Source organism: Kitasatospora sp. NPDC057223, from assembly GCF_042669755.1.
GTDB lineage: Bacteria > Actinomycetota > Actinomycetes > Streptomycetales > Streptomycetaceae > Kitasatospora.
The window spans coordinates 1-55973 of record NZ_JBHUWW010000008.1 but is presented as its reverse complement, the minus strand read 5'-3'; the positions used below and the strand labels follow the sequence as shown (position 1 = coordinate 55973).

The 55973-nt window shown below is 72.9% G+C and carries 52 protein-coding genes and 4 tRNA genes (1 of these 56 running past the window's edge); 26 read left to right on the top strand and 30 right to left on the bottom strand.

Features of this window, described 5'->3' with window-relative positions:
• From ACFUK0_RS05490 to ACFUK0_RS05480, 3 genes are all read right to left on the bottom strand, one after another.
• Positions 1-1013, bottom strand: the 5' portion of a protein-coding gene (locus ACFUK0_RS05490; RefSeq protein WP_380246733.1) for a helix-turn-helix domain-containing protein. 1066 nt of this gene lie to the left of the window's left edge; the window shows 1013 of its 2079 coding nt (coding positions 1-1013); it begins with the start codon at positions 1011-1013; its stop codon lies beyond the left edge, outside the window.
• A 231-nt stretch (positions 1014-1244) separates the two neighbouring features.
• Positions 1245-1691 carry an RICIN domain-containing protein gene (locus ACFUK0_RS05485; protein ID WP_380246732.1) on the bottom strand — a complete coding sequence of 149 codons (447 nt, stop codon included), beginning with the start codon at positions 1689-1691 and terminating at the stop codon, positions 1245-1247.
• A 49-nt stretch (positions 1692-1740) separates the two neighbouring features.
• Positions 1741-2919 carry a low temperature requirement protein A gene (locus ACFUK0_RS05480; RefSeq protein WP_380246731.1) on the bottom strand — a complete coding sequence of 393 codons (1179 nt, stop codon included), beginning with the start codon at positions 2917-2919 and terminating at the stop codon, positions 1741-1743.
• Between the two features lie 212 nt (positions 2920-3131).
• On the opposite strand from ACFUK0_RS05480, the gene ACFUK0_RS05475 reads away from it, so the two are divergent.
• Together ACFUK0_RS05475 and ACFUK0_RS05470 are read left to right on the top strand one after the other, a co-directional pair.
• A complete protein-coding gene (locus tag ACFUK0_RS05475) occupies positions 3132-4058 on the top strand; it encodes a hypothetical protein (RefSeq protein ID WP_380246730.1) in 927 nt (308 codons plus the stop codon).
• 33 nt (positions 4059-4091) lie between these two features.
• Positions 4092-5207 carry a hypothetical protein gene (locus tag ACFUK0_RS05470; protein WP_380246729.1) on the top strand — a complete coding sequence of 372 codons (1116 nt, stop codon included), beginning with the start codon at positions 4092-4094 and terminating at the stop codon, positions 5205-5207.
• Positions 5208-5243: 36 nt separating this feature from the next.
• Here the strand turns inward: ACFUK0_RS05470 and ACFUK0_RS05465 are convergent, their stop codons facing one another.
• Positions 5244-6491, bottom strand: coding sequence for an SLC13 family permease (locus ACFUK0_RS05465; RefSeq protein ID WP_380246728.1), 1248 nt, complete (start codon positions 6489-6491; stop codon positions 5244-5246).
• A gap of 123 nt (positions 6492-6614) precedes the next feature.
• Here ACFUK0_RS05465 and ACFUK0_RS05460 point away from each other — a divergent pair, with 123 nt between their 5' ends.
• Complete coding sequence (locus ACFUK0_RS05460; RefSeq protein ID WP_380246727.1) at positions 6615-6926, top strand: hypothetical protein; 312 nt, start codon at positions 6615-6617, stop codon at positions 6924-6926.
• 23 nt (positions 6927-6949) lie between these two features.
• On the opposite strand, the gene ACFUK0_RS05455 is transcribed toward ACFUK0_RS05460, so the two are convergent.
• The 6 genes from ACFUK0_RS05455 to crcB (ACFUK0_RS05430) form a co-directional block, all read right to left on the bottom strand.
• Entirely contained in the window at positions 6950-7768 is an 819-nt protein-coding gene (locus ACFUK0_RS05455) for a TIGR02452 family protein (RefSeq protein ID WP_380246726.1), read from the bottom strand.
• 168 nt (positions 7769-7936) lie between these two features.
• Entirely contained in the window at positions 7937-10360 is a 2424-nt protein-coding gene (locus ACFUK0_RS05450) for a DEAD/DEAH box helicase (RefSeq protein WP_380246725.1), read from the bottom strand.
• A 194-nt stretch (positions 10361-10554) separates the two neighbouring features.
• Positions 10555-11352 (bottom strand): hypothetical protein, encoded by a 798-nt coding sequence (locus tag ACFUK0_RS05445; protein ID WP_380246724.1) that lies wholly within the window; start codon positions 11350-11352, stop codon positions 10555-10557.
• Positions 11353-11539: 187 nt separating this feature from the next.
• Entirely contained in the window at positions 11540-11914 is a 375-nt protein-coding gene (gene crcB, locus ACFUK0_RS05440; RefSeq protein WP_380246723.1) for a fluoride efflux transporter CrcB, read from the bottom strand.
• Positions 11911-12294, bottom strand: coding sequence for a DUF190 domain-containing protein (locus ACFUK0_RS05435; protein WP_380246722.1), 384 nt, complete (start codon positions 12292-12294; stop codon positions 11911-11913). The genes crcB (ACFUK0_RS05440) and ACFUK0_RS05435 overlap by 4 nt, the downstream gene beginning before the upstream one ends.
• Positions 12291-12770 carry a fluoride efflux transporter CrcB gene (gene crcB / locus ACFUK0_RS05430; protein WP_380246721.1) on the bottom strand — a complete coding sequence of 160 codons (480 nt, stop codon included), beginning with the start codon at positions 12768-12770 and terminating at the stop codon, positions 12291-12293. Before crcB (ACFUK0_RS05430) ends, ACFUK0_RS05435 begins: the two co-directional genes overlap by 4 nt.
• Before the next feature lie 91 nt (positions 12771-12861).
• On the opposite strand from crcB (ACFUK0_RS05430), the gene ACFUK0_RS05425 reads away from it, so the two are divergent.
• The 4 genes from ACFUK0_RS05425 to ACFUK0_RS05410 all read left to right on the top strand — a co-directional run bounded on the left by ACFUK0_RS05425 (position 12862) and on the right by ACFUK0_RS05410 (position 13648).
• A complete protein-coding gene (locus ACFUK0_RS05425; protein ID WP_380246720.1) occupies positions 12862-13203 on the top strand; it encodes a metallopeptidase family protein in 342 nt (113 codons plus the stop codon).
• A 140-nt stretch (positions 13204-13343) separates the two neighbouring features.
• Positions 13344-13416: transfer RNA gene (locus ACFUK0_RS05420), tRNA-Glu, on the top strand.
• Positions 13417-13473: 57 nt separating this feature from the next.
• Positions 13474-13547: transfer RNA gene (locus ACFUK0_RS05415), tRNA-Asp, on the top strand.
• Between the two features lie 27 nt (positions 13548-13574).
• Positions 13575-13648, top strand: a tRNA-Phe gene (locus tag ACFUK0_RS05410).
• A gap of 182 nt (positions 13649-13830) precedes the next feature.
• Here the strand turns inward: ACFUK0_RS05410 and ACFUK0_RS05405 are convergent.
• Together ACFUK0_RS05405 and ACFUK0_RS05400 are read right to left on the bottom strand one after the other, a co-directional pair.
• A complete protein-coding gene (locus ACFUK0_RS05405; RefSeq protein WP_380246719.1) occupies positions 13831-15138 on the bottom strand; it encodes an ALF repeat-containing protein in 1308 nt (435 codons plus the stop codon).
• A 192-nt stretch (positions 15139-15330) separates the two neighbouring features.
• Complete coding sequence (locus ACFUK0_RS05400) at positions 15331-15924, bottom strand: TetR family transcriptional regulator (protein ID WP_380246718.1); 594 nt, start codon at positions 15922-15924, stop codon at positions 15331-15333.
• A gap of 87 nt (positions 15925-16011) precedes the next feature.
• Between ACFUK0_RS05400 and ACFUK0_RS05395 the strand changes: the two genes are divergently transcribed.
• A complete protein-coding gene (locus ACFUK0_RS05395; protein WP_380246717.1) occupies positions 16012-16704 on the top strand; it encodes an NAD(P)-dependent oxidoreductase in 693 nt (230 codons plus the stop codon).
• 62 nt (positions 16705-16766) lie between these two features.
• Here ACFUK0_RS05395 and ACFUK0_RS05390 read toward each other — a convergent pair whose 3' ends face one another.
• Positions 16767-17678 carry a hypothetical protein gene (locus ACFUK0_RS05390; RefSeq protein WP_380246716.1) on the bottom strand — a complete coding sequence of 304 codons (912 nt, stop codon included), beginning with the start codon at positions 17676-17678 and terminating at the stop codon, positions 16767-16769.
• The gene (locus ACFUK0_RS05385; RefSeq protein WP_380246715.1) at positions 17675-18196 is read right to left on the bottom strand and encodes a SigE family RNA polymerase sigma factor; all 522 of its coding nucleotides are present in this window, start codon (positions 18194-18196) and stop codon (positions 17675-17677) included. The genes ACFUK0_RS05390 and ACFUK0_RS05385 overlap by 4 nt, the downstream gene beginning before the upstream one ends.
• Positions 18197-18382: 186 nt before the next feature.
• On the opposite strand from ACFUK0_RS05385, the gene hrpA reads away from it, so the two are divergent.
• Both hrpA and ACFUK0_RS05375 read left to right on the top strand, forming a co-directional pair.
• Positions 18383-22420 carry an ATP-dependent RNA helicase HrpA gene (gene hrpA / locus ACFUK0_RS05380; protein WP_380246714.1) on the top strand — a complete coding sequence of 1346 codons (4038 nt, stop codon included), beginning with the start codon at positions 18383-18385 and terminating at the stop codon, positions 22418-22420.
• Between the two features lie 102 nt (positions 22421-22522).
• Positions 22523-22596: transfer RNA gene (locus tag ACFUK0_RS05375), tRNA-Asp, on the top strand.
• Positions 22597-22985: 389 nt separating this feature from the next.
• On the opposite strand, the gene bldC is transcribed toward ACFUK0_RS05375, so the two are convergent.
• Together bldC and ACFUK0_RS05365 are read right to left on the bottom strand one after the other, a co-directional pair.
• Positions 22986-23192 carry a developmental transcriptional regulator BldC gene (bldC, locus tag ACFUK0_RS05370; RefSeq protein ID WP_014137253.1) on the bottom strand — a complete coding sequence of 69 codons (207 nt, stop codon included), beginning with the start codon at positions 23190-23192 and terminating at the stop codon, positions 22986-22988.
• A gap of 555 nt (positions 23193-23747) precedes the next feature.
• Positions 23748-24650, bottom strand: a complete 903-nt coding sequence (locus tag ACFUK0_RS05365; RefSeq protein ID WP_380246713.1) for a hypothetical protein — start codon at positions 24648-24650, stop codon at positions 23748-23750.
• Between the two features lie 187 nt (positions 24651-24837).
• Between ACFUK0_RS05365 and ACFUK0_RS05360 the strand changes: the two genes are divergently transcribed.
• Entirely contained in the window at positions 24838-25998 is a 1161-nt protein-coding gene (locus ACFUK0_RS05360) for a Glu/Leu/Phe/Val dehydrogenase dimerization domain-containing protein (protein ID WP_380246712.1), read from the top strand.
• 392 nt (positions 25999-26390) lie between these two features.
• Positions 26391-26645 (top strand): DUF3073 domain-containing protein, encoded by a 255-nt coding sequence (locus ACFUK0_RS05355; protein ID WP_380246711.1) that lies wholly within the window; start codon positions 26391-26393, stop codon positions 26643-26645.
• 154 nt (positions 26646-26799) lie between these two features.
• Here the strand turns inward: ACFUK0_RS05355 and purM are convergent, their stop codons facing one another.
• The 3 genes from purM to ACFUK0_RS05340 all read right to left on the bottom strand — a co-directional run bounded on the left by purM (position 26800) and on the right by ACFUK0_RS05340 (position 30651).
• Positions 26800-27885 carry a phosphoribosylformylglycinamidine cyclo-ligase gene (gene purM, locus ACFUK0_RS05350; RefSeq protein WP_380246710.1) on the bottom strand — a complete coding sequence of 362 codons (1086 nt, stop codon included), beginning with the start codon at positions 27883-27885 and terminating at the stop codon, positions 26800-26802.
• Positions 27886-27956: 71 nt separating this feature from the next.
• Positions 27957-29540 (bottom strand): amidophosphoribosyltransferase, encoded by a 1584-nt coding sequence (purF, locus tag ACFUK0_RS05345; protein WP_380246709.1) that lies wholly within the window; start codon positions 29538-29540, stop codon positions 27957-27959.
• 259 nt (positions 29541-29799) lie between these two features.
• A complete protein-coding gene (locus tag ACFUK0_RS05340; protein WP_380246708.1) occupies positions 29800-30651 on the bottom strand; it encodes a diacylglycerol kinase in 852 nt (283 codons plus the stop codon).
• Between the two features lie 126 nt (positions 30652-30777).
• Here ACFUK0_RS05340 and ACFUK0_RS05335 point away from each other — a divergent pair, with 126 nt between their 5' ends.
• Both ACFUK0_RS05335 and ACFUK0_RS05330 read left to right on the top strand, forming a co-directional pair.
• Positions 30778-32061: an adenylosuccinate synthase gene (locus ACFUK0_RS05335; protein WP_380246707.1), complete on the top strand. Its 1284-nt coding sequence runs from the start codon at positions 30778-30780 to the stop codon at positions 32059-32061.
• Between the two features lie 144 nt (positions 32062-32205).
• Complete coding sequence (locus ACFUK0_RS05330) at positions 32206-32808, top strand: GNAT family N-acetyltransferase (protein WP_380246706.1); 603 nt, start codon at positions 32206-32208, stop codon at positions 32806-32808.
• A 56-nt stretch (positions 32809-32864) separates the two neighbouring features.
• On the opposite strand, the gene ACFUK0_RS05325 is transcribed toward ACFUK0_RS05330, so the two are convergent.
• Positions 32865-33287, bottom strand: coding sequence for a DUF350 domain-containing protein (locus ACFUK0_RS05325; protein ID WP_380246705.1), 423 nt, complete (start codon positions 33285-33287; stop codon positions 32865-32867).
• Positions 33288-33435: 148 nt separating this feature from the next.
• On the opposite strand from ACFUK0_RS05325, the gene ACFUK0_RS05320 reads away from it, so the two are divergent.
• Positions 33436-33804 (top strand): hypothetical protein, encoded by a 369-nt coding sequence (locus tag ACFUK0_RS05320; protein WP_380246704.1) that lies wholly within the window; start codon positions 33436-33438, stop codon positions 33802-33804.
• 6 nt (positions 33805-33810) lie between these two features.
• Positions 33811-35040, top strand: a complete 1230-nt coding sequence (locus tag ACFUK0_RS05315) for a glutathionylspermidine synthase family protein (RefSeq protein WP_380246703.1) — start codon at positions 33811-33813, stop codon at positions 35038-35040.
• A gap of 43 nt (positions 35041-35083) precedes the next feature.
• On the opposite strand, the gene ACFUK0_RS05310 is transcribed toward ACFUK0_RS05315, so the two are convergent.
• Complete coding sequence (locus ACFUK0_RS05310; RefSeq protein ID WP_380246791.1) at positions 35084-35572, bottom strand: LURP-one-related/scramblase family protein; 489 nt, start codon at positions 35570-35572, stop codon at positions 35084-35086.
• A gap of 102 nt (positions 35573-35674) precedes the next feature.
• Here ACFUK0_RS05310 and ACFUK0_RS05305 point away from each other — a divergent pair, with 102 nt between their 5' ends.
• Both ACFUK0_RS05305 and ACFUK0_RS05300 read left to right on the top strand, forming a co-directional pair.
• Complete coding sequence (locus tag ACFUK0_RS05305; protein ID WP_380246702.1) at positions 35675-36223, top strand: GNAT family N-acetyltransferase; 549 nt, start codon at positions 35675-35677, stop codon at positions 36221-36223.
• A 7-nt stretch (positions 36224-36230) separates the two neighbouring features.
• Complete coding sequence (locus ACFUK0_RS05300; protein WP_380246701.1) at positions 36231-38069, top strand: NHL domain-containing thioredoxin family protein; 1839 nt, start codon at positions 36231-36233, stop codon at positions 38067-38069.
• A gap of 96 nt (positions 38070-38165) precedes the next feature.
• On the opposite strand, the gene ACFUK0_RS05295 is transcribed toward ACFUK0_RS05300, so the two are convergent.
• A complete protein-coding gene (locus ACFUK0_RS05295; RefSeq protein WP_380246700.1) occupies positions 38166-39461 on the bottom strand; it encodes a M18 family aminopeptidase in 1296 nt (431 codons plus the stop codon).
• Between the two features lie 661 nt (positions 39462-40122).
• Here ACFUK0_RS05295 and ACFUK0_RS05290 point away from each other — a divergent pair.
• From ACFUK0_RS05290 to ACFUK0_RS05280, 3 genes are read left to right on the top strand one after another with little or no spacing between them, the layout of a single operon-like run.
• Positions 40123-41661, top strand: coding sequence for a peptidoglycan-binding protein (locus tag ACFUK0_RS05290; protein ID WP_380246699.1), 1539 nt, complete (start codon positions 40123-40125; stop codon positions 41659-41661).
• An 11-nt stretch (positions 41662-41672) separates the two neighbouring features.
• A complete protein-coding gene (locus ACFUK0_RS05285) occupies positions 41673-42413 on the top strand; it encodes an ABC transporter ATP-binding protein (RefSeq protein WP_380246790.1) in 741 nt (246 codons plus the stop codon).
• Positions 42413-43660: an ABC transporter permease gene (locus tag ACFUK0_RS05280; protein ID WP_380246698.1), complete on the top strand. Its 1248-nt coding sequence runs from the start codon at positions 42413-42415 to the stop codon at positions 43658-43660. Before ACFUK0_RS05285 ends, ACFUK0_RS05280 begins: the two co-directional genes overlap by 1 nt.
• 103 nt (positions 43661-43763) lie before the next feature.
• Here the strand turns inward: ACFUK0_RS05280 and ACFUK0_RS05275 are convergent, their stop codons facing one another.
• Positions 43764-45593 (bottom strand): acyl-CoA dehydrogenase, encoded by a 1830-nt coding sequence (locus ACFUK0_RS05275; protein ID WP_380246697.1) that lies wholly within the window; start codon positions 45591-45593, stop codon positions 43764-43766.
• Positions 45594-45857: 264 nt separating this feature from the next.
• On the opposite strand from ACFUK0_RS05275, the gene ACFUK0_RS05270 reads away from it, so the two are divergent.
• Together ACFUK0_RS05270 and ACFUK0_RS05265 are read left to right on the top strand one after the other, a co-directional pair.
• On the top strand, positions 45858-46364 hold the full coding sequence (locus ACFUK0_RS05270) for an SseB family protein (RefSeq protein WP_380246696.1): 507 nt from the start codon (positions 45858-45860) through the stop codon (positions 46362-46364).
• Between the two features lie 120 nt (positions 46365-46484).
• A complete protein-coding gene (locus ACFUK0_RS05265) occupies positions 46485-47435 on the top strand; it encodes a pirin family protein (protein ID WP_380246695.1) in 951 nt (316 codons plus the stop codon).
• A 49-nt stretch (positions 47436-47484) separates the two neighbouring features.
• Here ACFUK0_RS05265 and ACFUK0_RS05260 read toward each other — a convergent pair whose 3' ends face one another.
• Positions 47485-48306 carry an integrase gene (locus tag ACFUK0_RS05260; RefSeq protein ID WP_380246694.1) on the bottom strand — a complete coding sequence of 274 codons (822 nt, stop codon included), beginning with the start codon at positions 48304-48306 and terminating at the stop codon, positions 47485-47487.
• Positions 48307-48698: 392 nt separating this feature from the next.
• Here ACFUK0_RS05260 and ACFUK0_RS05255 point away from each other — a divergent pair, with 392 nt between their 5' ends.
• Positions 48699-48944: a DUF5302 domain-containing protein gene (locus ACFUK0_RS05255; protein ID WP_380246693.1), complete on the top strand. Its 246-nt coding sequence runs from the start codon at positions 48699-48701 to the stop codon at positions 48942-48944.
• 122 nt (positions 48945-49066) lie between these two features.
• Here the strand turns inward: ACFUK0_RS05255 and ACFUK0_RS05250 are convergent, their stop codons facing one another.
• The 6 genes from ACFUK0_RS05250 to ACFUK0_RS05225 all read right to left on the bottom strand — a co-directional run bounded on the left by ACFUK0_RS05250 (position 49067) and on the right by ACFUK0_RS05225 (position 53948).
• Positions 49067-49696, bottom strand: a complete 630-nt coding sequence (locus ACFUK0_RS05250) for a TIGR03086 family metal-binding protein (RefSeq protein ID WP_380246692.1) — start codon at positions 49694-49696, stop codon at positions 49067-49069.
• Positions 49693-50652 carry an alpha/beta fold hydrolase gene (locus ACFUK0_RS05245; RefSeq protein WP_380246691.1) on the bottom strand — a complete coding sequence of 320 codons (960 nt, stop codon included), beginning with the start codon at positions 50650-50652 and terminating at the stop codon, positions 49693-49695. Before ACFUK0_RS05245 ends, ACFUK0_RS05250 begins: the two co-directional genes overlap by 4 nt.
• A 144-nt stretch (positions 50653-50796) precedes the next feature.
• Positions 50797-51408 (bottom strand): TetR/AcrR family transcriptional regulator, encoded by a 612-nt coding sequence (locus ACFUK0_RS05240; protein ID WP_380246789.1) that lies wholly within the window; start codon positions 51406-51408, stop codon positions 50797-50799.
• A gap of 142 nt (positions 51409-51550) precedes the next feature.
• Positions 51551-52882: an amidase gene (locus ACFUK0_RS05235; protein WP_380246690.1), complete on the bottom strand. Its 1332-nt coding sequence runs from the start codon at positions 52880-52882 to the stop codon at positions 51551-51553.
• Between the two features lie 21 nt (positions 52883-52903).
• Positions 52904-53134, bottom strand: coding sequence for a hypothetical protein (locus tag ACFUK0_RS05230; RefSeq protein ID WP_380246689.1), 231 nt, complete (start codon positions 53132-53134; stop codon positions 52904-52906).
• Positions 53135-53291: 157 nt separating this feature from the next.
• Positions 53292-53948 carry an ATP-binding protein gene (locus ACFUK0_RS05225; protein ID WP_380246688.1) on the bottom strand — a complete coding sequence of 219 codons (657 nt, stop codon included), beginning with the start codon at positions 53946-53948 and terminating at the stop codon, positions 53292-53294.
• Between the two features lie 228 nt (positions 53949-54176).
• Here ACFUK0_RS05225 and ACFUK0_RS05220 point away from each other — a divergent pair, with 228 nt between their 5' ends.
• On the top strand, positions 54177-55001 hold the full coding sequence (locus ACFUK0_RS05220) for a hypothetical protein (RefSeq protein WP_380246687.1): 825 nt from the start codon (positions 54177-54179) through the stop codon (positions 54999-55001).
• A gap of 160 nt (positions 55002-55161) precedes the next feature.
• Positions 55162-55917: a YcnI family protein gene (locus tag ACFUK0_RS05215; protein WP_380246686.1), complete on the top strand. Its 756-nt coding sequence runs from the start codon at positions 55162-55164 to the stop codon at positions 55915-55917.
• Positions 55918-55973 lie beyond the last annotated feature (56 nt).

Here is a 55973-nt window from a genome sequence, read left to right as displayed (position 1 = left end):
TCATCCAATGATTCGGCGTCCCCGGAGGCATCATGAGCGCCGACAATGAGAAATGAAGTTCCCGGCTCGGTCCCATCGCGGTCCAGGTGCAGTTCTCGGGCTGTCTCACGGTCACCCCACCAGGATCGCGACACACCGTGATAGTCAGGATCGTTGTCAGGCTCACCCAACCACGCGGGACCTGCGAAGGACTCGCCGTCGACCTCCCTCCAGGGAAGGTCGAGCCGGCCCACAAGTCGTCGTTCGGTTCTGCCGCCGTGTGGCTGTGAGAGAGAACTGTTGATGAGCACAAGCCCCAATCGGCTCGTTGCCCACAGGGTGGCCTTCCCCAGGCCGTAGGACCCGGCCGCCCGATCGGTTGCCTTGTGACTGTCCAGCTGGCGCCGTACCACTGCCGCGTACCGGCCGTCGCCGTACTCAGGGCCCGTGAGACCGGCCGCGTTGTAGTCGTCGACCCGGAGGAGCACGAGACTCCTCTTGTCCTCCAGGTCGCGCAGAGCCTCGGCCAGGACGCGGCCGACCTTCTGGCGCGAAGTGGCCGAAGCGACGTAGTGGGGCTCCAGCTCGCTCCATCGGAGAGCAGACAGAAATCGCTCCAGGTGCTCACCTTCGAGTTCGTGCAAGGTGTACCGGAGACGGACCGGGCGGGAGTCGTCGAGCCGTTCGTCGAGGCTGTTCTGAGTCGCCTCCCGCGCAAGAACCGCCAGATCCGCGTCAAACGCGAAAGCCGCTGCGTTTCCGAATTCGCGCCCACCGTCGACGTGTGCCCGCCGGTGATACCAGCGGATCTGCGGATCCGGACCGCTGCTCCGATCAGGTGCACTCGGGCTGCTCACTCCGAAGAGGACCTCCATCGCCCTTCTCGCATCCGCCGGCGCCTCAACCTTTCCCACGATCCACGACAGCACGGCCGTCCTGGAGACACCCAGCCGTGCTGACAGGTCCGCTTGGGTCATGTTGGTGCGCTCCAGCTGCCCCTCGATCCAGAGCCGAACAGCCTCGCGTTGCTCCACGCTTCCCCCACACTCCCGCGACCAGGCGACACATCTGACCGGAACCTAGCAGCTACGCTCGCCATTGCCGCCGGCATCACTCTGCCGCCTGGCTACACCCCCGGACGAGGATGTGTTCCGGACCGGCATCGACTCCGACGTTCGCACCCCCCGCTTGACCACTCAAGGGTTGTCTGCACGAAAACCTTGTCGCCGGCGATGCCCGCGTGTGCCGAAGGGGTCGAGGTGCCCCTACGCCGGCTCCAGCCGCCACCACTGCGCCGCCGTGTCGTTGTCCTCCCATTGGCGGACGGGGGCGCCCGGGGTGGTGGCGGCGTCGGTGACTTCGAGGGCCTTGCCGCTGATGAAGCTGGTGAGGGTGAAGGTGCCGGGGGTGTCGACGTGTTGTTCGAGGAGCCACTCCTGGGCGCCGAAGGCGTTGGCGGACCACTGCTGGACGGGGACTCCGTTGTCGGTGGAGGCGCCGGTGACGTCGAGGCGTTTGCCGCTGGCGGCGTTCTCGAAGTGGTAGAGGGCGCCGCCGGGGTGGACGGCGGTGAGGCGCCAGAGCTGGGCGGGGGTGCCGTCGTCCCGGCCCTGTTGGACTCTGGCTCCGCTGCGGCGGCTGCCCTCGGCGACCTCCAGCAGGAGGCCGCTGCCGACGTTGCGGACCAGGTACAGGCCGTCCTTGATGATCACGCCGGGACCACTCCCCACCCTGTTTGCGCCGATCTGTGACGACCGGTTCCTACGGCAGTGTTTCACCGGGGACTGACAGGTGGACGGACGGACGGGCCCGCCGCTCCTCGTGGCCGAAGGCCGCGGCGAGGACGACGGCGATGCCGGCGACCTGGGCGAGGGCCGAGACCACGGTGCCGAGCGGCACGGTGGCCGCCAGCAGGGCGGCCGCGGTGAGGCGGGGTGCGATCGGGCTCAGGGCGAAGGTGCGGCGGATCGCGGCGTTGGCGGCGAGGAAGACGGCGACGCCGCCGCCGAGGGCGGCGGCCTGCGGGAGGGAGATCGGGGCGCCCGGGTGGGCGACCGCCGACTTGACCCCGGCGGCGAAGAGGAGGACGCCGAGCAGCAGCGCGTAGTGGCCCAGGTTGTAGACGCTGACGGCGAGTTGGTTGCGGCGGGCGTCGGACTGGGCGGCCATGTGGTGTTCGGCGCGGGCGTCGTCGTCGTGGCCGAAGTAGGCCCACCAGAGGCCGACGCAGACGGTGAGGCTGAGCAGAGCGGTGGTGATGAGCGCGACGGTGAGGTCGGACTCCGCCGCTCCGACGCCGATGGCGATCACGGACTCGCCGAACGCGATGATGACGATCAGGCCGTGGCGTTCGACGAAGTGGTCCGCGCGGAGCTGGAACTGGGGCAGGTCGACGAGCCTGGGTATCGCGAACTGGAGTGCGAAGGCCGCCGCCCAAACGGCGAGTTGGGCGTTGCCCGCGAGGTAGCCGCCGGTGACGACGAGAGCGGTGTTGAGGAGGTTGAGTCCGCCCATCCGCAGGACGGAGACGATCGCCACCCCGGAGGCCGCGAACATGCCGGTGTGCACGGCGACGACCACCAGGTAGGCCCAGCCGAAGGCGACGCCGCTGCCCTGGAAGGCGTGCGGGACGGCCAGCGCGATCACCAGGAAGGCGGCCATGCCGAGCAGCAGCATGCCCCGGCGTCCGTGGGTGGAGGGGGGCATCGCGTTCGTCAGCCAGATGAACGCGTCGTACATCCACCAGATCACCGCGAGCATCACCAGTACCTGCAACAGGCCGCCTGCGGTGAGGTGGTGGGCGAGGCTGTCGGTGAGCTGGGTGATGGTGAAGACGAAGACGAGGTCGAAGAAGAGCTCCAGCGGGCTGACCCGGAGGGCGAACTCCGGTGCCGCAGCGCCGGCAGGGGTGGTCGTCGTGTCGGTTGTGGTTGCAGTCACGGCGTGAGTATGGATCGTGAAACGCAGCGGAGTTGGCGTTTTTCGACACGCTCCGCCAAAGGCGAAACGGGGCCGTCACTCGTGCGTGTGAAGCCGATTCCGGGCACTGGAATTGTGCGCTACGGTCCGTTGCAGAGGCATCACAGACGGTTTGGCCCCGGCGGTGCTTGCGACACCCCGGGGCCTGACATTCAGGAGACAAGGACCTCCCAATGCGGATTCATCGTATCGCGCACAAGCGTGACTACACGGTGCTGTCGAACAAGACGCTGCAGGACCCGACGCTGAGTTTCAACGCGTTGGGCATTCTGGTGCGCATGCTGTCGCGCCGGGACGGACGGGTCGTCAACGTCCGGACGCTGGCCGCCGAGGGCCCCACCGGGCGGGACGCCGTCGCGTCCGGGCTGCGTGAGCTGAAGGCCCGTGGCTACTACTTCGTGGAGACCGCGCCGGACCCCGACACCGGCCGGGTCCTGTCCACCACGGACCTCTACGAGCGCCCCCGCGCCGACATGCCCGCTCCCGACACCATCCTCGCTCCCGCCCCCGTCCGGGAGGCCGTCCTCCCAGCCCAGCGGCGTTCTCCGGCGGCCGGGAATCCGGAACCCGGGAAGACGGGAACCACCCCTACGGGGGCTATTACTACGGGAGCAGTACCCAACCCCCCGGAGGCCGCGCCCACAGCCGCCGTGCGCACGAAGCGGACCCCGGCCGCTCCGCCACCCCCGCCCGGCCCGGCCGCCGCCGCCGTCCTGCACCACCTCGCCGCCACCGACCACCGCCTCATCCTCGGCGCCAGGGACCGCGCCACCATCGCCCCCCTCATCGACCGGTGGCTCGCCAACGGCGCCACCCAGGGCCAGATCATCAGCGCCGCCACCCTCGGCCTGCCCGCCGACCTCCGCTGCCCCGCAGGCCTGCTCACCCACCGCCTCCAGACCAAACTCCCACCCCCGCCCCACACCCTCCCCGCACCGCCCCGACCCCTCGCCGACCACCCCGAATGCCACACCTGCGACCGACCCCTCACCACCCCCGAACCCGCCCCCGACGGCCTCTGCGGCGACTGCCGCCACATCCGCGACAACCCCCTCCTCCCACCCGACCACTGGATCTTCACCGAACCACTCCCCGCCTGACGCCATGTCGGCCCGGAGCCCTAGGCTGCGCGGATGATGTTCGATCGACTCCGCTCCCGCCGCAAGGGCCTGGCGCCGGAACAGACCACCCTCATCCCCCTGCTCGACCGCCTGGAGGCGGCCGTCGCGGGCCAGGACGCCGCAGACTTCGAGACCGCCTGCCAGAACCTCCAACGCGCACTCGGGAACGGCCACCCCGGCGAACTCGCGGACATGGGGGCCCGGCTGACCGCGCTGCTGCCCGCCGTCCCGCCGTGGCCGCGTGCGTACGTGGCCGTCATGGTGGGCGCCTGTGTGGAGGGCGGGGCCGATCCCGTCGCCTGCTCGGAGCCGATCCTGAACGGCGTCCGGGAGGCCCTGACCGGCGCACTGCTGTTCGCCGAGCGCTGGGAACAGGTGGGCGGCGGCAAGGAGTTGCCCCAGCCCGGGAGTGACGACGCTCCGGACGACCCCGACCGCGACGATCCCGACCGCGCCATCGAGCTGCTGGGCGGTCAGCAGGCGCCGGACGCGCTCCGCGCCGTCACCGGCTGGTGGACACTCCACCTGTGGGAGCTGGCCGCGGTGTCCGTGCTGTCCGACACTGCGGTACGGACGGCTGCGGCGGCGTCCGGCGTGCTCGCCGAGCTGCTCCGGCTCGCCGACGACTACGCCGGGGTGAACCACGAGCTCAAGTGCCTGACGTACGCGGCGAAGACGCTTCACGAGGAGGAACTGCTCGTCCTCGACCGGCCCACCGGGACGGGCTACCTGCTGCGGATGAGCGGGCTGACCGACAACTTCCAGCTGCACACCCTGCTGGCGCACGTGCTGGTCGGCGGCGGGCACCTCAAGGGCGACGCGCCGAGCGCGGCAGCCGTCGCGGCCTGCCGTGACGCGGACATCGCACCGGAGCAACGGCCGCACACGGTCGGGGCGTTCAACCTCGTCGCGCCGGACGGTTCGTGGATCTGGAACGAGGGCACACCGAGTGACATCCCGGTGCTGGACGGCGTGCGCACGCTCGTCCTGGACCCGGCTCCGTACCGGCGCGGCTGGCCCGCCGGGCGGTTCATCCCCGGGATCGAGGGTGAGCTGACGCTGGTCCGCGTGCTGAGCCCGCAGGAGAGCGGCGCCGCACTCGCGAAGGCCGCCGAGCCGAAGCGCTGAGCCCCTCTCCCGGCTGAGAGTCCCCGGCCCGCCCCCTCAGGGGCCGACCAGGCTCAGCATGCCCCACACCGCCACCGTCCCCGCCACGACCGTCAGCGGGACGACGATCAGCCCGAGCCGGGTGAACACCTTCAGTTCCACCGGCTCGGGCAGCAGGCCGCGCCACAGCAGCGTGGCCAGCGAGCCGACGTACGTGAGGTTGGGGCCCAGGTTCACCCCGACCAGGACGGCCAGCACCGGCCCCGGGCCGCCCGCCGAGGCCAGCGGCAGCAGCGCGAGCGTGGCGGGCAGGTTGTTGATCAGGTTGGCGAGGACGGCGGCGATCCCGGCGACGGCGAGCAGTTCGGGCAGGCCAGCGCCGGACGGCAGCAGGTGGTCCAGGGCGTCGCCGAGCCCGTTGTCCACCACCGCCTTGACCACCACGCCCAGCGCGAGCACGAACAGGCAGAAGAAGACGCCCGCCGCCCCGGCGAGCTCCCGCACGGTGGCGTCGCCGCGCCGAAGTGCGCGGGCGCCCAGGACGAGTACGCCGCCGAGGGCCGCCCAGGCCGGGTTGACGCCGGCCAGCGACGTGACCGCGAAGCCGACGAGCGTCAGGGCCAGCACGACCAGGGTGAACAGCGGTACGGCGACCGGCCCCTGCGGCGGCGGCAGCGGTGCCCCGGCCGCCAGGTCGTCCCGGAAGAAGCGCCGGAAGACCACGAACTCGATCCCGATGACGATCACCCAGGCCGGTGCCATCAGCACCGCGAAGCGGGTGAACGTCAGGCCGCTGGCGGTGAACGCGAGCAGGTTCGTCAGGTTGGAGACCGGCAGCAGCAGCGAGGCGGAGTTGGCGAGGTGCGCGCAGGCGTAGGCGTGCGGACGGGCGCGGGCACCGAGCCGGCCGGCGGTGGCGAGCACCACGGGCGTGAGCAGGACGACCGTGGCGTCCAGGCTGAGCACCGCCGTGACCAGCGCGGCCACGCCGAACACCCCGCCCAGCAGCCGCCCGGGGCGGCCGTGGCACACCTTGGCGACCAGCTGTCCGGCCGCCTCGAAGAGGCCCTCGTCGGCGCAGAGCTTGGCCAGCACCAGGATCGCGGCGAGGAAGCCGACCACGGGCAGCAGCTCCCGGGTCTGGGTCCAGGCGTCCGACGGCCCGACGGCCCCGACCGCGAGCAGCAGCCCGGCGGCCGGCACGGCGGCGACCGCCTCGGGCCACCCGCGCGGGCGGGCGACGGCGAACGCCAGCACCACGGCCAGCAGGCTGACGGCAAGGACTTCGTAGGCTGCGGTACTCACCGGCCGATCATGGCACGCACGGGCTGACGGGCCGGTCGGCGGGCACCTGCCGACGGCGGGTCGGGGCGGGTTAGGGTCGCGGGGAGGGCCCACGGCCCGGACGACCTACCCCAGGAGTGGACGATGGCGAAGATCCCGACCGCGCTCGTCGCGGCGACCGGCCTGGTCGGCGGCTACGGCGTGGCCCGCTGGAGCGGCCGGCGCGAACTCGGCGGCGTCGTCCTCGCGGCCGCCGGTGCGACCGCCGCCGCGCAGTGGAACCGGCAGGCGGGCGCGGGGGCCGCAGCGGCGCTGACGGGCCTGTACGTGGCCGCGTTCGGCGGTTCGCACCCGCTCGCGAAGAAGATCGGCGCCTGGCCGGCCGTGTTCGCCGTGACCGGCGTGGTGGCCGCCGCCTCCACCGCCGTCACCGCCGTCACCGCCCGCCGGAGCTGAGCGCCCCGGGCCGGCCGGGCCGCTCAGGCGGTGAACCGGGCCTCGAAGGCGGCCCGGTTCACCGAGACCGGTGAGCGGTCCCACACCGCGAACACCACCCGGTCGAAGGCCGCTCCGTACTCCGCCAGGGCCGCCCCGAACGCCTCGGCCACCTGCGCCGGATCGTTGCGGAACACCCCGCAGCCCCACGCCCCGAGCACCAACTCCCGTACGCCGTGGGCCGCCGCGACCGCCAGCACCCGCAACGCCCGCTCGGCCAGCACCCCCGTGACGTCCGTACCGGGGGTGCGCAGCTCAAGCTGCCCGGCGTTCGGTGCGGGCGAGGTCAGGAACGCGACCTCGTACGGCTGGGCGAGCAGCTCGCCCGCGTCACCACGGATCACCGGCACGGCGGGCGAGAAGATCACCCGGTGGCTGTACCGGAGGTCGTCCGACGCCCGGTGCGCCTCGTAGTAGTCGGGCGCCTCCAGCAGGCAGCTGTACAGCAGCGCGCTGCGGCACACGTCCTCCTCCTGGGCCTTGGCGCCGCGCAGGTAGCCGCCGCCCGGGTTGCGCGCCGACGCGAAGTTGAGCACCCCGACGGCGCCGTGCCCGGCGGCGACCAGCCGCCGCGCCGCCTGCATGCTGCCCTCCGCCGTCACCTCGACCGACCCCGGCCCGGCCCCCGGCCCACCCGCCGCGACCAGCCCGGCCAGCGCCTGCGGCGAGTACGACACCGTCCCGCTCCGGGCCGCCGCGAGTGCCGCCCCGACCTCGACCGGCTCTCCCCCGCCCGCACGGTAGCTCCCCCGGGCGGCGATCTCCTCGTTCACCACGGCCACGTGATGCAGTCTGCTGCTCATACCGCAGACCGTAGGCGAGCGGGCCCACCCGGCGCCACAGGTTATTCTCACCTGAAGAACAACGCCCGGGAGCAGAGCCCGGGAACGGCAACGGGCCCGCCCCACCGAAGTGGAGCGGGCCCGGAGTCACCGGCCTACTGGGCTACTGGAGCCACCGACCTGCTGAGGTCAGTTCTTCCAGCGCGGCTTGTTGCGGTCGCCGCCGTTGAAGCTGCCGCCGCGGTCGTCGCGGTTGAAGCCACCACCGGTGCCACCGCCACGGTTGTCACGGTTGAAGCCACCGCCGGCGCCCTGCGGGCGGCCACCGGAGCGGTGGTCGTCGCGACGCGGGGAGAACGGACGGCTGCTGCTGCCGCGCTCGTCACGGTCACCGAACGAACGGGCCGGACGGTCACCGAAGGAACGCGCCGGACGGTCGTCGCGGTTGAAGCCGCCACCGGTGCCGCCACCACGGTTGTCACGGTTGAAGCCACCGCCGGTGCCGCCGCCGCGGTTGTCACGGTCACCGAACGAGCGGGCCGGACGGTCGTCACGGTTGAAGCCACCGGAGCGGGCCGGACGGTCGTCGCGGTTGAAGCCACCGCCGGTGCCGCCACCACGGTTGTCACGGTCACCGAAGGAACGCGCCGGACGGTCGTCACGGTTGAAGCCACCCGAACGGCCGCCACGGTCGTCGCGGTTGAAGCCGCCACCGGTGCCGCCACCACGGTTGTCACGGTCACCGAACGAGCGGGCCGGACGGTCGTCGCGGTTGAAGCCGCCCGAACGGCCGCCGCGGTCGTCGCGGTCACCGAAGGAACGGGCCGGACGGTCGTCACGGTTGAAGCCACCCGAGCGGGCCGGACGGTCGTCGCGGTTGAAGCCGCCGGAGCGGCCGCCGCGGTCGTCGCGGTCACGGTTGAAGCCACCGGAGCCGCCACGGTTGTCGCGGTCGCCACGGTCGCCGTAGGCGGGACGCTCGGTGCGGGCCTCGCGGTACGCGGGGGTGCGCTCCTCCTCGACGACCGCCGGGGCGGTGGTCTCGGCGCCGGCCTCGGCCGGGGCCTCCTCGGAGACGGCGGCCGGAGCCTCGTCCTCGATGCCCAGGTCGGCCCGCTCGCGCGCCGCACGGGCGGCCAGGCGGTCGGCCTCCTCGCGCAGCTCGGTGGCGCGGCGCTGCGCGCGCTCCAGCTGGCGGGTCATGTCGGCGAGCTCGCGCTCGGCGGCACCGGCGATGCCGGCGGCGCTCTCGGCCTGGACCTCGACGAGCGAGCGGGCGCCGGTGATCCGGGCCACCTCGGCGTCGAAGGCGTGGTCGAGGATGTGACGGCTGGCGTCGACGCCCGCGTCCTCCATCAGGCGGAACACGCCACGGCGCTGGTGCGGCAGCACCAGGGTGACGACGGCGCCGGAGCGGCCGGCCCGCGCGGTGCGGCCCGAGCGGTGCAGGTAGTCCTTGTGGTCACCCGCCGGGTCGACGTTCAGCACCAGGTCGATGTCGTCCACGTGGATGCCACGGGCGGCAACGTCGGTGGCGACGACGACGTTGAGGTAACCGTCCTTGAAGTCGCCGAGCACCCGGGTACGGGCGCCCTGGGTCATCCCGCCGTGCAGCGCGTCGGCCTTCACGCCGGCCTCGATGAGCTGCTCGGCGACGCGGTCGGCGCCCATCTGGGTGCGGACGAAGATGATCGTGCGGCCCTTGCGGGCGGCGATCGCGTTGGTGATCGGCGCCTTGTCCTTGGGCTTCACCACGAGGATGTGGTGGCTCATGGTGGTGACCGCGCCCTGGGCCGCGTCGACCTCGTGGGTGACCGGGTTCTTCAGGTAGCGCTTGACCAGGCTGTCGATCTCGTTCTCGAGGGTCGCCGAGAACAGCAGGCTCTGGCCGCCGCTCGGGACCTTGTCGAGGATCTCGGTGACCTCGGGCAGGAAGCCCATGTCGGCCATCTGGTCGGCCTCGTCGAGGACGGTGACCATGACCTCGTCGAGCTTCGCGGTGTTGCGGTTGATCAGGTCGCGCAGACGGCCGGGGGTGGCGACGAGGACGTCGACACCGCGCTCCAGCGCGTAGATCTGGTTGGACATCGAGGTGCCGCCGCAGACGACCTTGAGCTTGAGGCCGAGCACCGAGCCGAACGGCTCCAGCGCGTCGGCGACCTGCATGGCCAGCTCACGGGTCGGGACGAGGATCAGACCGCGCGGGTGCTTGGGCTTGGTGCGGCCCTCGGCGCCCGCGATGCGGGTCAGCAGCGGGAGGCCGAAGCTCAGGGTCTTGCCGGAGCCGGTGCGGCCACGGCCCAGCACGTCCTTGCCGGCCAGGGCGTCCGGGATGGTCGCGGCCTGGATCGGGAACGGGGTGGTGACGCCGCGCTTGTTGAGGGCGCGGACGACGTCGTCGTGCAGGCCGAGGTCACCGAACGTGATGGTGGGCTCGGCGGGCTCGACGTCCTCGTCGGAGTCGGTCTCGACGGCGTCGACAGCCTCGGCGGCGTCGGTGTCGAGGAGTTCGTCGAGCTCGGCGATCTCGACGAGCTCGGTGTCGGTGGTGGGGACATCGGCGGCGGACTCGCTCGCGGGCATGGCGAAGCGGGCGTCGTCAACGAGAGACATGCAAAACCTTCCGGAAGTGGCACGCGCCTAAGTCCGGGGTTCTGGTCTCAACCGCCTCTATGCGGTCAGCCACGGATCGCCGGAACGCGCCAAGGGCGCCAGATGGGAATAGGGCGCCAAGCAAATGGTTCAAAGTAACGATCTACTACCATAGGCGAACCTGGGGATCAAAGGCAAATGCCCAGGCCAGGGCGCTAATGACCGGAAGTCGCCTGGGTCGGCGCCGATGATCCGGAGTTGCTGGCCGAGGGCTGCGGGGCGGCCGTGGCGGACGGGGCCGGTGAGCTGTGATCGGGCCCGGGAGACGGCTGCGCCGAGGCACTCGGGCTCGCCGCCGGGCTCACCGCCCCGCCCCCGCCCGTACCGCCCGCGCCTGCTGTTCCGCCGCCGACCGCGGCCCCGGTGGGGCCCGAGCCGCCCGAGCCGGAGCCGCCCTGGCCGCCGCTGCCCGCACCGCCACCGGCGGCCCCTGCGGCGCCGGCCCCGGCCGTCGCGACGGCCACGGGCGCGGCGCCCGGGCCGGGAGCCGCGCCACCCGGGGCCGCGTCCTCACCCGGGCCGGCTCCCGGCACCGCGACCACCCCGGCCACCGCAGCGCCCGGCAGGGCCTGCGACGGCTCCTGCGCGGCGCCCGCCGTCGGCGAGGTCGTGCCACCGCTCTGCGCGCCCCCGGGGCGTTCCGCACGCCCCCCGGCGCCCGAGTGCCCGGCGGCCGCACCTCCGCCGGCCGCACCGCTCCTGCCCGCCGAACCGGCCGAGCCCACCGGCACCGACCCGTGCTTCTGGTCCGAACTCGGCCCGACCGACATGCAGCCCGTCAGACCCAGCCCGGCCGCCGCCAGCACGGCCGCCGCCCGGACCACCCGGGCCCGCACCACCCGGGCGCGCGGCGCGGGCTCCCGCACCGCCAGCACCCGTACCGCCTGCACCTCGGGCGCCGATCGTGCCACCGAGACCGAACGCACCGAACGCACCGTACGAACCGCAGTCACCGAGCTCCCTCTCCTACTGCCCGTCCGGCCCGCCCACTGCGCGCAGCCGTGTCCGCTGCCCAACGCGCGCCGCCCGCCGCAGACACGGGCGGCCCGCCAGGAGCCCCCGGACGCCATCCGCCCGGCGCACGCCGGCGCACCCGGCCGGGCTCCGGACAACCGGCCCGAGGTCGGCCAGCCGGGCGGCCTAGCCCCAGAGGGCCTGCGCCAGCCCCGTCCCGGCGTAGACCGCCGCCAGCCCGGCCGCGATGCTCCCCGCCACGTTCGCCAGCGCGAGCAGCCGGGCACCGCCCTCGGCCAGCCGCAGCGTCTCGTACGAGAAGGTCGAGTACGTGGTCAGCGCACCGCACAGCCCCGTCCCGAGCAGCAGTTGCAGCTGCGAGGACGCCGCTCCGGCCGTCACCGCGCCGGTGAGCAGGCCCAGCACCAGGCAGCCGGTCACGTTCACGGTGAAGGTGCCCCACGGGAACACCGAGTCGTGCCGCGCCTGGACGGCCCGGTCGGTCAGGTAGCGCAGCGGCGCCCCGACCACCGCCCCGACGACCACCAGCAGCCAGTTCACCCGTGCTCCCCCGCCCCGCCGGCCGCGCCCGGGCGCAGCACCTCGCAGGCCTCCAGCGTCACCAGCCCCTGCACCCGCAGCTCGTCCAGCTCGGGCAGGAACGCCCGTACCCGCCCCGCCTCGTCCACGATCACCACGGCCACCGGCAGGTCCTCGCCCAGCGACAGCAGTCGGGAGGTGTGGATCACCGAGGACGCCCCGAAACCCTCGATCCCCCGGAACACGCTCGCCCCGGCCAGCCCCGCCGCGTGCGCCCGGTGCACGATCTCGCTGTACAGCGGCCGGTGGTGCCAGGCGTCGTACTCGCCGACGATCACCGTCAGCCGCAGCGCCGGGCCCGCAACCCCCGGACCCACGGCCCCCGTCGCCGCCCCCGTCATCGCGTCCTCCCGGAGGACCGCAGGCCGATCAGCTGCCGGGTCAGCCCGGCCCCGGCCCAGACCGCCGCCATCGCCGCCACCAGCGTCAGCCCCAGATACGCCAGCCCCGGCCCGGGCCGCCCCGCCGCGAGCAGCCGGTGGACGTCCACGGCGTACGTCGAGAAGGTCGTGAAGCCGCCCAGCACCCCCGTGCCCAGGAACGGCCTGACCAGCGGATGCACCGGCCTGCCCTCCGTCACCGCCACCAGCAGGACGCCGATCAGGGCGCAGCCGGCCACGTTCACCAGCAGCGTCGTCCACGGGAACTGCGCGGGCCCGCTGTTCGGCCACAGCAGGCCCGCCCCGTACCGCGCCGACGCCCCCAGCGCGCCGCCCAGCGCGACCACGCCGACCACCGGTCCCTGCCCGCGCAGCAGCGGCGGCCGCCCCGCCGCTGCACCTCCGACCGCCGCCCGCACGGTGTCCTCCGAACTCATGGACCCACTCATGCCCTCATGAAACACCTGAATCGCCGCCGCCGATCACCTGGCACCGCGTCACCCCAGAGCCGACAATGAACCGGTGGAGATGACCCGGGAAGACTTCGACCTGCTCGTCAGCGACGCCCTCGACCGGATCCCCCCGAACCTCGCGGCCATGATGGACAACGTCGCCGTCTTCGTCGAGGACGAGCCCGACCCCACCACCCCCGACCTGCTCGGCCTGTACGAGGGCACCCCCCTCACCGAGCGCGGCGAGTGGTACGCCGGCGTCCTGCCCGACCGGATCATCGTCTACGTCGGCCCGACCCTGCGGCAGTGCGACACCCGCGAGGAGGTCGTCGACGAAGTCCGCACCACGGTGATCCACGAGGTCGCCCACCACTTCGGTTTCGACGACCACGAGCTGGACGAACTCGGCTGGGCCTGACCCCCTCCGGGCCGCCCGCCGACGGCCCGGAACCCGCGCCACGCCTGACCGGGCCAAACCGTTTTGGCGATCCGCCCGGCATCCCATATGCTTCTCGACGTCCCCGAACGCTGGAAACTTCAGAACCGGACAGGCCGCAAGCCCTCATCGTCTAGTGGCCCAGGACGCCGCCCTTTCAAGGCGGTAGCACGGGTTCGAATCCCGTTGGGGGCACGTAGTAAGGTTGTGAGTCGGCATCGTAAGATACCGAAGCGGATGAGATCCGCACGAGGTCCTGTGGAGCAGTTGGTTAGCTCGCCACCCTGTCAAGGTGGAGGTCGCGGGTTCAAGTCCCGTCAGGATCGCTCGTCCCGCAAGGGGCGGTGCAGTACGGCCAGGTAGCTCAGTTGGTACGAGCGTCCGCCTGAAAAGCGGAAGGTCGCCGGTTCGACCCCGGCCCTGGCCACAGCTGCTGAACAGCCAGAAGGCCCCATCGAGTTCACTCGATGGGGCCTTCTGCATGCCGCGCACCGTGTGCGGCGTAAGGATTCGTACGGATCCGTGCGAAGCCGTCCGATCCGCCCGGCGGTGTGCCGGAAGCACTCCGCCGGCCGGCGCGAACCGCGCACCGGCCGGCGGAGAAGGCGATCAGGCCTGCGGGCGGCGGCGCGAGGCGACGACCGCGCCGGCCCCCAGCAGGACGGCCGCGCCGCTCGCTGCGGCGAGCTGCCCGAGCGGGGCGGTGGAGCCGGTGGCGGCCAGCCGGTCGCCGGTGGCCTGTCCGGCCGGGGCCGCCTCGACCGCGGTCGGCACGGCCACCGTGCCGGTGGTGACGGAGGCGGGCACCACCTGGGCGGCAGCAGCGACGGCGGGGGCGGCAGCTGCGGTACCCGGCCGGGCAGCCTCGGCGGCGGCCTCGGCGGCGGCCTTGTCCTTGGCGCGGGCGGTGAACTGGCCCTCCTTCAGGAAGGCCCGGATGTCCGCGAGGGTGCCGTAGAACGCGGCGTTCCCGGCCTTCCGGACCTCGGGGCCGCCGGCCTCGGTGATCTGCGAGACACGGATCCGGTCGTCGCTCGCCCGCAGCGGCTCCAGCTCCGCCTTGAGGAAGTGCTCGACGTCCGCGGCGGTACCCGCGAGCGCCTTCCCGGCGGCCTCCCGGACGTGACTACCGGTGTCCGGGTCGTCGAACACGCGCTGGGCCTCGGCCCGGTTCTCGTCCTCCGCCCGGGCGGTGTACTGGCCGGTCCTCAGGAACTCGCGGACGTCCTCGACGGTGCCGCCCATCGCGGTGTTGGCGGCCTTCTGCACCGCCGGGCCGCCGGCGGACATGATCTGCATGAGCAGGAGCCGGTCGTCGTGCTCCGCGGCCGTCTTCGCCCCCACCTTGAGGAACTGCTCGACGTCCGCGGCGGTACCCGCGAGCGCCTTCTGCGCGCTCGCGCGCACGCCGGGCCCGCTCTTCGGATCGTCGAGGATCCGCTGGGCCTCGGCGCGGTTCTCGTCCTCGGCGCGGGCCACGTACTGGCCGACGTCCAGGAAGGCGCGGAGCGCTTCGAGGTCGTCCGGCGACTCGTTGAACAGGGCGTTGGCGGCCTTCCGCACGACCGGACCACCTGCGCTCATGATCCGCGTGATCGCGATCCGGGCGTCGTCCCGGCGGATCCTGTCCACCTCCGCGGCGAGGAAGTGCGCCCGGTCCGCCGGGGTGCCGGCGAGTGCGGCCGCCGCGTGCTCGCGGAGGTAGTCGCTCGGGGCCGTGAGCAGGTAGTCGTTCGGGTAGACGAGCAGCCGCTCGATCGCTGCCCGGTTCTCCTCGTCGGCCTGGGCCTCGGCCGGGTCGGTCTGCTCCTGCCCGGCCGGGGCGGTGTCGGCGAACGCCGGGGTGGCGCCCATGACGACGGGTGCGGCAGCCGTGGCGAGCAGAACGGCAGCAGCGAGCGAACGACGGATCTTCAACGGTCCCCCGGGATCTGAATACGAATGAGCCCCACCGCGCTCTCGCGGTGGGCAGCCGAGTGATCGTATAGCGACGACCCACCACTGATGATCACATTTTCAGCACGCCCTGACCTCGGGACCCGTCGCGCGGGCCGGCCGGAGCGGTGCAGCAGGGGGTACATCGGGCGACGGGCCCGAGGTGATGCCCGGTCAGCGTCTCCCGGCAGCAGCGTGGCGGCCGGTCCGGCTCAGCAGGGCCGCGCGCAGCGTCGGGCCGAGGATCCGGCGGACGTCGGCGGTGCTGAGGGCGGCGGACGCGGGCAGCGGGTTCAGGTACCGGGTGAAGATCAGTCCGCCGATCACGGTGACCGCGGCGAGCGCCCGTTCGCTCGCGTCGGGGCCGCCCAGATATTCAGCGAGCCGGCCCAGCACCTCCCGGTCGAGGTACTCCCGGAACACCCGCATCACCTCGTCGTTCTGCACCGCGAGCCGGTTCAGTTCGGTGTGGTCCCACAGGTCGGTGACGGCCTTCAGCAGCCGGTCGGGCAGGCCCGCCGGGTCACCCGCCAGAGCCGTGGACAGGTCGAGCGAGCGGGCGCACTCCACCTGCGTGACCTCGCCGAACAGACCCTGCTTGGAGCCGAAGTGGTAGCTGACGAGAGCGGCGTCCACGCCTGCCCCGGCGGCGACGGCCCGCAGGGTGGTGCCCCGGTAGCCGTGGGCCAGGAAGAGGTCGCGGGCGACCTCGGCGATGCGGGCCCTGGTCTGCGGGCGGCCCGGCGGGCGGCCCCGGTTTTTATTCATCAGCATTGAATATGGCGGGGGCCGGTCGGCAGGGTCAAGGAGTCCGCAGCTCCCGGAACGGCCGGGGCGGGGTGAGGGAGTGAACTCATGCGCATCGTCGTCCTCGGCGCCACCGGCCCGACCGGCCGCCGGCTGACCGACCAGGCCCTGGCCGCCGGCCACCGGGTCACGGCCGTGGCCCGCCGGCCCGAGAACCTGCCGCCCCGCGCCGGACTCACGGCGGTGGCCGCCGACGCCGGCGACCCGGAGGCCGTCGACGCGGCCGTCGCGGGCGCCGACGCCGTCCTGTCCGCGCTCGGCGCCCGGCCGGGCCGCCGCCCGGTCACCGTCTACTCGGCGGGCGCCCGGAACGTCATCACGGCCATGGAGCGGCACGGCGTACGCCGGCTGCTGGCGATCAGCTCCAGCGTCAACGACCCCGCCTGGCGCCCCAGCGGCGCGTTCCTCTTCAACCACGTGCTCGACCCGTACGTGAACCGGGTGATCGCCCGCACCGCGCACGAGGACATGCGCCGGATGGAGGCGCTGATCCGGGCGAGCGGCCTGGACTGGACGATCGTCCGCCCCTCCGGCCTGTTCGACACCCCGGCGGTGACCGACTACCGGCTCGCCGAGGACAGCGCGGACGGCGTCTACACGGCGCGGGCCGACCTCGCCGCGAGCATGCTGCGGGAGCTGACCGAGGACCGCTTCGTGCGCCGGGCGATGGGGGTCGTCACGACGGACGTCCGGCCCAGCCTGCCCCGGCTGATCTGGAACGAGGCCGTCAGGAAGAAGTAGCCGTCAGGAGGAAGCAACGGCCGGGGCGGCGCAGTGGGCCTCCGGGCCGGCAGGCCAGTGGGTCATTTCAGCCAGTCCGTGTCGGTGGCCAGCAGGCCGCCGTCGGCACCGTAGAGAGTGATCTTCGTGGAGGTGATCCCCGGTGCCTTGCGGGCCACCGAGAACCAGCGCGTCGGTGAGTCGCCGACCGGCACCAGGGCGGGCTCGGAGGTCGTGCCGTCCGTCCAGCTGACCACCACCCTGGCGACGTCGGGGTTGACGGACGCCAGCAGCACCGGGTTGTTCAGCTCCGCTCCCTTGAGGGCCAGCAGGGTGCCCGGGAGGCCCTGGTCCGCAGTGGTCGCGACCGGCGGCCTCCCGCCGGGCGCCGGGACGGTGTGCGCGGAGTCGTCGACCAGCCGCTTGCCGTCCAGCGTGGTGTAGAGCTCGACCAGGTCGAGTCCCGGCCGCCACCGTCCGCGCACCTCGGCGTCGGTCTCCCGGGGCAGCTGGGGGATGGCGGCGTGCCGCTCCTGCCAGATCAACCCGGCCTGCGCCACCGCCTGGTCCGCGGTCGCGGCGGCCGGCCAGAGCTCGGCGTACGACCGCCACTCCTTTCCGCCGTCCCTGCCCTGCGCCAGCACCACCCGGACGGGCGTCAGCGGGTCGCGCCCCGCCGGCGTGGCCGTGGCCGTGGCCGCCGTGGCGGCAGCCGGGGCCGAGACCGTGGCCGGCGCGGCGGCCGCCGTCACGTCGGCCGGTCCGCTGCCCGTCCCGTGGCCGAGGCCGGCCAGGGCGCCCCCGGCGCCGATCAGGACGGCGGTGGCCAGTGCCGTCGCCCCGGCCACCGCCAGGTTCCGCCGCCGGCGGCGCCGGCGGCCACCGGCGAGCACCGCCTCGTAGGGCACCGGGCCGGTCTCCAGCCCGTCGGCCAGCCCGGCCAGCGCGGCCACTCCGTCGGCGGCCGTCCGGTCCGCTTCCTCGTCCCAGCTCATACCGTGTCTCCGATTCTCGTCATTCCGGTCAGCGATGAGGCGGCCCGCAGTTTCGCGAGGCCCTTGGAGGCCTGGCTCTTCACGGTGCCCACCGAGCAGTTCATGGCGGCGGCGGCCTGGGTCTCGCTCAGGTCCTCCCAGTACCGCAGGACGACCGCCTGCCGCTGTCCGGGCGGCAGGGCGGCGAGGGCGCGCAGCAGCACGGTCCGCTCGTCGAGCCGGTCGTAGCCGTCCCCGCCCGGGTGCTCCGGGACGGCGGGCACCAGGAACTCCGGCAGCCGCCGGCGGTAGCGCCCGGCCTGCTCGTTGAGCAGGATCCGGCGGACGTACGCGTACGGGTCGTCGGTCCGCCGGACCCGCCCCCAGGCCGCGTACGTCTTCTCCAGCGTCGTCTGCACCAGGTCCTCGGCCGTGTGCCGGTCCCCCGCCAGCAGGAACGCCGTCCGCAGCAGCCGTGGCCACGCGGGGGTGACGAACCGCTGGAACTCGCCGTCCCGCTCGGTCTTCCGCTCTCCCATGAGCACCTCCTCCCCCCTTCAGAGTCCGTACGGGCGCCGGACCGTTGCCCCGGCGGCCGCCCCGGCCCGTGGCCGGCCCACGGCCCGACCGGGCGGGGGTTCGCAGGGAGCGGCCGGGGGCTGTGACACTGGAGGGGCTCGAAAACTGAGGTGCGCGCCGCCGTACCTCCTTGCGAACCTAGAGGGATGCCCGCAGTGAGTTCTCCCGTAGCCCAGTCCGCCGCCGGTGCTCCCAGCAAGGGGCTCGGCATCGGTGAGCTGGCCGCCCGCCTGCCCGAGCTGACCCTGCGCGACCAGCAGCGGATCGGCCGCCGGCTGGAGGGGGCCCGGCGGGTCCGCAAGCCCGAGGCCTGGCAGAAGGTCGCCGCCGAGATCGCCTCCGACATCGACCGGGCCGAGCTGCGGGTCGAACAGCGCCGGGCCGCGGTGCCGGAGATCACGTATCCGGCGGAGCTTCCGGTCAGCCAGAAGAAGGACGACATCCTGGCCGCGATCCGCGATCACCAGGTGGTGATCGTGGCCGGTGAGACGGGTTCGGGGAAGACCACCCAGATCCCGAAGATCTGCCTGGAGCTGGGCCGCGGGGTGAAGGGCCTGATCGCCCACACCCAGCCGCGCCGGATCGCCGCCCGGACGGTGGCGGAGCGGGTGGCCGAGGAGCTGCGCACGCCGCTCGGCGAGGCGGTCGGCTGGAAGGTCCGGTTCACCGACCAGGTCGGCCCGGACACGCTGGTCAAGCTGATGACGGACGGCATCCTGCTGGCCGAGATCCAGACCGACCGCGAACTGCACCAGTACGACACCCTGATCATCGACGAGGCGCACGAGCGCAGCCTCAACATCGACTTCATCCTCGGCTACGTCAAGCAGCTGCTGCCCCGCCGCCCCGACCTCAAGGTGATCATCACCTCGGCGACGATCGACCCCGAGCGGTTCGCCAACCACTTCGGCGACGCCCCGATCATCGAGGTGTCCGGCCGTACGTACCCCGTCGAGGTCCGCTACCGCCCGATCGTGGACGAGGGCGACGAGGACGGGGAGGACGAGCGCGGCGACGTGGACCGCGACCGCGACCAGATCCAGGCGATCTGCGAGGCGGCCGAGGAGCTGCAGGCCGAGGGCCCCGGCGACATCCTGGTCTTCCTCTCCGGCGAGCGCGAGATCCGCGACACCGCGGACGCCCTCGACAAGATGAAACTGAAGTTCACCGAGGTGCTGCCGCTGTACGCCCGGCTGTCCTCCGCCGAGCAGCACAAGGTGTTCCAGCGCTCCGGCAGCCGCCGGATCGTGCTGGCGACGAACGTCGCGGAGACCTCGCTCACCGTTCCCGGCATCAAGTACGTGATCGACCCGGGCACCGCCCGGATCTCCCGCTACAGCCACCGCACCAAGGTCCAGCGGCTGCCGATCGAGGCGGTCAGCCAGGCCAGCGCCAACCAGCGCAAGGGCCGCTGCGGCCGTACGTCCGACGGCATCTGCATCCGGCTGTACTCGGAGGAGGACTTCCTCTCCCGCCCCGAGTTCACCGACGCGGAGATCCTGCGCACCAACCTGGCCTCGGTCATCCTGCAGATGACGGCGGCCGGCCTCGGCGACATCGCGGCCTTCCCCTTCCTCGACCCGCCGGACTCGCGCAACATCAAGGACGGCGTCAGCCTGCTGCACGAGCTGGGCGCCCTCGACCCCGCCGAGAAGGACCCGCGCAAGCGCCTCACCCCGCTCGGCCGGCAGCTCGCCCAGCTCCCGCTGGACCCGCGGATGGCCCGGATGGTGCTGGAGGCGGACAAGAACGGCTGTGTCCGCGACGTGATGGTGATCGCGGCCGCGCTGTCCATCCAGGACCCGCGCGAGCGCCCCAGCGAGAAGCGCCAGGCCGCCGACGACCGGCACCGCCGCTTCCAGTCCGAGACCTCCGACTTCCTCTCCTACCTGGCCATGTGGCGCTATGTCAGGGAACAGCAGAAGGAGCTGTCCTCCTCGGCGTTCCGCCGGATGTGCAAGGCGGAGTTCCTGAACTACCTGCGGATACGGGAGTGGCAGGACATCTACTCCCAGCTGCGGACGGTCGCCAAGCAGCTCGGCGTCACGGTCGAGGAGCCGCATCCGGACGCCGAGCCGGACGCCGACCGGATCCACCAGTCGCTGCTGGCCGGGCTGCTCTCGCACATCGGCCTGTACGACGTGGAGAAGCGCGAGTACGGCGGCGCCCGCGCCGCCCGCTTCGCGGTGTTCCCCGGCTCCGGGCTGTTCAAGAAGCCGCCGCGCTGGGTGATGTCGGCCGAGCTGGTGGAGACGTCCCGGCTGTGGGCCCGGATCAACGCGAAGATCGAACCGGAGTGGGTCGAGCCGCTGGCCGGCCACCTGGTCAAGCGCAGTTACAGCGAACCGCACTGGGAGAAGAAGGCCGGCGCCGTGCTGGCGTACGAGAAGGTGACCCTCTACGGGATGCCGATCGTCGCGCAGCGCAAGGTCAACTACGGCCGGATCGACGCGGAGCTGTGCCGGGAGCTGTTCATCCGCAACGCGCTGGTCGAGGGCGACTGGGAGACCCACCACGACTTCTTCGCGGCCAACCGGCGGATGCTCGGCGAGGTCGAGGAGCTGGAGAACCGGGCCCGGCGGCGCGACATCATGGTCGACGACCAGACGCTGTTCGACTTCTACGACGCCCGGCTGCCCGAGGACGTCGTCTCCACCCGGCACTTCGACTCCTGGTGGAAGAAGACCCGCCACGACCAGCCCGACCTGCTCAACTTCGAGAAGTCGATGCTGATCAACGACGCGGCCGGCGGCATCACCGAGGAGGACTACCCGGACTACTGGCAGCAGGGCAAGCTCCGCTTCAAGCTCACGTACCAGTTCGAGCCCGGCAGCGACGCGGACGGCGTGACCGTGCACATCCCGCTGCCGGTGCTCAACCAGGTGACGTCCGAGGGCTTCGACTGGCAGATCCCGGGCCTGCGCGAGGAGCTGGTGACCGCCTACATCCGGGCGCTGCCGAAGGCGGTGCGGCGCAACTTCGTCCCGGCTCCGGACTTCGCCCGGGCCGCGCTGAAGCAGGTGAGGGAGCGCCAGGCCGCCGGGACGTTCGGCTCCGCCGAGCCGCTGCTGCCGACCCTGGAGCACATCCTGAAGCGGCTGACGGCGATCACCGTCCCGGCCGAGGCCTGGGACGACGAGCGGGTGCCGGAGCACCTCAAGGTGACGTTCCGGGTGGTGGACGGCAAGCGGAAGCTGGCCGAGTCCAAGGACCTGGAGGAGCTGCGGCTGAAGCTGAAGCCCAAGCTGAAGGAGACGCTCTCCTCGGCCGCCTCCGGCCAGGGCATCGAGCAGAGCGGGCTGACGGCCTGGCCGGCCTCCCTCCCGGTGCTGCAGAAGACCTTCGAGCAGCGCTCGCGCGGCCATTCGCTGCGGGCCTACCCCGCGCTGGTGGACGAGGGCACCTCGGTGTCGGTGAAGCTGTTCGACACCGCGGAGGCCCAGCAGCAGGCCATGTGGGACGGCACCAGGCGGCTGCTGATGCTCACCGTCAACTCGCCCGCCAAGTCGATCCAGGGGCGGCTGGGCAACCAGGCCAAGCTGGCGCTGTCGCACAACCCGCACGGTTCGGTCCCGGCCCTGTTCGAGGACGTCGTCGCCTGCGCGACCGACCGGCTGATGACGGCGGCCGGCGGCCCGGCCTGGGACGAGGCGGCGTACGGCAAGCTCTTCGACAAGGTTCGGGCCGACCTCTACGAGGTCTCGGCGGACACCACGCTGAAGACGGCGTCGGCACTGATCGCCTTCCACAAGGCGTCCACCCGGCTGAAGACGGTCAGCAGCCCCGTCCTGCTGACGGCGGTGAACGACATCCGGCTGCACCTGGCCTCGCTGGTGCACGCGGGCAGCGCGGGCAGCCCGGGCTTCGTCACCGAGGCCGGCTGGCGCCGGCTGACCGACCTGAAGCGCTATCTGCTCGCGGTGGACCGGCGGCTGGAGGCCCTGCCGAACCACCCGCAGCGGGACGCCCAGCAGCTGCTGAAGGTCCAGCAGGTGCAGCAGGCGTACGGGGAGCTGCTGGCGGCGGTGCCGGCCGGGCGGCAGCCCTCGCCCGAGGTGCGGCAGATCCGGTGGATGATCGAGGAGCTGCGGGTGAGCTTCTTCGCCCAGTCGCTGGGGACTCCGACGCCGGTCTCGGAAAAGCGGATCATGAAGGCGATGGAGGCGGCGCAGGCGACGCTCTGAGCTGGGAGGGGCCCCCGGGAGCCGGTTCGACCTGGGGGCCCGCCATGCAGTACGATCTGTCTTGTTCGCACAGCGCAAGCGAAGCGGACGGAGTCAAAATCTGGTCCTGTGGAGCAGTTGGTTAGCTCGCCACCCTGTCAAGGTGGAGGTCGCGGGTTCAAGTCCCGTCAGGATCGCCGTAGTCGAGAGACCCGGAACCGCAAGGTTCCGGGTCTCTCGCGTTTTCCCTCGCTGACGCCCGCTCACCTCTGCCCGCTCAGTCCCGGAGCCCGACGCAGGTCTAGACCACGACTGTGGGTGATGTGACCGGCATCACTTCTCTCCTGCTGAGACCGGCTCCTCCACGCCCCTCCGGAACCGGCACTAATTTAATATATAAAATTGCACCGTCATTCCCGGGCATTCCCCCCCGTCCCGGAGATATCCGATCGCCACTCCGGAGAAAACATTCCGACCGCCCGACATGTTGATCCGGCACTCCACGGGAACGCCGAAGGGGCCGTTCCCTCAGACCCGGCGGAGTCTGGGGGAACGGCCCCTTCGATCAAAAGAGCTTGTGCGCCGATCAGGCCTCGGTGCGCTGGGCCGGAATACCGGCCAGCAGGGCACGCACCTCCGCCTCACGGTACCGGCGGTGTCCGCCGAGCGTGCGAATGGAAGTGAGCTTGCCGGCCTTGGCCCAGCGGGTGACCGTCTTAGGGTCCACGCGGAACATGGTGGCGACCTCTGCCGGCGTCAGCAGAGGTTCAGCATCAGGGGTACGGGCGGTCATGAGCGGCCTCCTCGGAGAACCGAACCAGGGCGGTTCTATCCTTCAAATTCTGCACCTTGGCCCGCGATGCCCGAAATGACATACACAGGCCGAGTCGGTTATAGGACGAACGGCTTGTCCTGGTGTCTACAACTACACCATCCGTCCAGCCCCAACGGCCAAACCGCCAAAATTGGCCCCTCAGGGGGCCAAGTGCAACGGATGACTATGGACCACCCCATAACGGGCAGTCACTTTATCGTGACAATCGGTAATGATGGGTTCAGATCCGCTGATTCCCACCAAAGCACTCAACTACTCCAGAACCACCCAAAAGTGGGCATGATCGTGTGGAGGTGGGCTGGTTGTCCCATTTTTACACATAGGGGTAAGTTCACGTCAACGGTGAGTAGTGTCACGTTCGACAGGTATTGACCCGAACCGGGACCTAGGTCTCGAACTTCGGGCCGAAGGACCCTTCCAGTCTGACAAGCCCCACAGACACCCGCCCCCACCAGCCCTGACGTCGGCTCAGCCGGTACCGCGACGGCCGCTGCCGGGCGTCGCCGGGCACCGTCAGTTGGCCTGCCGCCAGGCCAGCACCTGCCGCCACCGCAGCGTCACACCCTCGTACGCGCGCGCCGCCTCCTCGGTGTCCCCCGCCCGCAGCGCCGCCAGCCCCTCCTCCAGCTCCCCGGCCGACCGGTCGGCCGCCAGCCGCTCCGGCCCGAGCAGGTGCACCAGGCCCCCGTAGTCCAGCTCCACCAGCGAGCGCGGGTGGAACTCCTCCAGCCAGCGCCCCACCAGCTCCGCCCCCCGGGCCGGCTCGCCCGCTCCCGCCGAGAGCGCCCGGTAGGCCCGCGCCACCCGCCGCCGGGCCTGCGCCATCGGCGTCAGGTAGAACAGCGCGGCCGGCACCGGCGCGCCGCCGTCCTCGCCGCCGCCCGGCGCGGCCGGCACGAAGCAGCGGTCCTCCTCGCCGAACGGCAGGAACCAGCGGATGGGCACCTCCCACCGGCTGGTCAGGATCCACGGCCGCGCGTCCGGGTAGCGCGCCAGCCAGCGCTCCCGGTCCGCCTCCGCCGCCGCCCGGGTGGCGGGCGGCAGCGCGGTGTCCAGCAGCGCCACCGGCGCGCTCTCCAGCAGCTCGTCCAGGGCGTCCCAGCTGCGCAGCCTGGTGGCCCACGGGCAGACGTAGGTGACGCCGTCCACGAGCCGGACGAAGGCGCGCCCGCTCTCCCGCTCGGGCAGCGCGCGCGGCGTACGCCCCACCAGTTCGGCGAGCGCCGCCCGCTGCTCCTCCAGTGCCGCCCGCGCGACCGGCTGCTCCACCGCGCCCGCATCCGGGCCGCGCGCCGCCGCGTACGCCTGCCAGTGGGCCCGCTCGGCCTCCGGAAAGGCGGCCAGCGGCTCGTAGACCCGCAGGTGGGCGGCGTAGGGCGGGAGCACGGACGTACGCACGGCAGTCACGCATCGCATCGTCGCACGCACCACCCGCAGGCCGGGAGGGTGCGCGCGGGGATCGCCGCCGGAACCGTCCGCACCGCCGCGGCCCGGGCCCCGGCCGGAAGCGGCCAAGGGGGAGATCGCCGACACCCTGCCGGACTAGGCTTCGCCGTAGGCGCCCGCACCACAGCAGCGGGCCTCACCTACTGGAGTCACCACAGTGACCGACGTACACACCGCATCCGCGACGCACCCCGTACCCGGTGTGCTCAGCAGGATCTTCCGCACCGAGCAGGACGGCGCCCCCGGCGACGGCCACGAGCAGGTCGTGCTCTGCCACGACCGCGGCTCCGGGCTCAAGGCGATCATCGCCATCCACTCCACCGCGCTCGGCCCCGCCCTCGGCGGCACCCGCTTCTTCCCGTACGCCACCGAGGAGGAGGCGCTGGAGGACGCGCTGCGGCTGTCCCGCGGCATGAGCTACAAGAACGCGCTGGCCGGCCTCGACCTCGGCGGCGGCAAGGCCGTCATCATCGGCGACCCGGCCAAGGACAAGAGCGAGGCGATGCTCCGCGCGTACGGCCGCTTCGTGGAGTCCCTGCACGGGCGCTACGTGACCGCCTGCGACGTCGGCACCTACGTCCAGGACATGGACGTCGTCGCCCGCGAGACCCGCTTCGTGACCGGCCGCTCGCCCGAGCAGGGCGGCGCCGGGGACAGCTCCATCCTGACCGCCTTCGGCGTCTTCCAGGGCATGCGCGCCTCCGCCCAGGCCCGCTGGGGCCAGCCCACCCTGCGCGGCCGCCGGGTCGGCGTGGCGGGCGTCGGCAAGGTCGGCCACTACCTGGTCGGCCACCTGGTGGCGGACGGCGCCCACGTCGTCGTCACGGACGTCTCGGAGGCCGCCGTCAACCGCGTGCGCGCCGCCCACCCGGACGTGGAGGTGGTGGCGGACACCGCCGCCCTGCTGGCCGCCGCGCTGGACGTCTACGCCCCCTGCGCGCTGGGCGGGGCGCTCGACGACCACACGGCGGGCGCGCTCGGCGCGGCCGGCACCGCGGTCGTCTGCGGCGCGGCCAACAACCAGCTGGCCCACCCGGGCGTCGAGAAGGACCTCGCCGACCGCGGCATCCTGTACGCGCCCGACTACCTGGTGAACTCCGGCGGCGTGATCCAGGTCGCGGACGAGATCCAGGGCTTCAATTTCGACCGGGCGAAGAACAAGGCCACGAAGATCTTCGACACCACGCTGGAGATCTTCACCCGGGCCACCGCCGACGGCGTGCCGCCGGCCGTCGCCGCCGACCGCCTCGCCGAGAAGCGGATGCGGGAGATCAGCGCGCTGCGCACGATCCTGCTGCCGGGCGCCCGCACCAGCTGACCGACCGCGGGGGGCGGGCGCTCCGCCGGGGGCCGCGCCCCGGGGTCACCATCCGCCCCCCGCGCATCACGATGTGGAACCGGATTCTCACTTCTGCGTCCGCCCGGGTGATCGCCGCGCCCCCTTGGGGGGATAATCAAGGCTGGAACAACGGACCGGGGACACCTCGGGACAGCCTTCGAAAGCCCGGAAAACCACCCCTGACCTGGTAAGACCGGTTCTCGGGCGACGACGGTGCGCGCCACGTCACACTGACGACGTACCGTCCAGCGGCAGAAACAGGTACCGTTAATGCTCCAAGGGACGGTTCTCCCCATCAGGGCAGGCCGCTCCTCATCATGAACACGTGTCAGACTCGGGGCCGTGAGCCCCATCGTTGAGGGGGTCGACCCATGGGGCGCGGCCGGGCCAAGGCCAAGCAGACGAAGGTCGCCCGCGAGCTGAAGTACAACAGCGGCGGGTTCGACGCCAACCGTCTGTCCAGCGAGCTGGGCGTTTCGCCCTCCACTCCGATCGAGCCTGAGCCGATCGAAGAAGAGGACGACGACGATCCCTACGCGGCGTATGCGAATCTCTACGCCGACGAGGACGAGGACGAGGACACCGAGACGGAGAGCGGCCACACCCAGGCCCGCCGCCGCGCGTAGTCCGAGTCTGCCCTGACCGGCCCCGGCGCCCAGTGCGCCAGGGCCGGTTTTCGGCGTTCCCGCGTACCGCCCCGGCGTCGGCCGGACGGCCCGGGACACACGGGAGCCCCTCCGCCGACCCGGTGGAGGGGCTCCCGCCTCGTGCTCGGCCGCGTCAGCCGGCGGTGAAGCCCTCGTACGTGTTGTAGAGCGCCGCGCCGTCCGCGTGCTCCGCGGTGCGGTCGACGACGTCGCCCAGCAGCCAGGCCTCGACCCCGCGGTCCTCCAGGATCGCGAGGACGGTGTCCACCGACTCCGGCGGCACGACGGCGACCATGCCGACGCCCATGTTCAGGGTCTTCTCGATCTCCAGGGTGGCCACCTTGCCGACCTTGGCGACGGTCTGGAAGACCGGCAGCGGCGTCCAGGTGCCGCGGTCCAGGCGGGCGTGCAGGCCGGCCGGGATCACCCGGGCCAGGTTGGCCGCCAGACCGCCGCCGGTGACGTGCGAGAAGGCGTGGATCTCGGTGGAGCGGGTCAGCGCCAGGCAGTCCAGGGAGTAGATCCTGGTCGGCTCCAGCAGCTCCTCGCCGAGCGTGCGGCCGAACTCCTCGACCTTGCGGTCCAGGTTCCAGCCGGCCTCGTTCAGCAGGACGTGGCGCACCAGCGAGTAGCCGTTGGAGTGCAGGCCCGAGGCCGCCATCGCGATCACCACGTCGCCCGCGCGGACGCGCTCGGCGCCCAGCAGCGCGTCGGCCTCCACCACACCGGTACCGGCGCCCGCGACGTCGTAGTCGTCCGGCCCGAGCAGGCCCGGGTGCTCGGCGGTCTCGCCGCCGACGAGGGCGCAGCCGGCCAGCGCGCAGCCCTCCGCGATGCCCTTGACGATCTGGGCGACCCGCTCGGGGACGACCTTGCCGACGCAGATGTAGTCGGTCATGAAGAGCGGCTCGGCGCCGCACACCACGAGGTCGTCGACGACCATGCCGACCAGGTCGTGGCCGATCGTGTCGTGCTTGTCCATCGCCCGCGAGATGGCGACCTTGGTGCCGACACCGTCGGTGGCCGAGGCCAGCAGCGGGCGCTCGTAGCGCTTGAAGGCGGAGGCGTCGAAGAGCCCGGCGAAGCCGCCGAGGCCGCCGACCACCTCGGGGCGGTTGGCCTTCTTCACCCACTGCTTCATGAGTTCGACGGCGCGGTCGCCCGCCTCGATGTCGACACCTGCGGCGGCGTAGGTGGCGCCGCTCTCGTTGCTGGTCACTGCGTGCGGCCCTCTCGGGTCAGGGGGATGAACAGCCGCGGGGCCCGGCTGAAGGGGCCCCGCGGCGGAGATTACGGGCGGCGCAGCGCGTCGGCCGCGCCACCACCGCCGAGCAGCGACTGGACACCGTCCAGGTCTGCGCCGGAGTGCGGCTTGCCACGGACGGCGGGGGGCTGCTGGCTGCCCTTGATCTCGGCTTCCAGGAGCAGCTTGCCGAGCAGCGCCGGGTCGGGCAGCTCCATCGGGTAGACCCCGTCGAAGCAGGCCCGGCACAGGTTGTCCTTGGGCTGCGTGGTCGCCTCGATCATGCCTTCGAGCGAGATGTACGCCAGGGAGTCCGCGCCGAGCGTGCGGCCGATCTCCTCGACGGTCATCCCGTTGGCGATCAGCTCCGCGCGGGTGGCGAAGTCGATGCCGAAGAAGCAGGGCCACTTCACCGGCGGCGAGGAGATCCGGATGTGCACCTCGGCGGCGCCCGCCTCGCGCAGCATCCGCACCAGCGCGCGCTGGGTGTTGCCGCGCACGATCGAGTCGTCGACGACGACCAGGCGCTTGCCCGCGATGACTTCCTTGAGCGGGTTGAGCTTGAGCCGGATGCCGAGCTGGCGGATCGTCTGGCTGGGCTGGATGAAGGTACGGCCCACGTAGGCGTTCTTCACCAGGCCGGAGCCGTACGGGATGCCGCTGGCCTCGGCGTAGCCGATGGCGGCCGGGGTGCCGGACTCCGGGGTGGCTATCACCAGGTCGGCCTCGACGGGTGCCTCCTTGGCCAGCTTCCGGCCCATCTCCACGCGGGAGAGGTGCACGTTGCGGCCGGCGATGGAGGTGTCGGGACGGGCCAGGTAGACGTACTCGAAGACGCAGCCCTTGGGCTTGGCCTCGGCGAAACGGCTGCTGCGCATGCCGTTCTCGTCGATGGCGATCAGCTCGCCGGGCTCCACCTCACGGATGTAGGAGGCGCCGCAGATGTCGAGCGCCGCCGTCTCCGAGGCGACCACCCAGCCGCGCTCCAGCCGGCCGAGGACCAGCGGGCGGATGCCCTGCGGGTCACGGGCGGCGTACAGCGTGTGCTCGTCCATGAAGACCAGCGAGAAGGCGCCCTTGACCTTGGGCAGCACCAGCTGGGCGGTCTCCTCGATGGAGAGCTCGGGGTGTCCCGCGAGCAGGGCCGTCACCAGGTCGGTGTCGTTGGTCGCGGCGTTGCGGCCCGAACGGGAGATGTGCTCCTCACCGGGCAGTTGGGCGACCATCTCCGCCAGTTCGGCGGTGTTCACCAGGTTTCCGTTGTGCCCGAGGGCCAGCGAACCGTGAACGGTCGCGCGGAAGGTCGGCTGGGCGTTCTCCCAGACCGAGGAACCGGTGGTCGAGTAGCGGGCGTGTCCGACGGCGATATGCCCGTGCAAGGAGCCCAGGGAGGCCTCGTCGAAGACCTGGGAGACAAGTCCCATGTCCTTGAAGACGAGAATCTGGGAGCCGTTGCTCACTGCAATACCGGCGGATTCCTGACCGCGGTGCTGCAAGGCGTATAGGCCGAAGAACGAGAGCTTGGCGACCTCCTCGCCGGGAGCCCAGACACCGAAGACGCCGCATGCGTCCTGGGGGCCTTTCTCACCGGGAAGAAGATCGTGGTTGAGTCTTCCGTCACCACGTGGCACGTCTTCGAGTCTAGGGCAGTCGGCACGGGCTTCCCGAACGGGGGACGGCCGGATCTTCGGCCGAGCAATCGGCGACGCGCGTAGACAAAACCCCTTACCGACGGCGCAATTCGAAAACAACAGATTGTTGACCGGGCCCGCTGCCCTGCGGCGGAGGCCGGTTGGCCCCCTTCGGCCACTGACGGCCGGTCCGCCCCGCCGGGCGCCCGGATCCGGCAAACGTGACCCTGCTCACTGGGCCGCCGGGCGGGTCCCCGGATCAGCCGGCCGGGAGCAGCAGCCGCCAGGCGCCCGCGTGCACCGTCCAGGTCCTGGCCCGGACGGGGCCCACCGGGCGGCCGTCCGCCCGGTAGCCGAAGCCGCGGCCGGTCACCGTGACGCTGCCGGCCCGGGCCCGGACCAGCGTGCCCGGCGCGCGGACCACGATCTCCATGACCCCCTCGCCGGCCGGCAGGCTGACCTGGACCACCCGCACCGGCCGGTGGACGTCCGCGAGCAGCCGGCCGTCCGCCTCGACCCGCAGCCGGGCCTCGGGGTGCTCGCCGCCGTCGGAGGGCTTGGCGGTCGCCTGCTCGGCCGCAGCGAGTTTCGCCCATAGCGAACGCCAGCCGCCCATCCGGCTCAGCCCGTGCCGGCTCCCGGCACCGGAGATCCGGACCTCGCCGAGCACCACTCCGCCCCCGTCGTCCACCAGCAGGTCCAGCTCCTGGGCGAGGCCCGCCAGGATCGCCCGGGCCGCCGGAACGGGCTCCGCCGGCACCCCCAGGGCCCGGGCCGCCGTCAGCTCGGCGGGCCGCCCCACCGGGATCAGCCCGACCGGGTCGCTGCCCAATTCGCGCTGGCGGTGCAGGGCCTGCAGCACTCGCTGGAGGGCCAGGTCCGAACCGATCACGACCGGACGGCGACGCCCACGGTGCGAAAGAACCCGGTCGAGTTCGGACGGACTCTCCGGGTACGCCACCTTGACGTCCGCCCCTCCGCAGAGCACGTCCTTCGCGATCCGTACCGATTCTCCGTCGGTCTGCTTGGCCGCCGGGTCGAGCAGGACGAGCAGCGGCTCGCCGTTGCCCGGAGTGGCGGCATGGGATGCGGGCGTGGACAGGGACGACACGACCGGTCCTTCCTCAGGTAATCTCTCGGTGCAAGAGCCCCTTGCGCTATTGCGCCAGGGGCTTCGTCTATCTCGGGGCAGACTGCGGCCTACGCAGGATGCCCCAACCGGAAGGGGTGTACGCCTGTGCCGGCACTCGTGCTCGTTGGCGCTCAGTGGGGGGACGAGGGCAAGGGGAAGGCGACCGACCTCCTCGGTGGCTCCGTCGACTATGTCGTCCGCTACCAGGGTGGCAACAACGCCGGTCACACGGTGGTCATCGGCGACCAGAAGTATGCCCTGCACCTGCTCCCTTCCGGCATCCTCAGCCCGAATGTGGTGCCGGTCATCGGCAACGGCGTCGTCATCGACCCGGGCGTCCTGCTCTCCGAACTCGCCGGGCTGAACGACCGCGGCATCGACACCTCGAAGCTGCTGATCTCGGGCAACGCCCATCTGATCACGCCTTACCACCGCACCCTCGACAAGGTCACCGAGCGCTTCCTCGGCAAGCGCCGGATCGGCACCACCGGCCGCGGCATCGGCCCGACCTACGCGGACAAGATCAACCGCGTCGGCATCCGGGTCCAGGACCTCTTCGACGAGTCGATCCTGCAGCAGAAGGTCGAAGCGGCCCTGCACGACAAGAACCAGCTGCTGGTGAAGCTCTACAACCGCCGCGCCATCCCGGCCGACCTGGTCGTCCAGGAGTACCTCGGCTACGCCGACAAGCTGCGCCCCTACCTCGCCGACACCACGCTCGTCCTGGACGAGGCGCTGAAGGCGAACAAGGTCGTCCTGCTGGAGGGCGGCCAGGGCACCCTGCTGGACGTCGACCACGGCACGTACCCCTTCGTCACCTCGTCGAACCCGACCGCCGGCGGCGCCTGCACCGGCTCCGGCATCGGCCCGACCAAGATCGACCGGGTCATCGGCATCCTCAAGGCGTACACCACCCGCGTCGGCTCGGGCCCGTTCCCGACCGAGCTGCTGGACGCCGACGGCGACGCGCTGCGCCGGATCGGCGGCGAGCGCGGTGTCACCACCGGCCGTGACCGCCGCTGCGGCTGGTTCGACGCGGTGATCGCCCGCTACGCGACCCGCGTGAACGGCCTCACCGACTTCTTCCTCACCAAGCTGGACGTGCTGACCGGCTGGGAGGAGATCCCCGTCTGCGTCGCGTACGAGATCGACGGCAAGCGCGTCGAGGAGCTCCCGTACAACCAGTCGGACTTCCACCACGCGAAGCCGATCTACGAGAACCTCCCGGGCTGGACCGAGGACATCAGCAAGGCGCAGACCTTCGCCGACCTGCCGAAGAACGCCCAGGCCTACGTGCGGGCGCTGGAGGAGATGTCGGGCGCACCGATCTCCGCCATCGGCGTCGGCCCGGGCCGGACCGAGACGATCCAGATCAACTCGTTCATCTAGTCCGGCCCGCGCACGTACGGTGCGGCCCGACAGCTCGGCCAGGGGCCCCGCGGTTCTCCGCGGGGCCCTTCGCACACTCCCAGGCGATTGAACTAGTGCAACATGATCTTGCATCTAGTGCAGACTCGGACTACTTTGCCGGACATGACCGCGAAGCTGCCCACACCTGTCACCCTCACCGGCAACCACGTCCGCCTGGAGCCGCTCGGCCGCCACCACCTGGCCGACCTGTTCGCCGCCGGCGGCGCCGACGAGGAGGTCTGGCGCTGGGTCCCCAGCGGCACCCCGCGCACGCCGGAGGAACTCGCCGCGGTCATCGACAGCCGGCTCGCCGAGACCGAGGCCGGCCAGGCCGTCGTCTTCGCGGTGGTGGACCTGGGCAGCGGGCGGGCCATCGGCATGACGGGCTACCACGACCTCCGGGCCGAGGACGAACTCCTGGAGATCGGCGGCACCTGGTACGCCCGCTCCGCCTGGCGCACCGCCGTCAACACCGAGTCCAAGCTGCTGCTGCTGACCCACGCCTACGAGGAACTCGGCATGGGCCGGGTCTTCTGGAAGACCGACAGCCTCAACGACCGCTCCCGCAACGCCATCCTCCGGCTCGGCGCCTCCTTCGAGGGCATCCACCGGCGCGACCGGCACCGCGCGGACGGCACCTGGCGCGACAGCGCCTACTACGCGATGCTCGCGGACGAATGGCCCGCCGCCAAGGCCCGGCTGACGGAGCGCCTCGGCCGGTCCTGACCGGCAGCGGCCCCGGGGCGACGCTGCCGGGCGGTACGGCCGGGACGGACGGACGGTCAGGCGATCGCGGCCGCCACGATCGCGGCCACCGCCAGGTTGCAACTGGCCGTCACCCAGACCGCCGGGTGCGGCTCGGGGTCGACCAGGATCGCGCCCAGCTTCCCCGGCGTCAGCAGGTCCACCGCCCAGAAGGCGACCGCCATCAGCACCAGGCCGAGCAGGCCGAACAGGGCGGTCGAGGCCAGGCCCTTCCCGAACTCCTCGTAGGTGTAGAGGATCGCCGTGAAGACGATGCCGCCGATCCCGAGCAGCGCCGAGCTGAGCAGCACCGCCGCGTTCCGGTTCCGCTCCACCCAGATCTGGTGCCCCAGCCTGCCCGGCGTCAGCAGGTCGACCAGGCCGATGCCGAGGAGCAGCAGCACCACCCCGACACCACCGAAGGCCGCCGCCGCACCGAGACCGTGCACGATGTCGTTCATGGGCGCTCCCCCGGGTGTACTGCCGTCCGCGCGGACCGGTCGCCGCACGGGTCAAGGATCGGCAAAACATATCCCATGCCCACCGGTCACCGGCCGCCGGGCGCCCGCCCTGACCGCCCCTTCCGGAGCACGCGTACGATCGGGCGCCATGACGCAGCCACCCCTCGCCGGCCCAGCCGCGCCACCGACCGCCACCACCACCGCCACCACCGGGCCCGCGTCCGCGTCCGGCGGCCGGCGCCGCTCCGGCGCCGTGGCCCTCGGCATGGTCGGCACCCTGGCGCTCGCCCTCACCGGCTGTTCCACCGGCAGCGGCAACCCGCCGTCCCGCTGCGTCGACCCGGGCACCCTGAAGGTCCTGGACAACCACTCCTGCACCGACACCAAGGCCTCCGGCCGCTGGTACTACTGCGGCTCCGGCTCCCTGACCGCCGCCGGCGGGACCTTCGACAAGGCCGCCACGAAGCGGGGCGGCTTCGGCTGTCCGTCCGGCTCCAGCGGCTCGGGCGGGGGCTGACCCGCCGTGCGCCGTCACACCCTCGAACCGCGCCCCGGCTGGCTGGCCACCGTCGAGAGCCAGGGCCTGATCTACGCCGTCTGCTCCGACCCCTGCAACCAGGGCGGCCCGCACGCCTACTGGGACGAGAGCGCGTACTACGAGTTCTCCGCCCCCGAGGTCGAAGCGCTGGAGGAGGTCGTCGAGGAGCTGCACGAGATGTGCCTGGCCGCCGCCGGCCACGTCGTGCGCACCGGCCGCCTCGCCGACTACGGCATCACCGACCCGGCGCTGGCCGCCGCCGTCACCGAGTCCTGGCACCGGCGCGAGGAACAGCTCAGCGTGTACGGGCGGTTCGACCTCGCCTACGACGGCACCGGCCCGGCCAAGCTCTTCGAGTACAACGCCGACACCCCGACCTCACTGGTCGAGGCCGCCGGGCCCCAGTGGTTCTGGATGGAGGAGCGCTTCCCCGGCGCCGACCAGTGGAACTCGCTGCACGAGCGCCTGGTCGCCTCCTGGGCCCGTCAGAAGCACCTCCTCCCGCCCGGCCCGGTGCACTTCGCGCACTCGCGCGGCGACACCGAGGGCGAGGACTGGATGACCACCCTCTACCTCCAGGAGACCGCCGAACAGGCCGGGATCAGCACCGTCGGCATCGCCGTGGAGGACATCGGCTGGGACGGGCTGGCCGGCCGCTTCGTCGACCTGGAGCACCGGTTCATCCGGTCCGTCTTCAAGCTGTACCCGTGGGAGTGGCTGACCGAGGACGAGTTCGCCGGGCAGCTGCTCGGCTGCATCGACCACGGCGGCAGCACCGGCAGCACCCTGTGGATCGAGCCCGCGTGGAAGATGCTGCTCTCCAACAAGGCCCTGCTCGCCGTCCTCTGGGAGCTCTACCCGGGCCACCCCAACCTGCTGCCCGCCTACCTGGACGGGCCGCGCGAACTCGCCGCCCCGGACGGCCCCGGCTACGCGGCCAAGCCGCTGCTCGGCCGGGAGGGCGCCGGCATCCGGATCGTCGGACCGGACGGACGGGAGACCCGGCTCGACGCCTGGGCCGGCGACCCGGACCGCTACGGCCCCGAGGGGTACTGCTACCAGCAGTACCACCCGCTGCCCGACTTCGACGGCAACCGGCCGGTGCTCGGCGCCTGGGTGGTCGACGGCGAGTCGGCGGGCCTCGGCATCCGCGAGACCGACGACAGCCCGATCACCCACCAGGGCGCCCGCTTCCTGCCGCACCTCATCCGCTGAGCCGGGCCCGGCAGGTCCGGCAGGTCACGGCCGCCGGGCGGCCTCAGTCCTCCTCGTCCGTGAGGTGGTCGACGCAGGCGGTGACCGCCAGCAGCAGGCCGACGTCGGCGCCGGCCGCGATGTCCACCCCGTAGGTGTCGCGGATCCGGAACCACTTGCGGGAGATCCGCGCGATCTCGTCGCCGTCCTGGTTCTCGACCCGGTAGTCCTTGCCGATCAGGTCCCCGTGGATCTTCAGCTCGCCACCGTCGGCCAGCTCCACCAGGTACTTGTCACGGAACGGCGTGAACAGCTTCTCCCGGACGGTCGCGACCGTGTCCCCGTCCGCGTTCTCGATCTTCATCGCGTCGCGGACGGTGAACGCCTTCTCCTTGATCACGGCCACCACCTGGCCGGCCGCGTCCTTCAGCTCGAAGGTGTCCCGCAGCCGCAGCACCTTCCCGTCCACCAGGAACGCCTTGCGGCCGTCCTCGTCCTCGATCCAGTAGTCGTCACCGATCGTGAACAGCCGCTCCCTGACCAGATACCTCATGCCGTCTCCCGAGTACTCGCCGGTGTGCCCCGCGTCGGCACCCATTCGACCCGATCCCGGCCCCGGTGCCCAGCACCCGCGCGGGACGGGTTGAATGCCCGTATGCGACCCGTCTCCGCCGCCGCCATCCGCACCGCACGCCTCGACCTGCTGCCCCTGCGCGTCGAGGACGCCGAGGAGATGGCCGCCGTCCTGGCCGACCCCGCCCTGCACCACTTCACCGGAGGCGAGCCGGCCACCCCCGACGCCCTGCGCGCCCGCTACCGGCGGCAGACCGCGGGCTCCCCCGACCCGGACGTCTCGTGGTGCAACTGGATCGTCCGGCTGCGCGCCGACGGCCGGGCCGCCGGCTACCTCCAGGCGACCGCCGCCCCGGGCACCGCCGAGATCGCCTGGGTGATCGGCACCCCCTGGCAGGGCCGCGGCCTCGCCGCCGAGGCCGCCCGCGCCCTGACCGACTGGCTGACCGGCCAGGGCGTGCACACCGTCACCGCCCACATCCACCCCGACCACCACGCCTCCGCCGCCGTCGCCCGCGCCGCCGGCCTCACCCCCACCACCGAGCAGCAGGACGGCGAGACCCGCTGGCAGCTGTCCGGTGCGCCACAGGCGGGGAGTGCCCGGAATGCGGACAGTGGTGGTGCGGTTTGATGGGGGTATGGCATCTCGTGCACGTGTACGCGCCCCCGAGCTGGTCGGGGCAGGCGGTTGGCTGAACACCGGTGGCAAGGATCTCGTCCTCGCGGACTTCCGCGGGAAGATCGTCATCGCGGACTTCTGGACCTTCTGCTGCATCAACTGTCTGCATGTCCTGGACGAGCTGCGCGAGCTGGAGGAGAAGCACCGCGACACCGTGGTGATCGTCGGCGTGCACTCCCCCAAGTTCGTGCACGAGGCCGACCACCGGGCGGTGGTCGACGCGGTGGCCCGGTACGAGGTGCACCACCCGGTGCTGGACGATCCGGCGCTGGTGACGTGGAAGCAGTACGCGGTGCGGGCCTGGCCGACGCTGGTGGTGATCGACCCCGAGGGGTACGTGGTCGCGCAGCACGCCGGCGAGGGGCACGCGCACGCCATCGCGCGGCTGGTGGAGGAGCTGGAGGCCGAGCACGAGGCGAAGGGGACGCTGCGGCGCGGCGACAGCCCGTACGTGCCGGCGGAGCCGGTCGCGGGGGACCTGAAGTTCCCCGGCAAGGTGCTGCGGCTGCCGAACGGGAACTTCCTGGTCGCGGACTCCGGGCACCACTCGCTGGTCGAGCTGGCCGAGGACGGCGAGCGCGTGGTCCGCCGGATCGGGGACGGCGAGCGCGGGCTGGTGGACGGCCTCACCCCCCGGTTCAGCGAGCCGCAGGGCCTCGCGCTGGTGCCGGAGGGCCTGGAGCTCGGGTACGACGTGGTGGTCGCCGACACGGTGAACCACGCGCTGCGCGGCGTCCGGCTCGCGGACGGCGAGGTGCGCACCCTCGCGGGCACCGGAAAGCAGTGGTGGCAGGGGTCGGCGACCGACGGCCCGGCCCGCGAGGTCGACCTGTCCTCGCCCTGGGACGTGGCCTGGTTCGACGGCCGGGTCTGGATCGCGATGGCCGGAGTGCACCAGCTCTGGGCGTTCGACCCGGCGGCGGGCACGGTGGGCGTGGCGGCCGGCACCACCAACGAGGGCCTGGTGGACGGGCCGGTGGCGGAGGCCTGGTTCGCGCAGCCGTCCGGGCTGGCCGTCTCCGCGGACGGCGAGCGGCTCTGGGTGGCCGACTCGGAGACCTCCGCCGTCCGGTGGGTTTCACGTGAAACAAAGACCGTGCACACGGCCGTCGGCTCCGGCCTCTTCGACTTCGGGCACCGGGACGGCGAGGCCGCCCAGGCCCTGCTCCAGCACCCGCTCGGGGTGACGGTGCTGCCCGACGGATCGGTCGCGATCGCCGACACGTACAACCACGCGCTGCGCCGCTTCACCCCGCCGGCCGAGGAGGGTGCGAGCGGCGAGGTGACCACGCTGGCCACCGACCTGCGGGAGCCCTCGGGCGCCGTCCTGGTGGACGGGGACATCGTGGTCGTCGAGTCCGCCAGGCACCGGCTGACCAGGCTCCGGCTGCCCGAGGAGGCCGTCCGGGTCGAGTCGGTCGCGCACCGCACGCAGCGCGCGGCGACCGAGGTCGCGCCGGGCGTGTTCCAGCTCGACGTGGTGTTCTCCGCACCGGCCGGGCAGAAGCTGGACGAGCGCTACGGCCCGTCCACCCGGCTGCTGGTCAGCTCCACCCCGCCGGAGCTGCTGCTCTCCGGTGCGGGCGCCGACTCGGCGCTGAACCGCGAACTGGTGCTGTCCGAGGAGGTCACCGAAGGCGTCCTGCACGTCTCCGCGATGGCCGCCTCCTGCGACGACGACCCGGAGATCGAGTACCCGGCCTGCCACGTGCACCAGCAGGACTGGGGCGTGCCGGTGAAGCTCACGCCGGGTGGTGCGCGTCGGCTGCCGCTCGTGCTGGCGGGCATGGACGAGTAGCCGGGCAGGGAGCGCGGAGGGGCCCGGGAGCAGGTGCTCCCGGGCCCCTTTTCCGGTTTCCCGGTTTCCCGGATGTCCGGTTGTCCGGCTGTCCGGTCAGCCCTCCAGGAAGGCCTTGATCGCGCTGGCCAGCAGGTACGGGTCGTCGGCGCCGCACAGCTCGCGGGCCGAGTGCATCGACAGCGCGGCGATGCCGCAGTCCACGGTGGTGATGCCGAGCCGGGCCGCCGTGATCGGGCCGATCGTCGTACCGCAGGGCATCGCGTTGTTGGAGACGAAGGCCTGCCAGGGCACACCGGCCCGCTCGCAGGCGGCGGTGAAGACCGCCCGGCCCACGCCGTCCGTCGCGTACCGGTTGTTGACGTTGACCTTCAGGATCGGCCCGCCGTTGGGCAGCGGGTGGTGGCCCGGCTCGTGCCGCTCGCTGTAGTTCGGGTGGACGGCGTGGCCCATGTCGGAGGAGAGGCAGACCGTGCCGGCCAGTGCGCGGGCGCGGTCCTCCGGCGTGCCGCCGCGGGCGTAAACGCTGCGCTCCAGCACGTTGCCGAGCAGCGGGCCCTGGGCGCCGGTGTCCGACTCGCTCCCGGTCTCCTCGTGGTCGAAGGCGGCCAGCACCGGGATGTACGGCAGGTCGGCGCCGGCGATGGCGGCCAGCGCGGCGGTGGCGGCGTGCACGGACAGCAGGTTGTCCAGCCGCGGGCCGGCCAGCAGCTCGCGGTCCCGGCCCAGGTAGGCGGGCGGCTGGACGTCGTGGGTCATCAGGTCCCAGCCGACGATGTCCGAGGCGGGGACGCCGGCACGCTCCGCGACGTACTCGATCAGCGAACCCTCGTCGATCGCGCCGAGGCCCCAGATCGGCGTGAGGTGGCGCTGCTTGTCCAGCTTGAGGCCGTCGTTGACCTGGCGGTCGAGGTGGATCGCCAGCTGCGGCACGCGCAGCAGCGGCTCGTCGATCTGGACGAGCCGGGTGCTGCCGTCCCGCAGGGCCAGGCGCCCGGAGAGCCCGAGGTCGCGGTCGAGCCAGGTGTTCAGCGGGACGCCGCCGTAGATCTCCACCGCCACCTGCCGCCAGCCGGCCGCGGCGGTGTCCGGCAGCGGCTTGACCCGGAGGTTCGGCGAGTCGGTGTGGGTGCCGACCACCCGGAACGACGTCTGCGGGCCCGCGTTCTCCGGCACGTACCAGGCGATCAGCGCGCCGCCCCGGATGACGTACCGCCCCCCGGTCGCACCGTCCCAGGCGTCCGTCTCGGACACCTGACGGAAGCCGGCCTTCTCCAGCCGCGCGGCGGCGCTCGCCACCGCGTGGTAGGGCGACGGTGAGGTGCCGAGGAACGCGATCAGGTCATCGGTGTGCGTCCGGTCGAAGAAGGCCTGGCGGGCGGCGGTCGACATGCTGCTCCTGGGTCGAGGGAGGGTCGAAACCGGTTGGGGAGGCGGCTTCGCACCTTGAGCATATGCCCGTACACGGACATGACAGGCGGATCCCGGGAACGGATACAGAACGCGGACCGCGCCGTGAAAACACCCGTACCGGCGCCGTGGACGGCACTCGCGCCCGCGTTCGCCCAACCCGCCCCGGCCTGGCCGGAGCTGACCACCGGTCGATGGCCGCGCGCCCACCGGAGGCCTGTACGGAGCGGTTCCGTGTGCCCACGGAAGGTCACCGGAACGGCTGCGAATTCCCCTCGTAACTGCCTGTTCTTATGGCCGAGTTGCGGCAAGGATCAGGGCGGCGGCCCGTACGGGGCGCCGCCGGGACCGCCCGCAGGCAGGCCAGGGGCCACAGCTGCCCGGAGCCGCGGCGGCCGTCGCCGACCGGCCGTGGTTCCAGCCCTCGGAGCAGCGGGCGGGCAGCGCGCAGATCGCCACGACCGGCCCGGCGGGCGCGGAGGGCACGGCAGGCGCCGGGGGCTGACGGCCGGGCAGCAGCACAGCAGGTACGGAAGATTCGGACGGCTTGGGGGCGAGCGGATTGTTCGGGCGCGGGCACGAGGGCGCGGGCACGGTGGGGACGGGCACGGTGGGGACGGGTGACGTCCGGCTGGACGGGCCGGTGCAGGAGCTACAGGGACCGGAGGGGCTGTCCCGGACGGTCCGCAGGCAGCGCGTCCTGCTGGCCGTCGCCGCGGTCGCGACCCTGGTCTCGGTCGGCGGGCTGGCGGCGTCCTCGCTGATCAGGTCGCCGGCCGAGCGGGTCGCGCAGACGGCGCCCCCGCCGAACACGGTGCTCACGGCGGCCGCGACGATGCAGGTGCTGACCCCCTCGGTGGTGGTGCGCGGCACGGTCTACCCGCCGACCCAGTACAACGTGACCGCGACCCCGGCGTCGGCGGAGGTGACCCAGCTGTACGTGTCCGCGCTGAACGTGCAGGTGGGCGACGAGGTCGCGCCGGGCCGGCTGCTCGCCGAGGTGTCCGGCCAGCCGCTGTTCGCACTGTCCGGCGCCGTGCCCGCCTACCGCGACCTGAAGCCGGGCGCCACCGGCCCCGACGTGACCGAACTGCAGGACGCGCTGGTGGCGTTGGGCCTCTCGGTCCACTCCGACGAGAAGGGGGCGTTCGGCACCGGCACCGCCCAGGCCGTGTCGGACTTCTACGGCCGGCTCGGCCAACCGGTGCCCACCACCGGCGCCGCGACCCAGCAGGCGGTGGACACGGCGAAGAAGGCCGTCGACACCGCCCAGCAGAGCGTGGACGCCCTGACCGCCCAGAAGAAGGCCGCCGCCGAAGCCCCGACGACGCCCGCCCCGGGCACCGCCCCGACCGCCGGCCCCACCGCCGGAGCAGGCACCGGGACCGCCACGGGCGGCACCGGCGGGCTCGGCATCGACCAGCAACTCACCTCAGCCCGAAAGGAGTTGAGCGCGGCGAAGACCGCACTGGCGAAGGCCGCAGCGCTGAACGGCCCGATGGTGCCCGCCGCCCACGTGGTCTTCCTGCCGGTCTTTCCGGCTACCGTCACCGCCGTGAACGGCGCTGTGGGAGCGCCGGCTTCGGGCCCGCTGCTCACCCTGACCAGCGGCGGGCTCTCGCTGACCGCACAGCCGACGCAGGCCCAGGCCGCCGCGGTGCGGGCCGGGATGGCCGTGCAGATCTTCTCGGAGACCAGCAACACCACGCTCACCGGCACGGTGGCGGCGCTGGGCACGCCGACCACCGTCGCCCCGGCCGGACGGGTGATCCCGATCGGCGGCGCCGCCGGAAGCACCCCGGCCGGCGCGGGCGGCAGCGGCTCCGGCGGCGGGCAGGGCCTCGGTCAGGGCGGCGCGTCGGGGCCGGGCGCCGGCCAGGGCGGGGCGCTGTACGTCCCGCTGGCCATCACCCCCGCCACACCGCTGCCGGCCGCCATGAACGGGCAGAACGTCCGGATCGCGGTGCTCACCGGCTCCTCCACCACGCCCGTGCTGAGCGTGCCGGTCGCGGCCGTGTTCACCACCTCGGCGGGCCGGACGTCGGTCACCAAGGCCGACGCCGCCGGGCAGCGCAGCACGGTGGCCGTGACGACGGGCGCCACCGACCGCGGCCTCGTCGCCGTGACGCCGGACGACGCCGGCGCGCTGAAGGCCGGTGACCAGGTGGTGGTCGGGAAGTGACCGGCACCCCGATGCCCACCGGCAACCCCGCCGGCAGCGCGGACGGACCGCCCGAGCCCGCCCCGCCGGTGATCGCCCTGACGGGCGTCGGCCGGAGCTTCCCCGGCCCGCCTCCGGTGACCGCCCTGCACCCGTCCGACCTGGTGATCCGCCGGGGCGAGTACGTGGCGGTGACCGGACCGTCCGGCTCCGGGAAGTCCACCCTGCTGCACCTGCTGGGCCTGCTCGACACCCCCACCACCGGCAGCTACGAGCTGGACGGCATCGACACCGCCCGGCTCGGCGACCGGGACCGCTCCACCCTGCGCGGGCGCCGGATCGGCTTCGTCTTCCAGTCCTTCCACCTGCTGGCGCACCGCACCGCCGAGGAGAACGTCCTGCTCGCCCAGGTCTACAACCGCACCCCGCGCGCCCGCCGCCGGGCGGCCGCCCGGGAGGCCCTGCACCAGGTCGGCCTGGCGCACCGGACGCAGGCCCTGCCGGGCACGCTGTCCGGCGGTGAGCGCCAGCGGGTGGCGATCGCCCGCGCCCTGGTCAACCGGCCGAGCCTGCTGCTCTGCGACGAGCCGACCGGCAACCTGGACTCGGCCAACGCGACCGCCGTGCTCGCCCAGTTCGAGGAACTGCACGCGCGGGGCCACACGCTGGTGGTGATCACCCACGACCCGGCGGTCGCGGAGCACGCCCGGCGCTCGGTACGGATCAGCGACGGCCGCCTGTCGGAGCTCACGACACCTGCGGTGGGCGGCTGATGGCCCGCAGCGCGGTGCAGGGGCCCGCCTCCCGGCTGGGCCCGCGCGACCTGTTCGCCGAGGCGATGTCGGGCACCCTGCAGCGGCCGGGCCGCTCGGCGCTGACGATGCTCGGCACGGTGCTCGGGATCGGCGCGTTCGTCGCCGTCCTCGGACTGACCGCCACCGCCTCCGGGCAGATCGGCGCGCAGTTCAGCCTGACGAGGGCGACCACGGTGACGGCCGGCGAGCACCCGTCCGCCGACGGACTGCCGCCGGGCACCGATCCGCCGACGGACTTCCCCGAGGACACCGACAGCCGGCTGGCCCGGATCGACGGGGTGGCGGCCGGCGGCGTCTGGTGGACCGTCCCGGGCAGCCCGGCGATGACGAGCACCCCGGGCGGCCCGGACGCCGGCCAGGGCCTGACCCTGCTGGCCGCCACCCCGGGCGCCGTGGCGGCCATGGAGCCCACCCTCGCGGCCGGGGTCACCTTCGACCCGTACGTGCAGACGTCCCGGCAACCGGTGGCGCTGCTCAGTGCGGCCGCCGCGAGGCGGCTCGGGGTGACCAGGCTCGACGCGCAGCCGGCGATCTTCATCGGCGGCATCCCGTACACGGTCGTCGGGATCTACTCGGACGTCCGGCGGCGGCCGGGCGCGCTGCTCGGCGTGATCATCCCGGCCTCGACCGCGCTGGACCGCTTCGGCAACCCGCCGGCCGGCGGCGACACGGGTGCCCAGGCGCTGGTCGCCACCCGGGTCGGCGCGGCGCCGGTGGTCGCCGAGCAGCTGCCGCTCGCGCTGCGCCCGGACGCGCCCGGCGCCTTCACCGTCGTCCCGCCGCCGGACCCGCGCGGCCTCCAGGACGGCGTGACGTCCGACCTGACCGGGCTGTTCCTCGCGCTGGCCGCGATCTGCCTGCTGGTGGGCGCCGTCGGGATCGCCAACACGACCCTGGTGGCGGTGCTGGAGCGCACCGAGGAGATCGGCCTGCGCCGCGCCCTCGGCGCCCGGACCAGGCACATCGCCGGGCAGTTCCTCACCGAGTCGACCGCACTGGGCACCCTCGGCGGCCTGGTCGGCACCGGCCTGGGCGTGCTCACCGTGCTGGCGGTGGCCGCCGCCCGGGACTGGACGGCGGTGCTCCAGCCCGCGGCCACCCTGCCCGCCCCGCTGATCGGCAGTGCGGTCGGGCTGCTGGCGGGCCTCTACCCGGCCCTGCGGGCCGCCCGTACGGACCCGCTGAAGGCCCTGCGCAGCGGCTGAGCCGAGCCGCCCGCCCCGGCGCCGGACAGCACGAAGGGGCCCGCCGAAGTGGCGGGCCCCCTGGTGCTGAGGGTGGGTCAGGCGGTCATCGGAGCGGGCGGCGTCAGAACGCCTCCTCCGCCAGGTCCATGATCTCGTTGTCGACGCCCTCGGCGATCAGCCGCTGCGGGGTGATCGTCGGCAGGATGTTGCGGGCGAAGAAGCGGGCGGCGGCGACCTTGCCCTGGTAGAAGGCGACGTCCTTCTCCGAGGCCCCGGCCTCCAGCTTGGCGAGCGCGACGGTGGCCTGGCGCAGCAGCAGCCAGCCGATCACGACGTCGCCGGAGACCATCAGCAGGCGGGTGCTGTTGAGGCCCACCTTGTACATGTTCCGGACGTCCTGCTCGACCGAGGAGAGGTCGGCCAGCATCTTGCCGACGATGGCCTCCAGGTCGCCGGCGGCCTTGGCGAGCAGCTCGCGCTCGGTGGCGAGGGCGTCGCCGCCCTCGGCCGCGCCGAGGAACTTCTGGATCTGCTCGGAGACGGCGGTGAGCGCCTGGCCGCCGTCCTTGACGATCTTGCGGAAGAAGAAGTCCAGGCCCTGGATCGCGGTGGTGCCCTCGTAGAGGGTGTCGATCTTGGCGTCCCGGATGTACTGCTCGATCGGGTACTCCTGCAGGTAGCCGGAGCCGCCGAAGGTCTGCAGGGACTGCGCGAGCTGCTCGTAGGACTTCTCCGAGCCGTAGCCCTTGACGATCGGCAGCAGCAGGTCGTTGAGGCGCTCGGCGGCCTCGTCGTGCTCGCCGCGCAGGCGGGCCGCGAGGACGTCGTCCTGGGTGGAGGCGGTGAGCAGGACGAGCGCGCGCATGCCCTCGGCGTACGCCTTCTGGGTCATCAGCGAGCGGCGGACGTCCGGGTGGTTGGTGATGGTGACCCGGGGGGCGGCCTTGTCCAGGAAGTTGGAGATGTCGGCGCCCTGCACGCGCTCCTTGGCGTACTCCAGCGCGTTCAGGTAGCCGGTGGAGAGGGTGGCGATGGCCTTCGTGCCGACCATCATCCGGGCGAACTCGATGATCTTGAACATCTGGCGGATGCCGTCGACGCTCTCGCCGAGCAGCCAGCCCTTGGCCGGGTGCTTGGCGCCGAAGGTCATCTCGCAGGTGTTCGAGGCCTTGAGGCCCATCTTGTGCTCGACGTTGGTGGCGTAGACGCCGTTGCGCTCGCCGAGCTCGCCGCTCTCCCAGTCGAAGTCGTACTTCGGGACGATGTAGAGGCCCAGGCCCTTGGTGCCCGGCTTGCCGCCCTCGGGGCGGGCCAGCACCAGGTGGATGATGTTCTCGGACATGTCGTGCTCGCCCGAGGTGATGAAGCGCTTCACACCCTCGATGTGCCAGGAGCCGTCCTCCTGCTTGATCGCCTTGGTGCGGCCGGCGCCGACGTCGGAGCCCGCGTCGGGCTCGGTCAGCACCATGGTGGCGCCCCACTGCTTGTCGACCATGAGCTGGGCGACCTTGGACTGCTCCTCGGTGCCCTCCTCGTGGACGACGCCGGCGAAGGCCGGGCCGGAGGAGTACATCCAGACGGCCGGGTTCGAGCCGAGGATCTGCTCGGCGAACGCCCAGATCAGCGAGTTCGGGGTGACCTGGCCGCCGATGGCCTCCGGGATGCCCAGGCGCCACCACTCGGCGTCCATGAAGGTCTGGTAGCTCTTCTTGAACGCGGCCGGGATCGGCGCGGTGTTGGTCTCGGGGTCGAAGACCGGCGGGTTGCGGTCGGTGTCGGTGAAGGACGCGGCGAGATCGTTCTCGGCGAGGCGTGCGATCTCGCTGAGGATGTTCTTCGCGGTCTCGACGTCCATGTCGGCGAACGGACCGGTGCCGTACACCTGGTCGCGGCCGAACACCTCGAAGAGGTTGAACTCCACGTCCCGCAGGTTGGACTTGTAGTGACCCATGGCCGTTTTCTCCGGTTCGTCGCTTCCGGGGGTTCGCCGCGCCGGGCACCCCACTTACCCACCAGTAGACATCATGATGCTACCCAGCGGTAACTTGTTCAAGCCCTTCGCGGGGAATCAGTAGGGAAATCGGTTATGAACGTTGTCACGTCGCGGCACCGTGCCGTCCGGCCCGGGCCGTGGCAACCTCCCACAACCGGGAGCCGGTACTCCTGTCAGGATCGACCGCCGCACAGGGGTGCGCGCTCCCGCTAGCCTGTCCGTGTGTACGGCTATGACCAGACCGCATATCCGGGCGACCCCTACCAGCAGCAGGCGGGGCCGCAGCCGGGAATGAACGGCATGCCCGGCCCCGGCCCGTACGGCGAGCAGCCGCAGGCCGCGCCGCAGCAGTCCCTGTACCCGGAGCCCTCGCCGCCCTCGCTGGCGGACGCGGTCCGGGCCTTCACCACGGGCTCGATGGCGGTGGAGGACTTCCAGGCGATCTTCATCACCTCCAAGGTGCACTGCCCGCGCGGCGACCGCCCCGGTTTCCTCGCGCTGCACAACACCCCGACCCCGGTGATCCCGATGTTCAGCTCACTGAAGGAGCTGCGCCGGTACGCCGGCAAGGACTCCAAGCACTTCAGCGTGAGCGGCGCCGAGGTGCTGGACCTGCTGCCGACGGGGTACGGCTTCGCGCTGGACATGGAGGGCGAGCACCGGATGGTGTTCGACGCGAAGGCCGTGGAGCAGATGGTGGACTTCACCATGCGGCGGATGTACGGCTGATCCCGCCCGGGGAGGCTCGGAGCGGACCTCCGCCCAATTGGTTCAACTTTCAACTTGCTTGTGGTTGAGAGTTGAACTATTCTTTGGGGCGTAGGCCAAAGACTCCCGAAGGAGGCCGACATGCCCGCCGTGACCGTCGACAACCCGCTGACCCTCCCGCGCGTCACCACCCCCGACCCCGCCGTCACGACGCCGCGGCCGGTCCTCCAGGTGGCCACCGCCCCCGAGGGCTTCGAGGGCGAGGGATTCCCCGTCCGCCGGGCCTTCGCCAAGATCAACACCAAGCAGCTCGACCCGTTCATCATGATGGACCAGATGGGCGAGGTGGAGTACGGCGTCGGCGAGCCCAAGGGCACGCCCTGGCACCCGCACCGCGGCTTCGAGACCGTCACCTACCTGATCGACGGCGAGTTCATCCACAAGGACTCGCACGGCGGCGGCGGCCACCTCGGCGGCGGCGACACCCAGTGGATGACGGCCGGCTCCGGCATCCTGCACATCGAGACCCCGCCGGAGTCGCTGGTCGCCACCGGCGGCCTCTTCCACGGCATCCAGCTCTGGGTGAACCTCCCGTCCGCCGACAAGATGACCGCCCCGCGCTACCAGGACATCCACGGCGGGCACGTGAAGCTGCTCTCCACCTCCGACGGCGGCGCGATCCTGCGCCTGATCGCCGGCGAGCTGGACGGCCACCAGGGCCCCGGTGCCACCCACACCCCGATCACCCTGCTGCACGCGACCGTCACCCCCGGCGCGCAGGTCACCATCCCGTGGCGGCGCGACTTCAACGCCCTCGCGTACGTCCTGAACGGTGACGGCACCGTCGGCGCCGAGCGCCGCCCGGTGCACACCGGCCAGGCGACGGTGTTCGGCGAGGGCGACACCCTCACCATCTCCGCCGACGCCCGGCAGGACTCCCGGCACCCCAACCTGGACGTGATCATCCTGGGCGGGCAGCCGATCCGGGAGCCGGTCGCCTGGTACGGACCGTTCGTGATGAACAGCCACCGCGAGCTGGAGCAGGCGATGCGGGACTTCCAGTCCGGCTCGTTCGGCCACCCCGTCGACTGACGGACGGCGAGCGGCGGCAGCCTCGGCCCGGTACGCCCGGATCTGACGATCAGATCCGGGCGTACAGGGCCGAGGCGTCGTCGTAGGCCTTGCCGCGCGGCCAGCGCTCGCACCGGTGGTCGGCCCGCTCCACCGCCCTGACCTGGGCGATCAGCTCCGCCGGGCCGGATTCGGCGAGCAGGCGCAGCGCATCCGACCAGCTGCCGAGCCCGAACCGCTCGGTGTAGCGCGAGGCGCCGTCCGACAGCGCGGCGACGGCGGACAGCCCGGCCAGCGGCGCGAAGCCGGTCTCGGCGTGCTCGGCGGCCCTCGGCGAGGCGGCCGCGATCCACGGCCCGTTGCCGGTGTTGCGGGCGGCGCGGACGGCGAGCGCGTACCGCTGGTGCAGCTCCGCGCGCTCGGCCGAGCCCGGCACGGTCGCCCAGATCCGCCGGCGCAGCTCCTCGCCCGCCGGAAAGCCCTGGTTGCCGCCGATCACCCGGGGCGGCCCGTCGTGCGGCTGGAGCACCAGCAGCGAGTCGCCCAGCACCAGGTACTCCAGTGCGCTGCCGTGGCGGCGGGCGGCCACCACCATCGCGGCGGGCGTGTTGTGGTGGCCGAGGTCGCAGCGCCCGCCGTGCAGCGCGGCGGTCTCGGCGATGGCGTCGGCCAGGCACTCGGCGATCGAGCGGTCGGTGCGGTCGGTCATCCGGGCCAGCAGGTGGACGCCGAGCCGGCGCACGTACCACGCGGTGCCGTGGCGACAGCCGGACTCCATCCCGTCCGGCGAACTCGACCCGTCGAGCAGTACCAGGGCCTCCGGGGAGGCGGCGGCGAAGTCCTCGCTCTCCCGGCCGGGCTGCTGCGCTTCCCCTGCGAGCTGTACCTGCATCCCGACAGTGTGGCCGCCGGGCGGGCGCGGTGCACAGACCCCTGCGGCGATCCGCCGAGGATGTCCGATGGCAGTACCACAATCCCGGACATACTGTCTTATATCGAACGGACAACCGGGAGCACCCGGGACTACACGAGGAGCGTTCTGATGGTCTGGCAGTTCATCGTCGTCGTCGCCGCCGCCATCGGCTTCCCCACCGCGGCCCTGCTCTTCCTCATCGGCGGACCTCGCTTCCCCGACGAGGCCGAGCACACCCGCTGACCCGCCACCGCCCCCGTGGGGCCCCGAGCCGGGCGGACGGGGCGGATACTGGGCGCCGCACCCTCCCGGACGTGGCATCGTGTGCGTGAACGCGTGATCCGGCGCCACCCCCGTCCAGGAGGTTCTTCATGAGCAACGATGTAAGCGATGTAAGCGATGTAGCGGCGACCGACAGCACCGGCACTCCGGAGGCGACCGAGGCCCCGGCGCCCGCGCAGGACGACGTCAAGGCGAAGTTCCTCGCCGCGTTGGAGCGCAAGCAGGGCGTCCGGACGGACGGCGCGGGCGGCGGCCCCGGCGCCGACGGCAAGATCCACGGCGCGCACAGCGCGGCCGGCGGCAAGCGCAACTTCCGCCGCAAGGCCGGCGGCTGAGCCGACGGGTGACGGGCGGGCGGCGGGCGGCTCCGGACGGGGCCGCCCGCTCCGTTCTCGGCCGCCCTGTTTCGCCGGCGCCGTTCTCGGCCGCCCCGTGCCGGCCGTCCGGTGCCCGGCGGCTAGCGGGCGGGCGCCCAGTGCGGGTCGCGGCCCAGTAGGGCGAGAGCGCGTTCGAACGGCCCGGCGCCGTCCGGCGCGCCGAGCTGTTCGCCGAACTGCCGGCCGGGCCCCCGGAAGTCCGGGCCGGGCGGCACCCGGGACGCGACCGTGAGCAGCAGGGCCGCGGGCTCGGGCGGGCAGGGCTGAGGGCGGCCGAGACTCACGGACACGTCCCAGGCGTGCACCAGGGTGTCCAGGAAGTGGAACGACAGCGCCACCTCGGCCGGGAAGGGCCTGTCCGTGCGGATCTCCGGGAGCCAGAACGGCCGCCCGTCCGCCGCGGCCCCGTCGAGGGCGGCCTCCAGCGCCAGCACCGACTCCGCGAGCGTCGCGGCCGGATCGTCGCCGCACGGCAGGTCCGCCCAGAGCGCGAGGTCCGGGCCGGCGCCCAGCGCGGCCGCCGCCATCGCGTGGTTGCGGCCGATCACGTGGCCGAGCAGGTCGGCCAGCGTCCAGTCCCCGCAGGGGGTGGGCCGGGCGAGGTCGGCCGGGCGGACGGCGGCGACGGCCGCCCCGGCCAGGGCGAGCGCGTGGCCGTGCGCGGCGCGGATGCCGGCGGTGCCCGGCGCGCCGTTGTCGTGGGTGCTCATGCGGTACGGGCCTCCAGGTCGGTGCCGGCCAGATCGGTGTCAGCCAGATCGGTGCCGGTCAGGTCGGTGCCGGGTAGATCGGTGCCGGTCAGGTGGGTGCCGGTCAGGTCGTCGCCGGCCAGGAAGCCGATCGCGTTGTCGATCACGGCCGGGTCGGCCAGGATCCTGCGGTGGCCGAGCCCCCGGGTGGTGATCAGCTCCAGCCGGTCGCCGTACGCGGCCTTGAGGCGGTGCGCCTGGCCGATGCCGACCACGGTGTCGTCCTCGTCGTGGACGACCAGCGTGGACGGGGTGACGGCGGCGGGGTCGTGGGTGGCGTCGAAGTGCTGCCAGACGTTCGCGGTACCGGCGAACAACTCGTGCTCGATCCGGCGCCGCAGGTCCCGCTCGATCCGGGCGTTCAGGCCGAGCCGGGCGCAGAAGCCGGCCGGCAGGTAGCCGAACTCGGCGACGCCGGCAAGGGCGACCAGCCGCTCCGCCCGTACGCCGTCGCGCAGCGCCAGGTAGGCGCAGCTGACGCCGAAGGAGTGGGCGATCACGGAGTGGAAGGTCCCGTACGTCTCCTGGAGGGCGCGGATCACGTCGCGGTACTCCAGGATCGTGGTGCTCCGGCCGCCGGAGTCGCCGTGGCCGGGGGCGTCGAAGGCGACCGGGCTCAGGCCCAGCGCCTGCAGGCGCGGGACGAAGGCCGCGTAGCGGGAGGCCCGGGACTGCCAGCCGTGCAGCAGCAGGACGGGCCTGGCGCCGTCGCCCCAGCGGTAGACGACGACCCGTTTGCCGTTGACGGTCAGCTCCCCGGTGACCGCGCGGTCGTGCACGTCGCGCTCGGTGCCGCGGACCCTGCTGCGTCGCAGCGGGCGCAGGAAGAGCTCGAAGGCGGCGCGCCCGGCGGCGCGGGGGGCGAGCAGTGCGGTGGTGTTCAGGGTGGTGCGCAGGAGGGCGACGGCCGGGTCCATGAGGTTCTCCCTGTCGGGCTGCCTGGGGGTGCGGGGGCCGAACTGCGGAGATATTAGCACGACCGTTCGTGCATCTATTGGCTCAGGCAGAAGCCCGGACCACCTGGATCCGGGCCAAGGCCAGGGCCAGGGCCAGGGCCAGGGTCAGCCGGGCAGCTGCGCGGGGTCGGCCGCCTCGGCCCGCAGCAGGCCCAGGACGGCCCGCGCGGCACGGTCGTACGGGCGCTCCTCGCCGAACAGCAGCGCCTGCGAGTTGGCCGTCTCGGTGAAGCTGATCAACGCGAACGCCAACTGGTCGAGGTCCGCGTCGGCGGGCAGCCCGCCGACCGCCCGGGCACCGGCCAGCGCCTCCAGCAAGGTCGCCTCCCACTCCCGGGCGCAGTCCGCGAGCAGGTCGCGGACCGGGCCGGGCCGGGCGTCGAACTCCGCCGACACCTCGTAGAAGAAGCACCCGCCGGGGAACACCCGGGCCCGCGAGTACTCCAGCCACCCGCCGCACAGCGCCCACACCCGGCCGAGCCCCGGCCCCAGCTCCCGGGCGGGCTCGATCACGGCGTCGAAGAAGATCCGCCGGGCCGCCCGGACGGCCGCGAGCTGCAGCTCCTCCTTGGAGCCGAAGGTCGCGAACACCCCGCTCTTGCTCAGCCCCAGGTCGGTGGCCAGCCGGCCGATCGACAGCGCGCCGAGGCCCTCGACCGAGGCGATCTCGACCGCCCGCCGCAGCACCGCCCGGCGGGTCTCCTCGCCGCGCAGCACCCGCCCGTCGGTGGGACGTCCCGCCGTGGAACGTCCGTCCGTGGAGGAACCGTCCGTGGAGGAAAGGGCCACTGCGCACCTCGGTTGTCACGACGGGAACGGGGACGGGGAACGGGTGCCAGCCTAGCCCCGGCCGGCGGGCCTAACCGGGCCCGACGCCCGCCAGCGCCCGCTCCAGCACGGCCGCCAGGCCGAGCAGCCGCTCGTCCGCACCGGGCGCCCCGACGCACTGCAGGCCGAGCGGCAGCCCGCCCGGCGCACACCCGGCCGGCAGGCTCAGCGCCGGCAGCCCGGCGTAGCTCCAGGGCAGCGACATCACCGCGTCGCCCGTGCTGTCGAGCCCTCGCGGGGCCGGCCCGGTGGCGGCCGGTGCCAGCCAGAGGTCGACACCCTCCCGGAGAGCGGCCGAGGCGATCCGCGCACGGAACTGCGCCCTGGCGAGCAGCGCCGCCGCGTGGTCGTCCGCACCGACGCCCTGGCCGTGCCGCAGGGCGGCGGCCGTCTCGTGCCGGTAGAGGCCGCCGAAGCGGGCGAACCAGTCGGCGTGCACCCGGGCCGCCTCGAAGCCGCCGAGGGTGTGCAGGTGGCGGACGACCTCGTCGAAGTCCGGGATCAACTCGACCCGGCGGACGGCCAGCCCGGCCCGCTCCAGCGTGTCGAGTTGCGCCGCGAAGGCGGCCGCGGCCTGCGGGCCGGCCTGGTCGAGGTACGGCCCGACGGGCACCCCCAGCACCGGCCCGGCCCCGTCCGCCGGGGCCCCGGCCGGGTGCCAGTCGTCGCACAGCACGGCCGCGGCCAGCGCGGCGCCCGCGACGTCGGCGGTGAAGAACCCGACGGTGTCCAGGCTGGGCGCGTTCGGGATCACCCCGGCGACCGGGATCCGCCCGTACGTCGGGCGGAAGCCCACCACTCCGCAGTACGCCGCCGGGCGGATCACCGAGCCGATGGTCTGGGTGCCGATCGCGAGCGGCACCAGGCCCGCCGCCACCGCCGCGGCCGAACCGCTGCTGGAGCCGCCCGGGGTGTGCGCCGGGTCGTGCGGATTGCGGGTCGGGCCGGGCGCCGCCATCGCGAACTCGGCGGTCACGGTCTTGCCCGCGACCAGCGCGCCCGCGGCCCGGAGCCGGCCGACCAGCGGTGCCTGCGGACCGGCCAGCACGCCGGGCGGCAGGGCGGATCCGGCATGCGTGGCCAGGCCGTCCACCCGGACGATGTCCTTGATGCCGACCGCGACGCCGTACAGCACCGGACGGCCCTCCGGCGCGGGGTGGCGGGCGGCGAGCGCGCGGGCCTCGGCGCGCAGCCGGTGGTGGCGGCCCGGCTCGGGGACGAAGGCGTGCAGCAGCGGGTCGAGCTGCTCGATCCGGCCGCAGAGCCGGTCGACGTGGACGTCGAGACCGGGTTCTCCGGCGCGCAGCGCGGCGGACTCACCGGTCAGCGACAGCGGGCCGCCCGGCGGCTCCACGGCGCTCACGCCGCCCGTCCCGGGCCGCCGCTACTGGTGCTCGGTCGGCAGGTAGGGCGTCTCGCGCAGGAAGACGGCGCCGCAGGTGTGGCAGTTCAGCGCGGCCGTCCGGTCCCACTCCTCCGGGTCCTGGGCGGGCGCTGCGGCGTCCAGTTCCCGGCCGCACATGGCGACGTCCTCACCGGCGCGGACCATGTGCCAGGTCTTCACCCCGGCGGAGGGGCCGCCGGACCCGTACTCGGCACGCATCTGATGCAACATGTCCCCATCGTCCGGCGGCCGTTCGGGCCCGGCAACCCGGGCGGACGGGCACCCGGCCGGCGCCCGGCGGTGTCCCGTCCGGGAAGTTGCGGGACGCACCGGGACCGCACCCCGGACGGCAGTGGCTCCCGGCCACGGCGGCGCCCCCGACGCGCCGTCAGGAGGCCATCCCCAGCGGGGAACCGTCCTGCCACTTGAGGATCTTGTCGAAGCTGACGATCGCGCCGCGCAGCGGGTGGTTGCGCAGCTGGACGTGGTCGGCGAGGGCGTGGATGAGGAACAGGCCGCGCCCGCTCTCCGCGCAGAGGTCGGGGAGGGCGTCCGGATCGACGGTGCGCGGCACGGGGGCGGGGCGGCCCGGCGGCAGCACGTGGGTGTCGTAGGGGGCGGGGCCGGCGGCGGGGCGGGAGCGGTGGGCGGTGAGGACGGCGGCCGGCAGGGTGGCGCGGCCGCGGCGGCTGCGGGGCCGGGCGGCGGGGCGGGTGGGTGCGGGGGCGGCCGGGCGGCGCACGGGCCTGGCCGGCGCGGGGGCGGGCGGCGCGACGGGGAGGCCGGGGATTCCGGGGCCCGAGTCCGTCACCTCGATGCGCAGCCGGTCGCCGGTGATCGAGGCGGTGACCTGGAAGCTCTCGTCGGGACACCCGCCGGCCGCGTGTTCGACCGCGTTGGCGCACGCCTCGGTGAGGGCGATGCCGAGGTCGTAGGAGAGCTGGCGGTCCACGCCGGCGGTCTCCATGGCTCCGAGCAGGATGCGCCGGGCCAGCGGGACGCTGGCCGGGTCGCGCTTGAGGTGCAGAGTCCACCGGATGTCCACGGGAGGTCCCTCCTGGCTGCGGCTCCACATACACCTAGGTATCTCCGGGCATTTCGGCGGCGAACCGTGCGGAAGGGCCTTCATCACTCGTCCGGCGGATGGACTGGCGTCAGGGTGTATGCCGAGCGGCGCGCATTAGAGCACGCACGCGGGGCCGAACGGGTTACTCATAGGCATTTCCGACCCTGCCCCTTCCCGCCGGGTGCCCGATGAGATGATGGCCCGGCCATGACTTCCCACCCCGCCGCCCCGCTTCCGGGAGCCGCCGCACCGGACGCGCCGGTACGAGCGGCCGCCTGGGATCTCCGGCTGGCGCGGGCCCTGCCGTTCGCCCTGGTCTGCACGCTGATAGCGGCGGCCGGGCACGCCCTGGCAGGCGGCGGGAACGTCGCGCCGAGCGCCCTCGCGGCCGGCTTCGCGGCGGTCCTCGCGGCAGCCGCGGCACTCGGCGGGCGCGAGCGTTCGGGGCCGGCCATCGCGGCGGCGCTCGGGGCCGGCCAGGTCGCCCTGCACTGCCTCTTCCACGGCTTCGTCGCGCACGCAACCGGCATGGCCGGCATGCGGCACGGCGCGTCGGGGCCGATGACGGTCGATCAGGTGGCCGGGCGCCTGCTGTGCAACGAGAGCCACCCCGGCACCCTGATCGGCCTGCCCCCGGGGACGACCCCCGAGCAGCTGATCAGCGACGCCGGGCTGGACCCGGCCGCGTACGCCGCCGCGCCCTGGGGGCAGGGCGGCCTGTTCGGCATGACGCCCGCGATGCTGGCGGGCCACCTCGCCGCCGCCCTGGTGGCCGGCTGGTGGCTGCGGCGCGGCGAGGCCGCGCTCTGGCGGCTGCTGCGGGTCACCGCGGCCGCCGCCCAGGAGCTGGCCGCCCCGCTGCGGACGGCGTTCGCCCTGCTCGCCTCGCTGCTGCGCGGCCTGCTGGGCACCCCGGGCGGCGCCCCCCGCCCGTACGGCGCGTACGAGGTCGCGAGCCGGCTGCCCGCGGCGGCGGCGCTGCGGCACAGTGTGGTCCGGCGGGGTCCGCCGGCGGCGGCGTTCGCGCGCTGAACCGCCCTGCCTCCGGCAGGTGACCGGGAGCGCGCACGCGGGGCCGTACCCATGGAGCGGTACGGCCGGCTGCCAACCCCACGGCGCGGTCCGCCCGTGGTGCGGGACCACCCCGTGCCCGGTGAGCAGGCCGCCCTCCTCCGATCGGAGACCACCCGCCATGCGTTCCACTCCTGCCCGCCGTACCGCCGGTATCGTCCTCGCAGCCGCCGCCGGCGTCGTCGCCCTGGCCGGCCCGGCCTCCGCGCACGTCACCGTCCAGCCGGGCAACGCCCAGCAGGGCGGCTACACCGCCGTCGACTTCCGGGTGCCGAACGAGAGCGACACGGCGAGCACCGTCAAGCTGGAGGTCAACCTCCCGCTGGACCACCCGCTGGCCTCCGTGCGGACCCTGCCGCTGCCCGGTTGGACCGCCACCGTCGAGAAGGCCAAGCTCGACAAGCCGATCAAGGTGCACGGCAACGACGTCAACGAGGCCGTCTCGAAGATCACCTGGACCGCCGACGCCGGGACGAAGATCGCCCCCGGCCAGTTCCAGGAGTTCCGCGTCTCGCTCGGCCCGCTGCCGACCGACACCGAGTCGATGGCCTTCAAGGCGCTCCAGACCTACGACAACGGCGAGGTCGTCCGCTGGATCGACGAGACCAAGGCGGGCCAGCCCGAGCCGGCCAAGCCCGCGCCCGTGCTCACCCTCACCAAGGCCCCCGCCGCGGCCGGCGCCTCGCCCGCGGCCGACAGCCACACCACCCACCCGGAGGCGACCTCCTCCCAGGACCAGGCCGCCTCGTCCTCGGACGCCAAGTCCAGTGACTCGACCGCCCGCGTGCTCGGCGTGGTCGGCATCGTGGTCGGCGTGATCGGCGCCGGGTTCGGCGTCCTCGGCCTGCGCCGCAAGGGCGACAGCGCCGCCTCCTGACCCGCCGGTGAACCCCGCGCACGATCGGACTCCCTGATGACCCGCACCACCCGCCC

Bases quoted from the DNA above. Each gene is read 5' to 3' on its own strand.
- ACFUK0_RS05365 (WP_380246713.1), bottom strand. From the start codon at position 24,650: ATGCGATGCGTGACTGCCGTGCGTACGTCCGTGCTCCCGCCCTACGCC.
- ACFUK0_RS05305 (WP_380246702.1), top strand. From the start codon at position 35,675: ATGCGACCCGTCTCCGCCGCCGCCATCCGCACCGCACGCCTCGACCTG.
- bldC (WP_014137253.1), bottom strand. From the start codon at position 23,192: ATGACCGCCCGTACCCCTGATGCTGAACCTCTGCTGACGCCGGCAGAG.
- ACFUK0_RS05215 (WP_380246686.1), top strand. From the start codon at position 55,162: ATGCGTTCCACTCCTGCCCGCCGTACCGCCGGTATCGTCCTCGCAGCC.
- ACFUK0_RS05285 (WP_380246790.1), top strand. From the start codon at position 41,673: ATGCCCACCGGCAACCCCGCCGGCAGCGCGGACGGACCGCCCGAGCCC.
- ACFUK0_RS05230 (WP_380246689.1), bottom strand. From the start codon at position 53,134: ATGTTGCATCAGATGCGTGCCGAGTACGGGTCCGGCGGCCCCTCCGCC.
- ACFUK0_RS05425 (WP_380246720.1), top strand. From the start codon at position 12,862: ATGACCCGGGAAGACTTCGACCTGCTCGTCAGCGACGCCCTCGACCGG.
- ACFUK0_RS05450 (WP_380246725.1), bottom strand. From the start codon at position 10,360: ATGTCTCTCGTTGACGACGCCCGCTTCGCCATGCCCGCGAGCGAGTCC.
- ACFUK0_RS05250 (WP_380246692.1), bottom strand. From the start codon at position 49,696: ATGAGCACCCACGACAACGGCGCGCCGGGCACCGCCGGCATCCGCGCC.
- ACFUK0_RS05260 (WP_380246694.1), bottom strand. From the start codon at position 48,306: ATGCAGGTACAGCTCGCAGGGGAAGCGCAGCAGCCCGGCCGGGAGAGC.
- ACFUK0_RS05330 (WP_380246706.1), top strand. From the start codon at position 32,206: ATGACCGCGAAGCTGCCCACACCTGTCACCCTCACCGGCAACCACGTC.
- ACFUK0_RS05275 (WP_380246697.1), bottom strand. From the start codon at position 45,593: ATGGGTCACTACAAGTCCAACCTGCGGGACGTGGAGTTCAACCTCTTC.
- ACFUK0_RS05385 (WP_380246715.1), bottom strand. From the start codon at position 18,196: ATGGGAGAGCGGAAGACCGAGCGGGACGGCGAGTTCCAGCGGTTCGTC.
- ACFUK0_RS05355 (WP_380246711.1), top strand. From the start codon at position 26,391: ATGGGGCGCGGCCGGGCCAAGGCCAAGCAGACGAAGGTCGCCCGCGAG.
- ACFUK0_RS05325 (WP_380246705.1), bottom strand. From the start codon at position 33,287: ATGAACGACATCGTGCACGGTCTCGGTGCGGCGGCGGCCTTCGGTGGT.
- ACFUK0_RS05280 (WP_380246698.1), top strand. From the start codon at position 42,413: ATGGCCCGCAGCGCGGTGCAGGGGCCCGCCTCCCGGCTGGGCCCGCGC.
- ACFUK0_RS05255 (WP_380246693.1), top strand. From the start codon at position 48,699: ATGAGCAACGATGTAAGCGATGTAAGCGATGTAGCGGCGACCGACAGC.
- ACFUK0_RS05265 (WP_380246695.1), top strand. From the start codon at position 46,485: ATGCCCGCCGTGACCGTCGACAACCCGCTGACCCTCCCGCGCGTCACC.
- ACFUK0_RS05475 (WP_380246730.1), top strand. From the start codon at position 3,132: ATGCGGATTCATCGTATCGCGCACAAGCGTGACTACACGGTGCTGTCG.
- ACFUK0_RS05395 (WP_380246717.1), top strand. From the start codon at position 16,012: ATGCGCATCGTCGTCCTCGGCGCCACCGGCCCGACCGGCCGCCGGCTG.
- ACFUK0_RS05470 (WP_380246729.1), top strand. From the start codon at position 4,092: ATGATGTTCGATCGACTCCGCTCCCGCCGCAAGGGCCTGGCGCCGGAA.
- ACFUK0_RS05245 (WP_380246691.1), bottom strand. From the start codon at position 50,652: ATGGACCCGGCCGTCGCCCTCCTGCGCACCACCCTGAACACCACCGCA.
- ACFUK0_RS05310 (WP_380246791.1), bottom strand. From the start codon at position 35,572: ATGAGGTATCTGGTCAGGGAGCGGCTGTTCACGATCGGTGACGACTAC.
- ACFUK0_RS05390 (WP_380246716.1), bottom strand. From the start codon at position 17,678: ATGAGCTGGGACGAGGAAGCGGACCGGACGGCCGCCGACGGAGTGGCC.
- ACFUK0_RS05295 (WP_380246700.1), bottom strand. From the start codon at position 39,461: ATGTCGACCGCCGCCCGCCAGGCCTTCTTCGACCGGACGCACACCGAT.
- crcB (WP_380246721.1), bottom strand. From the start codon at position 12,770: ATGAGTTCGGAGGACACCGTGCGGGCGGCGGTCGGAGGTGCAGCGGCG.
- ACFUK0_RS05220 (WP_380246687.1), top strand. From the start codon at position 54,177: ATGACTTCCCACCCCGCCGCCCCGCTTCCGGGAGCCGCCGCACCGGAC.
- ACFUK0_RS05320 (WP_380246704.1), top strand. From the start codon at position 33,436: ATGACGCAGCCACCCCTCGCCGGCCCAGCCGCGCCACCGACCGCCACC.
- ACFUK0_RS05455 (WP_380246726.1), bottom strand. From the start codon at position 7,768: ATGAGCAGCAGACTGCATCACGTGGCCGTGGTGAACGAGGAGATCGCC.
- ACFUK0_RS05435 (WP_380246722.1), bottom strand. From the start codon at position 12,294: ATGACGGGGGCGGCGACGGGGGCCGTGGGTCCGGGGGTTGCGGGCCCG.
- ACFUK0_RS05460 (WP_380246727.1), top strand. From the start codon at position 6,615: ATGGCGAAGATCCCGACCGCGCTCGTCGCGGCGACCGGCCTGGTCGGC.
- ACFUK0_RS05300 (WP_380246701.1), top strand. From the start codon at position 36,231: ATGGCATCTCGTGCACGTGTACGCGCCCCCGAGCTGGTCGGGGCAGGC.
- hrpA (WP_380246714.1), top strand. From the start codon at position 18,383: ATGCCCGCAGTGAGTTCTCCCGTAGCCCAGTCCGCCGCCGGTGCTCCC.
- ACFUK0_RS05400 (WP_380246718.1), bottom strand. From the start codon at position 15,924: ATGAATAAAAACCGGGGCCGCCCGCCGGGCCGCCCGCAGACCAGGGCC.